Below are 57,671 nucleotides of genomic sequence, written 5' to 3'. Positions count from 1 at the left end.
ACGCTCTAATCTTTTGACTTTTTTTAAGCCGCAATTTTTAGCAATATCAGTGGCTTTAGAAGACCAAGGCGAAATGGTACCAGGACGGGGAGTGACGAAGAGCAATGTGCCTTGCGGCGAGTGTGATTCTATTTGTGGGCCATAAGTCAGTAACTTATGTAGGGTTGTTGATTCATGTAGTTCAAGTTCACTTGTTAAATCTGCTAAATGGATATATTCAGCGTAGATATTATTAACTGGTAAATCTGCACTAACACAAGCAGCCATCAGCTTTTGCACTTTGAATAAAGACAGTGCAGGCGCTCCGCGGATGATTTCCATCACGTATTTTCACCTTTTTATTATATTTGCAGGGTATGATTTGGCCGCTATTATAGGGAAAGATGTTTAACAAATCATCATCATACGCAGTTCAAAAAACAGTTTCCTGTGATATAAAAAGAGTTAAGCTAAAATAACAACGTCATGCTCATACTCTAATAAGAGTAAAAACAAAATATAACAATTGCGAATACAGCAAATAACCTGACGCTTTTAGGTAACATACACCTTATTTATGAAAAGAATTATTATAACGCTTGTGTGTATTTCAGCATTATCTGGCTGTTTTGAAACCTCTGAAACCACATTGCCAAAGCCAACTAAAAACAAAAAAGACCTCAGTGTCCTCACTGTGGGTACACTCTATGGCGCACAAAGCTATATCAGTACCGGCCAAGGTTACAGTGGTTTCGATTATGATTTAGCTGATAAATTTGCCAAGTTTCTTGGGGTCGACTTATATATGCAGCCCTATATTAGTATTGATGATCTCTACACTGCCCTACAAAATGGCGATATTGATATTATTGCGGCAGGTTTAGCGGATACACCAGAGCGACGTAAACATTTTAGAATTGGCCCCACCTTATATGATGCCGATCAGGTGTTAGTCTATCGCCAAGGTGCAAGACCCTCTAAGAATCTATGGGAAATTAAAGGGATTACTGTTGTTGCCAATTCATCATTTGTAGAAACATTAAATGCCCTTAAAAATAAACACCCACAACTCGCTTGGCAAACCATTGATGATAAAGACAGTGAAGAAATTCTAGCGATGATTGATGACGGTGAACTCAATTACAGTATCACTGATTCAACCACACTTGATATCAATCGCCGTTATATGCCGGAGTTACGTCAAGGCATCACCTTAATTGAAGATCAACCTATCGTATGGCTATTACGAGCCACAGACAGCGATATATTGATGAGTAAATTATTGGCATTTTGGCATCAACAGCAACAAGCTGGCACGCTTGAACACTTAGATGAGAAATATTTTGGTCATGTGAAGCGCTTTGATTACGTTGATACTCGCGCTTTTATTCGTGCAGTTAACAGTAAACTACCTAAATATCAGCCTTTATTTGAAAATTATGCAGGTGAACTAGATTGGCGTAAATTAGCGGCAACCAGTTATCAAGAATCGCACTGGAACCCACATGCTCGTTCTCCCACTGGAGTACGGGGAATGATGATGCTGACCTTACCTACCGCCAAGCAGATGGGTATCGTCAATCGCCTTGATGCCGAACAAAGTATTAAAGGCGGTGCTAAATACCTTGAAAAAATTCTGAAACGCTTGCCAGAATCAATACCTGAAAACCAACGAATGTGGTTTGCGCTGGCCTCGTACAACATCGGTTTTGGCCATGTTGAAGATGCGCGAAAACTTGCACAGAGTAAAGGATTAAACCAAGTGCATGGCGAGATGTCAAACAGGTGCTGCCATTATTACAGAAACGTCAGTATTACAAAAATACCCGTTATGGGTATGCCAGAGGCAGTGAAGCGGTACATTATGTTGATAGTATTCGTCGCTATTATGACACTCTCGTGTGGTTAGATAGCCAAAAAAATCAGCATAAACTTGATTTGATGCAACCGTTAAAAGCCCCCTTTACTGATGAACAAAGCGATAAAATAGAAGCCACAGAACCAGTGTCTGTCACAACACTATATAATCGCTTACGTCCAATCTTGACTCTGGTAGATTAAACGCAATATCTATACCCAAGCGACCTGAGGTTGCAGAACTCCGTAGAAATTGAATGTGCTTTAAACAAGACATAGATGCGCCTAGAATTGGACTTGCTTAAGCACTTCTGAAAATAGTAACATCAGGTAGTTTAGATATTAACTGCTAATATAAAAGTCTGACACTGTACTGCCAAGGATTACCATGAAAAAAAGAGTCGTTCGTAGCAATATGCAAGCCCGTCGCCGTATGCGAGATAATCAAGTACGTAAGAGAGCGCTATATCGTCATAAACTATTTTTTAATTTCTTGCAGCCTCAAGATGCACCTTGTGCTTGATTTTGCTTAAGTGCTTTTTTTTCAGCACGACGGCGCTTAAAGAATTGACTTAGTTGCGCACCACAATCATCAGCTAGAACACCTTCAACAACTTCTGGCTGATGATTTGATTGTGGATGCTGTAAAATATTAAAAACTGAACCTGCTGCCCCCGTTTTTAAATCTCTCGCACCAAAAACCACCCGTCCGACTCGGCCATGCACCATTGCTCCGGCGCACATCGCACACGGCTCTAAAGTAATGTACATAGTGGTATCCAGTAGCCGATAGTTCTGTAAAATCGACCCTGCCTGTCTTATACATTGCATCTCTGCGTGTGCAGTAGGATCATGCAAACCAATACAATGATTAAATCCTGCGGCAATAATCTCATCGTCTTTCACTAAGATAGCACCAACAGGTACTTCGCCATGAGCTTCTGCTTTGGCCGCCATATCTATCGCTTTTTGCATCCAAAACTGATCACGTTCAACTTGTTGCACAACATTTTCCTTTCATTAAAAAGGGCGCTAATCGCGCCCTTTAAATTTAGTAACTAATAACTGGAATTATTCCCACTCAATAGTCGCTGGTGGCTTGCCTGATACATCATAAACAACGCGTGAAATACCATCTACTTCATTGATAATTCGATTAGATACACGACCCAAGAAATCATAAGGTAAATGTGCCAATGCGCAGTCATAAAGTCGATTGTTTCAACAGCTCGTAATGATACAACCCAATCATATTTACGACCATCACCCATTACGCCAACTGAACGTACAGGTAAGAACACGGTAAATGCCTGACTGACTTTATGGTAAAGATCTGCACGGTGCAGTTCTTCAATAAAGATAGCATCAGCACGACGTAATAGATCGCAATACTCTTTCTTTACTTCACCCAGTACACGCACACCAAGACCTGGGCCTGGGAATGGATGACGGTAAAGCATTTCGTATGGTAAACCAAGTTCTAAACCAATTTTACGCACTTCATCTTTAAATAGTTCACGTAAAGGTTCAACTAAGCCCATTGCCATATCATCAGGTAAACCGCCCACATTGTGGTGTGACTTAATCACGTGTGCTTTACCTGTTGCACTACCCGCTGACTCAATAACGTCTGGGTAAATAGTCCCTTGTGCTAACCATTTAGCATTAACGCACTTTTGAGATTCTTCATCAAAAATCTCAACGAATACGCGGCCAATGATCTTACGCTTAGTTTCAGGATCATTTTCACCTGCAAGCGCATCTAAGAAACGTTGTTCCGCTTCAACATGCACAATGTTTAAACCAAAACGATCACCAAACATCTCTAGTACTTGATCAGCTTCGTTTAGACGTAATAAACCATTATCAACAAATACACATGTTAACTTAGGACCAATTGCACGATGTAAAAGCATAGCCACAACTGATGAATCAACACCACCAGATAAGCCAAGAATCACTTCATCATCACCCACTTGGGCTTTAATACGTTCAATTGCGTCTTCAATGATTGATGCAGGTTTCCATTTTGCTTCGCACTCACAAATATCAAGTACAAAGTGCTCAAGCATACGCATACCTTGACGAGTATGCGTCACTTCAGGGTGGAACTGCACACCATAAAAACGCTTCTGTTCATTTGCCATTGCAGCAAATGGACAAGTGTCTGTTTTTGCTACTGCAATAAAATCTGTAGGGATTTCAGAAACTTTATCACCATGACTCATCCATACATCAAGTAGCGGCTGACCATTTTCAGTCAGTGCATCTTGAATATCTTTGAATAATGCTGATTGGGTTAAAACTTCAACTTGAGCATAACCAAACTCACGTTCACCAACACCTTGGATAACCTTGCCACCCAGCTGTTCAGACATGGTTTGCATACCGTAGCAAATACCAAATACAGGTACGCCAGCAGTGAATACATACTCAGGAGCCCGAGGAGAATTCTCCTCTGTAACACTTTCAGGTCCGCCAGCAAGAATAATACCGTTAGGGGCAAACTCTCGAATTTGTGCTTCGGATACATCCCAAGCCCATAATTCACAATAAACGCCAATTTCACGAATTCGGCGGGCGATAAGTTGAGTGTACTGAGAACCAAAATCAAGGATCAGGATTTTATGCTCATGAATATTGCTCATGGTAAACCTTTTTTATTAGTTTAATTTAAGTATTGCTAGGCACAGCCTAATAAACAAAAGGCGGCCAAGCAGCCGCCTTATATCACATTAAGTACGCGAACGGTAGTTAGGTGCTTCTTTACTGATAGCTACGTCATGAACATGAGACTCACCCATGCCAGCTGAAGTCACTTTAACAAATTCAGCTTTAACGTTTAGATCCGCAATTGTAGGGCAACCAGTTAACCCCATGCATGAACGTAAACCGCCCATGTGCTGGTGAATAATTTCTTTGATCTTACCTTTGTAAGGTACACGACCTTCAATACCTTCTGGTACTAATTTGTCAGCAGCATTGTCAGATTGGAAGTAACGATCTGATGAACCTTGAGTCTGGCTCATCGCACCTAATGAACCCATACCACGGTAAGATTTATAAGCACGACCTTGGTAAAGCTCGGTTTCACCTGGCGCTTCATCAGTACCCGCAAACATTGAACCCGCCATAATGCATGATGCACCAGCAGCTAAAGCTTTGGCTAAGTCACCAGAGAAACGAATACCACCATCAGCAATAACAGGAATATTCAATGCTAATACCGCTTCAGCAGCATCAGCAATCGCAGTAATTTGTGGTACACCAGTAACGATACGAGTAGTGCAAATTGAACCAGGACCAATACCCACTTTAACAGCGTTCACACCCGCCTCAACCAATGCAAGCGCACCAGAAGCAGTCGCTACGTTACCGCCCACAATTTGTAACTCAGGGTATTTAGCACGAGTTTCACGAATACGCTGTAACACACCTTCAGAGTGACCATGTGAAGAATCGATAAGCAATACGTCAACACCAGCTTTTACCAATGCATCAACACGCTCTTCGTTTCCAGGACCTGCACCTACAGCAGCACCTACACGTAAACGACCTAACTCGTCTTTACATGCATTTGGCTTACGCTCTGCTTTTTGGAAATCTTTTACGGTAATAAGACCTGTTAATTTGAAGTGATCATCAACCACAAGCACTTTTTCAACTCGGTTTGAATGCATTAACTTTTGCACTTCATCACGAGTTTCGCCTTCAGCAACGGTTACTAAACGATCTTTTGGTGTCATCATTTCAGCGACAGTTTTGTCAACATTAGTCACAAAACGTACGTCACGGCCAGTGATAATACCAACAAGTTCATCATTTTCAGGATTGATAACAGGATAGCCAGCAAAACCGTTTTTAACCGTTAGCTCGCGAAGTTGAGCAAGTGTTGTTGTAGGGGTAACAGTCACAGGCTGTTGTACAACACCGGCTTCATAGATTTTAACTTTACGCACTTCCTCAGCTTGTTGTTCAATACTCATATTTTTATGAATAAAGCCAAGGCCACCTTCTTGCGCCATAGCAATTGCTAGACGAGATTCAGTTACAGTATCCATTGCAGCAGAAACGAGGGGAATATTTAATTCGATTTTGTCAGTTAAGCGGGTCTTTAAACTGGCAGTATTTGGGAGAACAGTTGAGTGAGCTGGAACCAGCAAAACATCATCAAAGGTAAGGGCTTCTTTTATAACTCGTAACATGGCGCAACATCTCCCCATTTGGAATGGAATTGTAAGAGGTGAAATATTGCGGCGGGATTATACCTTGCAAGTTGGGGTTCGTAAATGGAAAATAGTGAAAAAATAAGGTCGCAGAGAATCGTTTAGATGAAACAACCTGAAAATAATGTTTACACAGTCTCCCGGTTAAACGGTGAAGTAAGGCAATTGCTTGAAGGCCAAATAGGTAAAGTCTGGCTTAACGGCGAAATATCTAATTTTGCTGCACCAAGCTCAGGTCATTGGTACTTAACCCTAAAAGATACGCTTTCACAAATTCGCTGTGCCATGTTTAAAGGTCGTAACAAGACGGTAACCTTTACCCCCAAGAATGGCCAACAAGTTATTGTAAAAGCAGCAATTAGCGTTTACGAACCTCGCGGCGACTACCAGCTTATTATTGAATCAATGTTACCAGCTGGTGACGGTCTATTAGCTCAGCAATATGAAGCATTAAAACTAAAATTAGCGGCTGAAGGACTTTTTGCGGCCAATACTAAAAGACCTCTGCCATCAAAAATTAATAAAATTGGTGTCATTACATCAGCTTCAGGCGCTGCAATTCGTGACGTATTACAGGTCCTAAAAAGACGCGACCCATCGCTTGAAATAATTATTTATCCGACCCAAGTTCAAGGGGAATTAGCGGCTAAACAAATTTGCCAAGCCATCAATTTAGCCAATAGTCGACTTGAAGTTGATGTATTATTGCTCACTCGTGGTGGCGGTTCATTAGAGGACTTATGGTGTTTTAATGATGAGGGCCTCGCTCATACCATTTATAACTCAGCATTACCTATTGTCTCTGCCGTTGGTCATGAAGTTGATATTACGATTAGTGATTACGTTGCTGATTTACGGGCACCGACACCTTCAGCGGGCGCGGAATTACTGTCAAAAGATAGCCAAGATAAACAACAACGGCTCATCACTGTACAGCAACGATTACAACAAAGTTGGTCGCACTATCAGCTTAACCAACAAAGCAAATTACAACAATTCGCTTATGGCCTACAAAAACAGGATCCTAAACGTCGACTACAGCAATTTGAACAACTCTTTGATGAAATGCAATTACGCTTAGACAGTGCCTTAGCTAATAAATTGTACCAAGCCAAGCTGCGCCAACAACAACTACAAAGTCGATTGGAGCGTCAATCCCCTACACAGGTGATTAATCTCGAAGCCCGTAATGTTCAACACTTATCGAGCCGCTTAAAACAGGTAATGAAAGATATTATGGCGCGCAAACAGCAGCAATTTAATAGCCAAGCGCATCAACTCGATACGGTAAGTCCATTGGCGACACTTAGCCGAGGTTACAGTATTAGCCGCGATCAACAGGGCCATATTCTCACCCAAGCGGGTCAATGCCAATCAGGTGATATTATGACGACTCAACTCGCACAAGGTGAAATCAAGTCAAAGGTACTGTAGCCATCAGAAGTGAGCACGTCATTGTCATTATTTATTCACACGATGACGTGTCCCCTTGATAGCAACTTGGCATTCTTGGACAGTGATTGCCTCGGGCACAAATAAGCCGTGCTTCAGAATCTAATCCACGTTCAATCCAACCAATATTTAAAATTTTAGCCACAGTGGCAATGTCTCTTTTAATTTTAGACGGGATAGCACTACTGCCACCGCCTTTAACGCAGGCTTGTTTCAGCGCAGTAGCGATAGCGGTCGCATCTTTACCTTGTGCTTCAATCGCAGGGTTTAAATCAATCCCTGCACAAAGTACATGTGAAATATCAGTTAAGTCATCCACATTCATCGACTCACAACAATATATACGCGGCTGACCATCTACTTCCAAAATTGATATTTGTGCCGATGACTCAGTCTGCTTTTGATTAATCAAACGAAACACGGCCCAATGCTGACAGGGATCTTGTACTTGACGCATATTGCCCCATGGTAGCGGGATGCCATTACCACGATAAACGGCCTTTAATTTCCCTGGAGCATAGGCATCAAAATAGTGCCAATGAGGATAAGGCGATACCACAGTCATACGCCGCATCACAACAGAAGCTGATACGCCGAGCTGTTGATGCACCTTGATATCATAACCTTGTTTATCTAATAGCTGCCTGAAAGCAAGCTTGGGGCATAATAAGGCTCCTGCAAAAAAACTGGCTTCAAAACTACGCCATGCATGTAAAATATCCTGTGCATTCAACCCAGATGAAGGAGTAGGATTATCTGAAACAGGTTTACGCCCAGACATTAACACCGTCTTCAACCCTGCTTGACTGTGTAATACTTTATGCCCCATATGCACCGCAAGATCATATTTAAGTCGAGTCGGACACCCCTGTAAAATATCATTAAGGTAGATTTTATTATCTTCAGCAAATGAGGTTTGAATAGCGCGGCAAGGATTGCCCATTTCATCAACCCCATACTCGACGGATTTAGACTGCCAGTTCAGACTAAAACCTAACCGTTTTGCTAAAAACATCATTTCTTCAACTGACATAGCCAACTGCTTTAAGCCGACCTCTTCAGCCGCACGTTCTAAATCAGGAAAGTGATTTTGGTGATGCTCTTGATGAGCACGAATTAATAGATGGGCAAACTGCCGACCCGTCGTACCTGTTTGCGACAACATCTCTGGAATGGCAATTTGTAGGATATCTTGCGAGAACAAAAAACTAGGCTCTAAAGCGATGCCTTCAATGCCACCACGATTGCCTTTAGTCGGAATAATGGCTTCAGACTCAGGATTATCATCTAAAAACCAATGCACATCTTTTTGAAATACCACCGCAATCACAGCCAGCATATCGGCACTGGGAACACGTTTACCCCGCTCAATCATAGAGAGATAAGACACTGACGGTGCTAATTGCGGATCAACCCGCATACATCGTGTCGACAGATCTTCCATGGTCAAATGGTTACGTTTGCGCAAATTACGGATCTTGGTACCCAGAAAGTGTGACTTTCTAATCAAGCTCTGTTCACTCTTCATTTTGTAAAATTCACACTGTAAAATTTTTATTGTGAAATTGTAGATAAAAAGTAACTAAAGTACAAATTAAGCCCAAACACATCAATAAACATTCGGGCCAATTTACTAGATGTAATCAACCAACGAAGGAGAAGAGGCTATGAATATGGCACTGACTCAAGCAACAATCAGCAATCCAGACCTCCAACGCTTCATTGGTGAGCAACTGATCACTATTGTCGCCCAAATGGCAAAAACCAAAACGGACAGTAAATTGGAAAATGCCTACCAATTATTGGATCAATATTTTCCGCTAGAAAATGGTTCGCACGCACAAGTTAAGAGCTATGTGATCTATTACCAAAACCTGATGGCATTTATGCAAGATGGCAGTGAGACAGGATTACAAACAGCCAGACAGTTTGTTGCCCTCTCGGGTCATAAGAGTGAGCCCAGTGCCATTTTACTAAAATCACCACTAGGTCATATTGAGATCGACTTTAATCGTTGTAGTGATACGGGTCGCTCTAATCCCGCAGGCATATGCAATATCCAAGTGCAAACCAGTAATAAAACTTGGGTGAGCCTACTGCATGAAGGTCAAGTGACAAATAGCATTGATAAGCATGGCGAATTCACAGCCAAAGATGGCGAAGATTACCAGCTTTAACATTGCGATGCGTCAAGCAACGAAAAAGGTAACCCGAGGGTTACCTTTTTTAGTTAATAACAAAAATTACTTCTTATTATTAATGTGTGACACCATACGCTTACGGCGACGTTCTTGGCTTAATGTTAACTTTTCAACACGACCTTCAAACGGGTTAGCACCTTCTTGGAAGCGTACTTGGATTGGGGTACCAACCACTTTTAATGAACGACGGAAGTAGTTCATCATATAACGCTTGTAAGAATCAGGTAATTTCTTAACCTGGTTACCATGGATTACAATAATTGGTGGGTTATATCCACCCGCATGCGCATACTTAAGCTTCACTCGGCGACCGTTAACCATTGGTGGCTGGTGATCATCTTGTGACATCTGCATGATACGCGTTAGCATTGAAGTCGTAACACGACGTGTTGCACTGTCATAAGCCTCTTCAATTGACTCAAACAGATGACCCACACCAGTACCGTGTAGCGCTGAAATAAAGTGAATGCGCGCAAAGTCGATAAAACCTAAACGACGATCAAGTTCGCTCTTAACACGATCTTTAATGCCTTGGTCAATACCATCCCACTTGTTCACTGCAATCACTAACGCACGACCAGCATTCAATGCAAAACCAAGTAAACCAAGATCTTGCTCAGCAATACCTTCACGGGCATCAATCACTAATAAAACAACGTTAGCGTCTTCGACTGCTTTCAATGTTTTAATCACTGAGAATTTTTCAACAACTTCATGTACTTTAGCGCGGCGGCGTACACCAGCTGTATCAATAATCACATATTCACGCTCTTGACGTTTAAATGGAATATAAATACTGTCACGAGTTGTACCGGGTTCATCGTAAACCACAACTCGATCTTCACCTAAAATACGGTTAGTTAGTGTTGACTTACCAACGTTTGGCTTACCAATAATAGCAAGCTTAATCGGTAACTCTTGCAGACGCTTTTGCTCTGCTTCAGCTTCTTCTTCGGTATATTCACGAACATCTTCAGCTTGTTCTTCATCGTCTTCACGATTCAAGCCCATTGCTTCAGCATAAGGTGCTAACGCATATTCGATCATATTGGTCACACCACGGCCTTGTGCCGCAGCCATTTGGTAAACTTCACCTAAACCAAGTGACCAGAACTCTGCACAAGCAGAATCACCATCAATACCATCAACTTTATTGGCTACCACAAAGGTGGTTTTCTCACGGCTACGTAAGTGTTGAGCAATCGCTAAATCAGCTGCAGTTAAGCCAGCGCGAGCATCTGTTAAAAACAGTACCACATCCGCTTCTTCAATCGCTGCTAACGATTGTTCTGCCATTTTAGTTTCAATACCTTCTTCGGTACCATCAATACCGCCAGTATCGACCACAATAAATTCATAGCCAGATAAAAACGCACGACCGTACTTACGATCGCGAGTTAAGCCTGGATAGTCAGCCACTAACGCATCGCGCGTACGAGTGAGACGATTAAATAAGGTCGATTTACCCACATTAGGTCGACCCACAAGGGCTACTACAGGGATCATGTTTTTACCTCTAAATACAACATTATTTTGTTCAATAAAAAGCCCCCGAAAAACACTTCCGGGGGCTTTAATTCATATAAAACCGTAACTTACGGAAGAGTTACCGAGGCAATCTCACCATCACGAGTTTGTACATAAATATTATCTCCAACCACTAATGGCTGGCTGTACAAACCGCTATCGTCAATTAAGATACGACCTTCAATTTTACCTGTTTCACGGTCAATAAAGTGTAAGTAACCTTGATAGTCACCCACTACAATGTAGTTCTTATAAACCGCTGGCGAAGTTAACTGACGATTGGTTAACTCTGTATTACTCCATTGCTCTAAACCATTACGGCTATCAATAGAGTAAACACGGCTATGGTCATCAACGATATACAAGCTTAAACCTGCATAGGCAATTTCATCAAAACTTGAATATTTACGTGACCATACAATACGACCAGTACGTAATTCCATTGAGACTAAATTACCGTTATAACTGACGGCATACAAATTACTACCGATAATTATAGGCGTTGAATCAACATCAGCCATGCGTGAAAACTCATTACCACCTTTAGGTGTGTAAATAGCTTGTTCCCAAGCAGGTTGACCATTGTTTTGAATAACAACAGCGACCTTACCTTCTGCGGTACCAACAAAGAAACCACCGGCTTCATATGTTGCAGAGCTAGTACCACGTAATGTTAGTTTTGGCAGTTGTGTATCAAAGCTCCACAGCTTTTTACCATCATCAACATTAAATGCATCCAATGCACCTGAACCAGTATTAACAACGACCATGTCTTCAGCAACTGTTGGCATGGCCAACAACTCACCATCGCTCATGGCTGTCCATACTGTCTCACCAGTTTTTTCATCTAACGCAGCAAGTAAACCGGACTCACTGCCAATAAAGATTTTATCACGTGCAGCTGTGATACCAGCTGAAATACGTGCACCTTTATTTTTAGCCAATGGGTTATCACGGAAAATTTGACTGAAGTCTTTCGACCAAACTAATTTACCCGTCTTCTCATCGAATGCTTCTACTTGACCAAAACGGCTAGCAGCAAAAATTTTGCCGTAACGTACTGCCGGACGTAAGGTTGAGTAGTAATCACCGACACCATCACCAACATCTGCACTCCAAGAAATTTCAGGATGAATGCTAGCTTGGATCTGCGGTAGCGGACTAATTGGTTCTTCATCAACATCATTTGACGAACATGCAGACAGCAAACCTAAGCTTAAACCAGCTGCAATGAGGGTCTTATGCCAAGACTTCATAGGCTCGATTCCTTATGCTTGATTAAGATTATCAAGTTTCATTTGCAAAGCAGGATTGTTGGTCGCGCCACCGTGTTCGATAGCCGCTTGATAAGCTTGCTTAGCCTTATCTAACTCACCTTGAGCAACTAAGAAATCACCTTTAAGTTCATCACGTTGTGCATCAAATGCAGTCACAGTTACTTGTTCAAGTGTTGCTAATGCTGTAGCAACTTGACCTTGATGAGCTTGAAGACGTGCTAAACGTAATAATGCGAGCATTTGTAAGCTTTGATCAGGCTTATCAGCAATGACTTTCTTTAATACATTCTCAGCTTGTTCAAAATTACCCGCTTCTACTGCTGACTTAGCAACAATAAGCTCCAATAATGCTTGATAACCAGGCTGGTCATATTTTTTATCGAAATCAGCTAATGCGGCTTCAACTGCAGGGTCATTAGCCGATTTAGCACTCGCATTTTGGAATGCAACTGAAGATAGCTCAGAGTCTTGAATGCGAGAATCTGAATAATGATTCCATGCATACAAACCACCTAATCCAACAACTACACCAACCGCAACCGGTATACCGTAGCTCTTCCAGAACTGCTTAATAGCATCTACTTGTTGTTCTTCTGTGCTATAAATTTCCACGCGCACGTCCCCTAAAAATTAAATGAGTTCTGCGATAACAGTAACTAGATCCATTCTAGCTACCATGATTTGTTCATTGTTATTTCGCAAGTGTTTTACTGCAACCTGATTATTTTCTAATTCAGATTCGCCAATAATTAAAGCAATTGCAGCGCCACTTTTATCAGCACGCTTCATTTGCTTCTTAAAGTTACCGCCACCACAATGGCTCATCACTTTAAGATCTGGCATCGCTTTACGCAACTCTTGCGCAACTTTAATTGCTTCAATACGGCAAGAATCGCCCATCGCTGTGACATATACATCAACTTCTGGCGCAATATCATCAACTAAGCCTAAAGTATCAAGCAGTAATACAATACGTTCAAGTCCCATAGCAAAACCAACAGCTGGGGTATCTTTACCACCTAATTGGCCAACTAGGCTGTCATAACGACCGCCAGCTAATACTGTACCTTGAGAACCTAAGCTTGATGTAACCCACTCAAAAACAGTACGGTTATAGTAATCTAAACCACGTACTAAGCGAGGGTTGATGGTGTATTGGATACCAACAGCATCTAGGAGTTCACATAATTGTTCAAAATGTTGCTTAGACTCTTCGCCTAAATAATCCATTAACTGCGGCGCATCGCCTAAAATAGCTTGAATATCTGGATTTTTAGTATCCAATACTCGTAATGGATTGGTATACATGCGACGTTGGCTTTCTTCATCAAGCACATCTTTATGTTGCTCAAGAAAAGCAATTAATGCATCACGATAAACACTACGTTCAGCCAAGTCACCTAAGGTGTTAAGCTCTAATGATACGTGTTCAGTTAAGCCTAGTTTTTCCCATAGGCGCGCAGATAACATTAGAACTTCAAGATCGATATCTGGTGTACCAATACCATAAACTTCAACACCAAATTGGTGGAATTGACGATAACGGCCTTTTTGTGGGCGTTCGTGACGGAACATCGGACCGATATACCATAAACGTTGTTCTTGGTTATAAAGTAAACCATGCTCGTTACCAGCACGAACCGTTGAAGCCGTACCTTCAGGTCGTAAGCTTAAGCTATCGCCGTTACGATCTGGAAAAGTGTACATCTCTTTTTCAACGATATCGGTAACATCACCAATAGAACGTTTGAAAAGGTCTGTGCTCTCTACTAATGGAGTGCGAATTTCGCTATAACCAAAAGCACTTACTGATGCACGAATAACTGCTTCAACTTTTTGCCATAAAGGACTTTGGCTCGGCAGAATGTCATTCATTCCGCGAATCGCTTGGATCTGTTTTGCCACTATATCGACTCGTTTAGGTTCTGCTTAAATAAAATTGACCGCATTATATACCCAAATGACTTGAAGTTGCTACTTTCAGAAGCCTTAAGCAAGTTCAATTCGAGGCGTATCTATTCAGTAATAGTCATTCTATTTCTAATAGATACAACAATGAAGAGGGCTTGCTTAAGACTTTCTCTGATGGGGTTTAACACTTTTCATACTGCATTATTGATGTTGATAAGGCAATCACCATTAACTTCAACCAATGCTTTGTCTAAAAACGCTAAATTCCCACTGAATTATGCAACGTTGAGTGATTTGGGTATCTCTCCCAAATGACTCGAAGTTGCTACTTTCAGAAGCCTTCAGGCACTTGGGGATATTTCAGTTTAACGAATAAGTTAAGTAAACCAATAACGCGGTTAGCATCATTTTATTAGATAAATGAAAACGCAGTTTATTGTTCAATAAACTGCGTAAAATTGAAATTACTTAGTGATATCTGCTGCTGGAATACGATTTTCAATCTCAGCAGCTTTAGCGCGGATCTTTTGCTCTAGTTGGTCCACGATATTATCATTGTCAAAACGCTCTTTTTGACGAACACCTTCATCATAGTAACCGCTCTTGCGGTTACCACCAGTCAAACCAATATGTGACACTAATGCTTCACCGGGGCCATTAACCACACAACCGATAATAGATACGTCCATTGGGGTAACAATGTCTTCTAACCGTTGCTCTAATGCGTTGACAGTATTGATCACATCAAACTCTTGACGCGAGCATGATGGACAAGCAATAAAGTTGATACCACGAGAACGGATACGCAATGATTTTAAAATATCAAAGCCCACTTTAATCTCTTCAACCGGATCCGCAGCTAATGAAATACGTAAGGTATCGCCAATACCTTCAGCCAATAACATACCTAAGCCAACCGCCGATTTAACAGAGCCAGCACGAGCGCCGCCTGCCTCAGTAATGCCTAGGTGTAAAGGTTGTTTAATTTGCTTAGCTAATTGGCGATATGATTCAACCGCTAAAAAGACATCTGATGCTTTAACACTGACTTTAAATTGATCAAAGTTAAGTCTATCGAGAATATCAACATGGCGCATGGCTGATTCAACCAATGCTTCAGGTGTAGGTTCATGGTAGCGTTCCATGATCTCTTTTTCTAACGAGCCACCGTTAACACCGATACGAATAGGGATATTCTTATCACGTGCACAATCAACAACGGCGCGAATACGCTCTTCATTACCAATATTGCCAGGATTAATACGGAGGCAATCTGCACCGTACTCAGCCACTTTTAGTGCGATACGATAATCGAAATGAATATCTGCAACTAATGGTACTCGAGACTGCATTTTAATCAGCTTAAAAGCTTCAGCAGCTTCCATTGTCGGCACAGAAACACGCACAATATCAGCACCCACTTTTTCCAGTGCATGTATTTGAGCTAATGTGGCGACAACATCAGTTGTACGAGTGTTCGTCATTGACTGAACAGCAATAGGAGCACCGTCACCAATTGGGACATTACCCACATAAATACGTGAAGATGCGCGGCGTTTGATCGGAGATTCGTTGTACATGATTAGTTGCTCTATTGACTCGTTACTAACTCATTACTGAGCTAGTGGTAATGAAAATCGTGCCACACGGTTATTAGGAAACTTAGCCATATCGACACTTTGACCATTAAATTTTAATGATGATACTGCTGCAGGTGCGCCAATCACTAATTTGAACGGTGCGACACCATTTAATGCAATATCACTGCCGGCTTTTCGCACACCATTAACTAAAGCTTTACCGTTAGCATCGGTAATTTTCATCCAACAATCGGCAGATAATGTCATAGCAATCGCATTTTGTGTCGTTGCAGGAGTTGTCTCAGTGTCAACTGATGGTGATACGGTAGTAGCAGGCGTTGTATCACTGCTACCTGAAGTAACAGGCTTATCCTCAGGCTTTGCAGCGATAGCTGAATTGACTTGAATTGGCGTATCTAAACTCGCTTCAGTTTTAGCTTCTGCCTCAAGTGCTGGGCTGGCTCCACTATCAACATTAACGTTAGCTGCAATTGGTTCAACTTGATTCGATTGCAGTGAACCGGCAGTATCTAAATCCAATGCCGCCACTTCTTCTACAGAAGGCTTAGACACATCAATTTCAGTGAGTAATGATGACTTCTGTACCCACCAAACGACCAATAACCCTAATAACACCACGAAAATGATATAGGTTACAACCGTCCAACGACTGTCTCTTGCTTGTTGAGTTGTTTTACGAGAAAAACTCTGCATCGCAGGTGCGGCGGTGGTGACTAATTGTTTATCTAAACATTGACTGATCAGTTTTTTATCAACATCAACCAATTTAGCATAGTTATTGACGTAACCACGCACATAGGTATTCGACGGAATATGGGTAAAATTATCAGCTTCAATTTCTTCAACAAGACTTGGGCGAAGGTGCAACCGCTCAGCGACTTGCTCTAGCGTTAGGCCATGAGATGCTCTTGCAGAAGAGAGTAATGAACCTACAGTGTCAGTAAGTTCTTCAGTGTGTTGTAGTGCTTCGTCAGGAAGCGATTCATATTGATTTGTAGTCATTAGTGCATACTAGCCCGATACTGTTTCGCCTGAGGGGATGTCGGATACTTGGCCAACAATGTAATCCCTAATCTTTTAACAGCAGAGGCATTTTTTAGCCCCCGCTCAATCTCAATTTCAAGTGCCAAACTCTGTGGCGATTGAGGGATTACTCGGTTGTATCTATTCATAATGGTTCGCGCTGTCGCAAAATCTTGCTGCGACAATGTGGTACCAATCAATTCATTCCATGAAGCTCGACGCCGCGGATCGTATTTTAACGCGATGGTAAAATATTCAACCGCTGCATCTAGCTTACCCGCATCACGTGCGCATAAGCCTAAATTCTCATAACTTGAGGCTGACTGGGTATAACCCGGTACCTCAATGGCTTGCAAAAACATCTTTTCAGCTTGGTCAAAACGGCCCTGTTGACATAAAAAAACGCCAAAATTATTTTTTGCATCACCCGTCATATCATCAAACTCAATTGCATTTACATATGACTTTTCAGCCATACGTATATCACCAACCGTTTGATAATAATAAGCCATGGCAATATGAACTTCACCTAGCTCAGGTGCATATTTCATGGCTTTATCTAAATTAAACTTCGCTTGTTCGCTATTACCGCGCTGTAAATAAGTTAACCCTAACTGAGTTCTTTCTCTTGCCGCTGAGACAGGATTGAATTTACGCTCAGCAACCTTGATATCGGTACCAGTATAAGTACTTTCTGTCACACACCCACTTAATACAGGTATTAAAGAAGCGGCAATTAAAGACATAAGCAATCCGTGCTTCATAGTTAACCTATAATCTATACAAACAAAGAGTTACTCCATTGTGACTGAAATTTTATCTTGTTGCATGCGTTTTTTTGCTAAACGCTTAGTTCTATCTCTAATATCACCCGCTAATTGACCACAAGCAGCATCAATATCATCTCCACGAGTTTTACGTACAATTACGGTTAAGCCGTATTCCATTAGTACTTTAGAGAAACGATCGATACGTGAGTTAGATGAACGACCATAAGGAGAACCTGGGTATGGATTAAATGGAATTAAGTTCACTTTACACGGTGTATCTTTCATCAGTTTAGCTAACGCATGCGCTTGATCTGTGCTGTCGTTAATATGATCGAGCATCACATACTCAACCGTAACACGACCGCGGTTCGCATTTGATTTAGCAATATAACGTTGAATACCACCAATAAATTCATTCAGAGGGTACTTTTTGTTAACTGGTACCAACTCATTACGTAATTCATCATCAGGAGCATGAATACTGACGGCTAATGCGACATCAAGTGCATCGCCTAACTTATCAAGTGCAGGCACCACACCCGAAGTTGAGACTGTTACGCGGCGCTTAGACAAACTAAAACCAAAATCATCAAGCATAATATCGATAGCTGGAATAACGTTTGATAAGTTAAGTAGCGGCTCACCCATTCCCATCATTACCACGTTGGTAATTGGGCGGTCTCCCGTATCTTTAGCAAAACCGATGAAATGTGATACGCGCCAAATTTGACCGACAATCTCAGATACCGTTAGATTACGGTTAAAACCTTGCTGTGCAGTCGAGCAAAAGCTACATTCAAGCGCACAACCCACTTGTGATGAAACACATAAAGTCGCACGGTCATCCTCTGGGATATAAACCGTCTCAACTTCTTGCCCTTCCCCCACGTGGATAGCAAACTTGATCGTGCCGTCAGTCGATTTTTGAAAGCTAGAAATTTCAGGCGCAACTATCTCACAACGTGCCGCAAGCTTATTGCGTAACACTTTGTTAATATTAGTCATTTCTTCGAAATCGCTAACACCAAAATGGTAAATCCATTTCATTAGCTGATCTGCGCGAAACGGCTTTTCGCCCATTTCAGCAAAAAGTGCGCGCATTGCCTTACGATCAAGATCCAATAAATTGATCTTTTTTTCCGTCATTTCTCTAACCTCAAAACCAAAACCTGCTGCAGGGCGCAGAAGTATACAGTTCCAGTGCCACTTTAGCTAGTGAAGAGACTATTATCACAACATTCAAAACCGATAAGATATTTTTATCACGGTTTGAAAAGTCTATGCTAGAATCAGCGCGGGCTAATGTTGGCCTTAAATTCGGAGTTGTAATTCCACTTTTATGATTACTCTTATCATTATAGTGTTAGTTGCTATCGCAGTATCGTTTTTCTGTAGTGTTTTTGAAGCAGTTTTACTTTCAGTAACCCCAAGTTATATTGCATCGTTAAAGCAAACTAACCCCGCGGCGGCTGCTCGATTAACTAAGCAAAAAGAAAATGTAGAATCACCTTTAGTGTCTATTTTGACACTTAACACCATTGCACATACCGTTGGTGCTGCTGTCGCAGGTGCGCAGGCTGCTAAGGTTTTTGGCGATGAAATGCTAGGTGTGTTCTCAGCGGTACTAACCTTTCTTATTTTATTCTTCTCTGAAATTATCCCTAAAACACTGGGTGCAAACTACTGGCGCGGAATGGCTCCAACAGTTTCATTGGCGTTATTATGGATGGAACGTTCAACATTACCGCTAATTTGGATGTCACAAAAAGTGACCAGCTTGATGGGTAAAGGCGAAGATGGCCAATATATTCGTCAAGAGATGAGCGCAATGGCGAAGATTGGTCATGAGTCTGGTGAGTTAGACAAGCAAGAATCTAAAATTTTAACCCAAATTTTGTCGGTTAAAGAGATGCCTGTGTCTGCGATTATGACACCACGTACGGTATTATTCTCACTACCAGTATCTATGCCTCAAAGCGAGTTTATGAAAAGTTATATTCGTAAGCCGTTTACGCGAATTCCGGTATTTGCGACTGACCATGACGATATTGTGGGTTATGTTAACCGTACAGATATTCTATTATCTGAACGTGACAACCCAACTGCGACATTAGATAGTTTAAAGCGCAGCTTATTAGCAGTACCTGAAACCGCTAAAATTTTACCGCTATTCGAGTTAATGATTAAGCGTAATACTCAAATTGCGATGGTTGTTGACGAATACGGTAGTAGCCAAGGTATTGTGACCCAAGAAGATATTATTGAATCTATGCTTGGCCTTGAGATTGTCGATTTAAATGACCCAGCAACTGACATGCAGCAATTAGCACGTAAGTTATGGAAACGTCGAATGAAAGACAAAGGCATCCGTTTATCAGATGACGGTGATTTCGAAAACGACGAAGACGAGCAGAAATAAATACCATGGGGGAGCGCAAGCTCCCTTAGTTTTTTGTATAATACCAACTTGATTAAGAAGATGATCATTCAGCGGGAGTTCAAGGTGCTGTAGACAAGGTCAGTATTTGCTCCTGCAATACTGACATTCACCACATCCATGTGGTTTGCGGACATTTGAATGGAATAGTTATTCTATTTTGAAAATGTTCAACGCAGTATACAGTGCCTTGAAACCCGCACGAAGTGAGCTTTTCAGGCCTTTCCATTTCGATGTTGCATTGATTTGAAAGGGAATAGCCATTACTGCATCAATGCGCCTAGAACTGAAAAGGCTGACAAGCTCTGAATAAATCACATCTTTAATCAAATTGGTATACCAATTCTTTAAGAGACTATGCAAACATATAAGTTAACTTTAGCGCACATCAATGATACCCATTCATATTTTGATCCAAGCCGGGTTCAGTTTAAGTTAACGTTAGCCAACAAATCATATCAGTTACAAAGCCATACTGGTGGCTATGCGCGTATCGGCTATCAAGTAGAGCAAGCGCGCCATCAAGCACAACAGCAACAACGTGATTTTCTGTTTTTACATGCTGGCGATAGCTTCCACGGTACGCTTTACTTTAGCCAACATAATGGCTTAGCTAACGCAGACTTACTCAATCGACTCAAACCCGATGCGATGGTATTAGGTAATCATGAAATTGATTGTGGCAACCAACCTATTAGAGCATTTTTAGATAACACTGATTTTGCCGTCATGGCGGGCAATATGGACGTGAGTCGCGAAGCAGATGATAGAGCCGATAAGCTTAAGCAGCATCCTCGCTTTTATGACTATGACCCGCAGACACAATGTGCAAAAGTGTTATTAAAACCACTTGGCGATACTCAAGTGGCTATTTTTGGCATCACGCTCGATCAAATGAAGATCATTTCTCGTCCTGATCCTGATAGCGATTTTCATCATGCAGTTGAAACATGCAAACAAACCATTGCACAGTTACATCAAGCAGGCATTTACCACATCATCGTGCTTAGTCATTTGGGCATTATCCAAGACCGTGAGTTAGCCAAAGCCCTCCCCGCCATCAGTGCGATTGTGGGTGGCCACACACACACTTTACAAGGTGACTTTAGTGATCTTGGTTTAAGTAATATGCCTTATGGCGAAATGGTGGCTGGCGTCCCTATTTTACATGCAGGTAAGCATGCAGAAACATATGGCTTAGCGGAACTGACTTTTGATTCACAAGGTAATGTCATTGAGTGTCAGGGTAATAACTACTTTATGATCGATAAGCAATTTATCTTAAAATCTGAGCAAACTATTGCTGAAACGGACTATCAATTAGTTCGCCATTATTTAGAACAACATAATGGCATAAAGTGGCACCAAGTTGATGAAGATATCGAACAACGACTGAATGATAAATACCGACCATCCGTCCATGCAATGCAGTCCAAAATATTAGGTTTTATTCCAAGGCCTTTTATTCACACCCGCTTACCAAGCAAAAAATGCCCCCATGGCAGTGAAATAGCACCTTGGGTGTGCTGCAGTTTGTATCATGAAAGTCGAGTGATTAACCCTGATATCCAATTTTCACTGCATAACGCTGGCGGTGTCAGACAATCTCTTCCAGAGGGAGAACTCAGCCTCGCTGATGTTATCGGTCAAATACTGCCTTATGATCTGCCGCTAGTAACTTATAACATTCAAGGTAAGTACCTATTTGAGTTGCTAGAATCAGCAATCAACTCAGCCACTGACAACAGTGTGATTGGCTCTGGTACTGGCGGTTTTCCTTATACTTATGGATTAAAGTATTTTTATGATGGCAAGCAGCCATTGGGAAAACGCATTGTACGCTTAGAAATCATGGCATGGTTTAATGGCAACAAACAATGGCTAGCAGTTGATCCAAACAGTTATTATACCGGCGTATCGAGTTGCTATACCGTGTTAGGCAAAGAGGGTTATGAAGCTATCCTTAATGCAAAATGGCAACACACACTTACGGAATTAACCTTGCCCGGTGCTTTCATTCAATTTATCAGTAAAAATAACCGCTTAGATAAACTGCTGAGTCCACAAGTTAATTATCAAAGTCATTTATAATTATACGAGCAAACTCTTACGCATCACTAATGCGGGTAACATTTGTCCGCGCTGTAATTGATAACAGCGCGATTGTCTGATAAATCCATGTAGACGAAACAAGGGCGCCGAGAGTGATGACGCATCAACTATAAGTTGTGCATAATCCAAGCTCTGTGCATATTGCAGCACGGACTCAAATAATTGGGTTGCGATGCCTTGACCTTGAAACTCAGGTGCAATATACAAATGTGCAATGTAGCCTTGTTGTTTAAAGTGGGTTTCCATCGCAATAAAGCCGATACAACGGTCCTCATGCAGCATAACTAAACAATACATATGCTTTAAGCGATTATGCCAGTATTGAGCTGACCGAGGTGCAAATGACCATGCGTCTAGTTGAGCTTTAGAATAGATAGCGTGATCGATATGTTGAACAGCTTGATGGAACAGCTGACTTATCTGATGTGCAAAAGATGAGTGGTATTTAACAAGGTACATAAAAAAATAGGGAGATATATCAATTATAACTCCCTACATAATAATTACTTCTTAACGATTTGGCCAACAAATAGAATGTCGTCAAAAGTGCGGTTTAAGGTTTTAGAGTTGAAGTTTTTCATCACATCTGACCTTGCATCTCAACCTTATCACCTTTAGCGATCGCAACTTGTGGACCTGCTGCCCAAATTGTTTTGTCCGCTTCTTTAAGCTGAACATAGGTATAACCGCCGCCATTCATAGTATCAAGAACGGTACCTTGGTGCATTGCACCTTGCGCCCATGCACTTGACATACCTAGCGCTAGCGTTGCTGCAGCTGCGATTTTAACTAATTTAGTAAACATGATATTTCCCTAACCATTAACAATTGGCCGCATTAAATCATGGTTGATATCACCTGTCGCGAATTTAGCTCACAGTTTTATGATAAATCCCTAATATGATTTTCTGGTATTTATTGTTTATTAGTCTTTTAACAATGGTTGCAACATGGCCTCTAATCCATTGAGCTTTACTTCATAAATCAATGCTAACTGCTGCCCCAACTTTCCCTCTGGAAAGCCTTTACTGTGAAACCAAACTAAATAAGGCTCAGGTAACTGTAATAATTTACGTCCCGAATATTTACCAAATGGCATGGTCTGATTAATTGCTTCAATTAATAATTGCTGTTGTGTCATTACCATTACCCCCTACATCATACCTATCACTGACTGATCATAACTCAAGCATAAGACCAAGTGACTATTTTTATAGAATTATTCAGTTTTCTTTTGACCTAAAACCACTAAGTCCCTAAATTTAAAATTAATTAAACATTTAACTTACAACTTTCAATATGGAACTAATGATCGAACTGTAATGACATAGGTGATAAATGATTATTCTTATTGGTGGCGAAAAAGGCGGCAGCGGCAAAAGCTGTCTAGCTCAAAATATGGCAGTTTTTCTCACTGATGAGTGTAATGCCAATGTCATAATAGTTGATTGTGACCCACAAAGATCAACCTCAGACTGGGCTTATTGTCGTGCAAGAAATAAGCAGTTGTCAGCAATAAAATGCATTCAATTATTTGGTAAAATTCGCAACGATTTACTGAAACTGGAAAAACACTATCATTACGTCATTATCGATTGTGGTAGCCAAGACAATTTAGCCTTACGCGCCAGTATGTCGGTATCTGATTATTCATTAATACCGATTCGGCCAAAGTTACGTGACATTAATTCCATCAAAAATATAGATGACATTGTTGCCACCTGTCTAATGATTAACCCTGAATTAAAAGCTTCATTTGTGATCACGCAATGTCCATCAAACGCAAACTATGATAAACGCGTGCTTGATACTAAAGAAGCCTGCTCCACATATGGATTACACGTCTTAAATAATATTATGTATGAACATGATATATATGATGATAGCGAACAAGCTGGGCATTCAGTGCTCGATATGGCACCAGACTGTCAAGCCGCTAATGAAATAAGAAACCTCACCTGTGAATTACTACGGGTCAATACCTGCGATGATATTAAGCAACGTATTGTCGAATATGACGCTGCAATTATACCGGTGAGTAAAAACAAAATGCCATAACACCATCAAATGTTAGCAACTTGTTTACATAACATGTATAGTTGTAACGCTTATAATGGATGATAAAGTTAATAAAGGCACTGGAATGCAGCAATTTACATTATGGAAGCACCTCTTTTTACTCCCTTGTCTACTCTTCCTGAGTTTTTTTAGTCATGCTCAATTCTCACTAGAGCAAATTCCTCAGCTCAACAATAAAAAATCCATTACTTTGGTCGCTGAAACTGGATTTTGGACCCAATATTTACAACAAAGCATGTTACCAAAGTTTACAAAAAAAACCGGCGTTACCGTGCATGTGACATCAGTAACGCTAGATGAAATGTTCAAATTACAGCAACAAGGCCTAAGCAGTGGTACAGGCCAATACGACCTATTATCGATGGAGCCGGTTGGGCCAAAGATTGGGCCGCCAATGGCTATACCGTTCCCCTAGAAGAACTAGCCTATTTATATGATCCTGATGGTGCTCAAGCAATGGAGCATTATTTAGAACCTTATTATCCATCGCTGCTAAATATTTTATCTTATGAAAACGAGATCCATGCGATTCCATATAATAACTACGTGATGGGCAATCATTACCGTGCCGATCTTTTTGAGCACCCCGTTGAGCAAGCAAACTTTATCAAACGTTATGGCTACCCTCTAGCCCCGCCTCAAACAGTCCAACAATTAGTCGATATTGGTGAGTTTTTTACCCGTGGAATTGGTGAGCAACTGGCTGATACCAAGCTGACGAAACAATTCTATGGCATGGCATTAATGTCAGGTTTAAGACCTCATATTAATGATGAATTTTCAGCTATTTTATGGGGGTTAGATGGTAAATGGATGACCCCTATTTATAAGAAGAACAAACTGCAACACTTCCAAGTCGATAGTCAAAATTCAGCTTTAGTTGAAACGACTATGTTTTATCAAAAATTAAAACAATATGCTTATCCTGCTGATAGTCAGTTTGCTTTTTATGAATCAGCACAGGCCATGGCAAATGGACAAGTAGCGATGTGGCCTTTTGCTATAACAACTTATGGAGCATGTCATTTAAAGTTGAACAAAATATCAAAGGCAGCAAACTCAAAGTCGCGCAAGTCCCAGGCGGAAAACCTTATAACGGTGCTTATGCTTTTGCCGTCAGCTATGACAGCAAAAATCCACAAGCTGCTTATTGGTTACTTAAATATTTAGGCAGTTATGAAGCACAATATGCCTATGCAATGGGCGGTGGTAACCCATGCAGAATGGATGTAGTTAATGCCCCTATTTTTAGCGAAGAAAAATATCGTAATATTGCTGGAGCCTTTAATGCCAGCCACAACGCTAATATTCATTGGGCCGAAAAAGTATTGAACTATGGTCATTTTACCAGCTCTGCCATGGGCAAAATTTACCCTTTGTTAGCAGAAAAAAGCTATACCCTCAGCCATACAAACAAAGATATTAAAGGTGAAGTAGAGCTGCTAATAAAGAAAATTCAGAATCTACAAAACAATCATGGTGAATACCCTGCGGTTACGCCATGACAGATAAACCATTAATTAGTATCAAGCAAAAAATATCTTTTGCATTTTATATTGTATTTGCCATGACCCTAGGGATTGGCATCATTGCATTATTGCTTTCACAAGAATTAAAAAATGATGTCGATTCACTGATTAATGAAGATTTTAATAAAATCAATTTAGCCTTAAAACTGGCAAAAGAGAGTCAACGCCTAAAAATTATTACCACTTCATTAGAAAATGAGAGCATTTCAGAGTTGGTACTCAACCAACAATTAGCCGCATTAACCAATCAATGGTCACAACTGATTAAAACAGCACAGATGTTAGCTAAGCATCAATTAGTCGATGAAAAACAAGAATTAATCAATCATTACCTTGAAACGCTGCAACAAGCTAAACAACAGATGCCAGTATTAGAACAACTAACATTAAAATCAGCCAATTCAAGAAAACAGACTCAACATATTCATGATAATTTTGTGATTTTACAGCATCAGTTTTCCCATGAAATTCAAACCATACTTTCGGATGAAGATGATATAGCATTAGCGACATTAAGTAATAAGCAGTATCAACAGCTAAAAATCACCTTAGAACAACATAATCAGCTCAGTCAGTTAGTGCATATTGGCGAAGCATTATTTGCTAATATCTCACAATTAGCACATCAAGATAGCATCCCTAATATTAATAAGATCCAACGTACCAGCATGCGTTTATTCATAAAAATGCAAGAGATCGAATTAGATGAAAAATACCAATCTTTTAAGTTAAATTGGCTACATCAAATAAAAACAGGAATATTAGGTCAAAATAATATTTTTGAAGTATCAAGAGAGGTGATTAATAGCCATAGAATTGCCAAAAAACATCTTAATCAACAAGCAGAAACTGTCAGTAAAATTGATAAATATACGCAGCACTTTGTTAGCGATTTAAAACGTAATATTTATTACTCTAGCGAAGAGTTAAAAGCAGACAGTACCGCCTTTATGATCCTAGTTTTCATTGCTAGCTTTCTGTACACCATTTTTATTTGGCTAACCAATTGGCACTTTATCTCCAAGGGAATTATCAAGCCGGTGATTGCGACCAGCAATGCAATGAAAGATATTGCCAATGAGAAATTAGATACCACCTTACCGCAAACAGATAATCTTGAATTGCAACAAATGGTGAATTCACTCGAAACCTTAAAAACGTATGCGGCTCAAGTTAAAGCAATTTCAGAAATCGACGGTTTAACAGGTGCTTATAACCGCCGCTTCTTTGATATCAGGCTCGAACAGCAAATTGAATTCTCCTATAAGAATAAGCAAGCTCTCAGCATTGTTTTATTCGACTTAGACCAATTTAAACAATATAACGACCACTATGGACATATTGCAGGTGACCGATGCTTACAACAGGTTGTAGAGGCCTGTAAACGAGTCATCTCGGGTGAATTCGAACTGATAGCACGTTATGGTGGTGAAGAGTTTGTCATGTTACTTCCAGCTTGTTGTGAACAAGAAGCCTTTAAAAAGGCAGAAAATTTGCGACTCAGTATTTTCCAAGAAGCTATTGCCCATGAACACAACGAACCGCATAAACTGGTTACCGTCAGTTTAGGGGTAACCACCTATCGAGGAATCACCAAGACCAAAATTCATAACTTACTCAAGCAAGCAGATACCGCCTTGTATACGGCAAAACAAACGGGCAGAAACTGCACTAAAATGTACAATAATATTCATGAATATCTATAAGTGGTATGACGCATATGAGTCAGTTAATTTAGATTATCCTCAACAAAACTGCTTCGGACGTCTTGAATCTAAGTAAAATCATCCCAATGTTTAAAATATGAGCATTTTGAGTTTAGGGATCTTATGATTGGTATTATCGTCGTTAGTTTAATCGCCATATTTGCAATTATATGGATAGCTTCTATCCCGTGGCGTAAACGTCAGCAGCGGGCAAAAATATGCGCCGAGCCATTTCCTACCGCATGGCGACATATCATTAAACGCCGTTTTCCCTACTTTCATTCCATGCCAGCCGATCTACAACTACAACTTAAAAAGAAAATTCAAATCTTTGTCGCTGAAAAAGAATTTATCGGCTGCAATGGCCTTGTTATTGATGATGACATTCGAATCACCGTCGCAGCCCAAGCATGCCTACTGCTACTTAACCGACGCACAGACTTTTACCCAAAGCTTAAGCAGATTTTAATTTATCCTGATATTTTTTGGGTAGAAAATCAAAGAACCGATCCCGCAGGCGTTGTCTCGGCACAAAAAAATGTACTTTCTGGTGAGTCATGGGAATATGGCAAAGTCGTCCTTTCATGGCATACCACAGTAAATGATGCAGCCGATCCCCATGATGGCAGTAACGTCGTCATCCACGAGTTCGCCCATCAACTTGATCAAGAAAATGGCCCTGCTAACGGTGCGCCTCCACTACGAAATATTACCGATTATCCGAGTTGGTCAGCCATTCTAGATAAAGAGTATCGCACCCTATGCGTGCAAGCTCGAACCCAGCAACAAAGCTTATTCAGTTACTACGGTGCCACTAATCCAGCAGAGTTTTTTGCTGTAGTGAGTGAGGTATTCTTTGAACAACCCCTTAAAGTGAATGAACTGCATCCAGAGCTTTATCAAGAGTTAAGCCAGTTTTATCAACTCGATCCCGTTAATTGGCACTAGTTTTTGCCACAAAAAAGCGGCTCCAAAGAGCCGCAACACCAGCAAGGTAAGCTGTTTAAAATTGATCTTCTTCAGTTGAGCCAGTCAGTGCAGTAACTGACGACTGACCACCTTGAATCACATTAGTTACTAGATCAAAGTAGCCAGTGCCCACTTCTTGTTGATGCGCCACAAAGGTATAGCCTTCTTCGCCGCAGCAAACTCAACCTCTTGCACTTTCTCAACATAGTGCTTCATGCCTTCGCCACGCGCATAGTCGTAGGCTAAATCAAACATGTTGTACCACATGTTATGAATACCCGCTAAAGTGATGAACTGGTACTTATAACCCATATCACTCAGCTCCTGTTGGAACTTCGCAATCGTTGCATCATCAAGATTTTTCTTCCAGTTAAACGAAGGAGAACAGTTATAAGCCAGTAGTTGATCTGGATATTGCGCATGAATAGCTTCAGCAAAGCGGCGCGCTTCGTCTAAATCAGGTTTAGCGGTTTCACACCAAATAAGATCAGCATAAGGAGCATAAGCCAGACCACGAGAAATTGCTTGGTCTAGCCCAGCATTCACTCGGTAAAAGCCTTCAGCAGTACGCTCACCGGTTAAGAAGTCGCGGTCATAAGCGTCACAATCAGAAGTTAATAGATCCGCAGCATTAGCGTCAGTACGGGCAATCACTAACGTTTCAACACCACTTACATCAGCGGCTAAACGTGCAGAAACAAGCTTTTGTACTGCTTCTTGAGTCGGTACCAGAACTTTGCCGCCCATATGACCACATTTTTTAACCGACGCAAGCTGATCTTCAAAGTGAACCCCCGCGGCACCAGCGTCAATCATCGACTTCATCAACTCAAACGCATTTAATACGCCACCAAAACCCGCTTCTGCATCTGCGATGATAGGTAAAAAATAATCAGTATATTTATCATCATTAACATCAACGCCATTGCCCCATTGGATCTGATCAGCACGGCGGAACGAGTTATTAATGCGCCCGACAACGGCAGGAACTGAATTAGCAGGATAAAGCGATTGATCAGGGTACATAGTGCCCGCAAGGTTAGCATCTGCAGCCACCTGCCAGCCCGATAAATAGATAGCTTCAATGCCAGCTTTAGCTTGTTGAACCGCTTGTCCGCCCGTTAATGCACCTAACGAATTAACATAACCTTTTTTGGCACCGCCATTAACGAGTTCCCACAATTTAGCCGCGCCGCGTTTAGCAAGCGTATTCTCCGGCACAATAGATCCTCTTAATGCAACAACTTCTTCGGCAGTATATGTACGAGTGACCCCTTTCCAACGTGGATTTTCAGCCCAATCTTGCTTTAACTCATCGATCTGTTGCTGACGTGTTTTAACTTGGCTCATAGGGTAACTCCTTGTTGTATTTATGCTGGTTTGGTTTATTGGCGACAACGTGTCGCCTAAATAGTTAAGTGAATGATTAAGCGAGTTCGTTTAACAGCTGATAACCCGGCAATGTAAGAAAATCGATAAGTTCATCAGCCGTGGTGATCTGTTCAAGTAATTGTGCTGCGCGTTCAAATTGACCTTGCTTAAAGCGCAATTCACCCAGTTCGAGTTCAACATTGCGGTATTCTTCGCTAAGCATCTGACTAAATAGCGCTTTAGTGACAAGCTGGCCGTTAGATAAACATTTTTCATGCTTAATCCATTGCCATATAGAAGTACGAGAAATTTCAGCGGTGGCAGCATCTTCCATCAAGCCGTAGATAGGGACACAGCCATTACCGCTGATCCATGCCTCGATATATTGCAGTGCGATACGGATGTTCAATCGCATGCCAGCTTCGGTACGCTCACCATCACATGCCGTTAATAATTCTTCTGCCGTAATAGGTGCATCGACATCGCGACTAATATGTAATTGGTTAGTACAACCATCACCAATATATTGGTTAAAAATAGTCATCGCAGTATCCGCAAGGCCAGGATGCGCAACCCAAGTACCATCATGACCATTGCGCGCCTCAAGCTCTTTATCTTGACGCACCTTAGCTAATACCTGTTTATTTTGCTCCGCATCTTTAGCAGGAATAAATGCCGCCATGCCGCCCATAGCAAGTGCTCCGCGCTTATGACAGGTTTTAATTAATAAGCGAGAATATGCACTTAAAAACGGCGTATCCATCGTCACTGCCTGACGGTCAGGCAATACGCACTCAGGATAATTATTAAGGGTTTTAATATAGCTAAAAATGTAATCCCAACGGCCACAGTTTAACGCCACAATATTTGAACGTAATTCATATAGAATTTCGTCCATTTCAAATACCGCAGGTAAAGTTTCAATCAGACAAGTACACTTAATCGTCCCCGCGGCTAAACAAAAACGCTGTTCAACAAAAGCAAACACTTTAGCCCACCAACGAGCTTCAAGATGACTTTCTAATTTTGGAATATAGAAGTAAGGGCCAGAACCTTTAGCAATTAACTGACGATAGTTATGGTAAAAATACAGTGCAAAATCAACTAATGCCCCAGGTACTGCTTGACCATTAAAGGTGACATGTTGCTCAGGTAAATGCAGCCCTCGCACACGCGCAATTAATACCGCAGGATCTGCATTTAATTTATAGGCTTTGCCTGTCTCAGCAACAAAGTCGATATTATTGGCTACCGCATCACGTAAATTAATCTGCCCTTGCACCACCTTAGGCCAGCTGGGTGCTAATGAATCTTCAAAGTCAGCCATAAACACTTTCACATTGGCATTTAAGGCATTAATAATCATTTTGCGTTCTACAGGACCTGTGATTTCAACGCGGCGATCTTGTAAATCATGAGGAATACCACGAATACTCCAATCTTGATCACGGATAGATTGAGTTTCTGCTAGAAAGTGAGGTTTAGTCCCAGCATCAACTTGTTGTTGACGTTGCTTACGCAAAATTAATAACGGCTCGACTTCCGTACCAAATTCAGCAGCAAGTGCGGTTAATAAACTACATGCCCCCTCATTAAATATCTCGTCATGACCATCAATATTCGATGCACTTATCTGCAATGTTTGTTGCTTAATATCAGAAATATTCGCAGTCATCATTATTAGCCCCTTGCTGAGTATCTACTTACTTTTACTTTTGCTAAGTCGATTACTGATGTAAATGCAACTTAAAGGTTGAAGTATTTTTATATGGCTAACATCTATGTGTTCGCCTTGTGTTTGATTAAAAACTACTCACACAATGAAATAATTGCAAATAATGTAAAACGCCATTGACCAATAAATTATTAAAATAAACGCAATAAAAATTGGTCATACCAACATGATTAAATAAAAATAAGTATATGTTTTAAAGAAGTAAATCATGTATAAAATTTAAATACAAAAATCTAATTTTAAATTTGTAAGACAAGTAAACCAGCAGTAGTAAAATAAATATAAGAACGTAATTAAATTACTTAATGTAAATATTTTAATACTATATATTTTGAAGTGTATTTAAATGATTACAAACTCATCCGTTTAAATACAAAGTAGTAAAATAAAGTAAATCATCTTTAATAACATAATGTTAAATAATTATTTAACAACACAGAACTTCAAACAAGCGTTTTAATCTTACCTTAACGTAAAGGTAATCTAGGCACTTAAAAATTGACCTAAACAAGGACACAATGTTGCCCGATCAAAGCTTAAAATTAATTTGGTATAATCCAAAAATAATTAATAAATATAAGATTTGCTGGTGGTTAAACCCGACATCTCGCCACAGTAAGGCACGAAGCCGCTGATATAAAAACGACTCAAATTGCGCGAACGAAACCAAAGCCCCTATTTTCAACATCTCGTTTTACCGTTAAAAACCTTAAAATTCATGCAGCAAACACTAAACAACCCTTGTCAGCACCTAACGCGCTAGTTATCATGGCTCCAGATCCCACAACTGTTAGTAGTCCATGATTAATAAAAAACAAACATTAACCCTATTAACGGCAGCGGCGCTGTCATTAAGCTTAAGTGCATGTAGTGTGTTTGATTGGTTGGTATATAAGCCTGACATTCCTCAAGGCAACTACATGGAACCACAGCAAGTGGAACAGCTACGTGTAGATATGACCAAAGACCAAGTAGAATATATTCTTGGACGTCCAGTATTAAGAGACAGCTTCGCAGACAATACTTGGTACTATGTTTATCACTTCAAAAGTGGACGTGATGCTAGCATTATCCATAAAGAGTTAATTATTCATTTTAAAAATGACCAATTAACCAATGTTGAGGGTGATTACAAACTAGGCGCTAACTTTAGTACACCACTAAACGAAGCGGCATTACCTAGCGTAAACACACCAGCAGCAGAGCCATTACTGCCTAAGTCACGTAATGACGAAAAGCCTTTAGTTGAAGAGAAACTAAAAGCAAAACAAATCGAAAAATCATTCGAATAAAAGAACCCCAAGAACAACAAAAAAGAGCGCAATTGCGCTCTTTTTTATTAAGATTGACCACTATGATTTATTCTTAGCGGCTTGCTCAGCTCGGCGGCGACGCACATCTTTAGGATCGGCAATCAAAGGCCTATAAATCTCAACCCGATCACCACGTTGTAATACCTCTGAGGGTTTCACCACACGGCTATAAATACCCAATTTTGCGGTATCAATGTCAATATCAGGAAAGAAATCAAGAATATTACTTAATTTGACCGCATCTAAACATGTTGTACCTTCAGCACTTGTACTGTGACCACTTTTTGCAAGTCAGTACGGGCACAAATTACATCAACATTAAACAATTCTGATGTTGTAGTCATCGGTAAACCACCTTTGCTCGTTCAGAAAACGCCGACACCATCGACGACATTAACTCATTAAATATCTTACCAAACGCAAAATCAGCCACAGAACTTTTAAATTCAAAATCAAGTTCAAACTCAACTTTACACGCAGACTCATCCAATTCAATTAGCCGCCATTCACCGATTAAATGATTAAATGGGCCATTTTCTAACTGCATTTTTATCGAATTATGTGGCGTTAACTGATTACGCGTCGTAAATGTTTTGCGCATTCCAGCTTTACTCACATCAACTGAAGCTAACATCATCATTTCATTCGCTTCAATTACCTTGCCACCCGCACATCCAGGAACAAACTCATGATATGACTCAACATCATTAATTAAGTCATACATCTGCTTAGCACTAAAACGTACTAATGCACTACGAGCTATTTTTGGCATGCTATATTCCATCATTATTCTATATTAATGAAACCAATTTTATCATGCTAACAGGGTCAACGTCACGACTATGGCAAGCTTTAAAAACAGCTAAAATTGGTGAAAGAATCACCATTAACACACTGATTTTAATAATTTGTGTAATATTAGCCCTTAGGCAATTCCAAATTGAAAATCTAAGCGTATAATAGCTAGCCTATGGCTAAGAAGAACTCAAAAAAATCCGCAAACGCTTCAGCGACAATTGCTCGCAATAAGCGTGCGACGTTCGAATACAGATTCGAAGAAAAATTCGAAGCGGGCCTATCCTTAATGGGATGGGAAGTAAAGTCTATCCGTATGGGCAAGATTAACTTGTCTGAAAGCTATGTGATGCTTAAAAACGGTGAGGCCTATCTGCACGGTTGTAATATTGTGCCACTAAACACGGCATCAACACATGTAATATGTGATCCAATTCGTGTCCGTAAACTTTTACTTAACCGTCGTGAACTAGACCGCCTAGCAGGCTCTGTTGAACGTCAAGGTTATGCCATCGTACCCATCTCAATGTATTGGGGCAAAGGCACTTGGGTTAAAATAGAGATCGGTTTAGGTAAAGGTAAGAAAGAGCACGACAAACGCGAAGATACCAAACAGCGTGAATGGGGTATCGAAAAAGCACGGATTATGAAAGCAAAATAGAGGTGCAACTGGTTGGATAACAATCAGTTGAACCTATCAAGGGTAAATGTTGCTTGTGTTATTCAAACAACAGGTTACAATTGAAAAATACTTGGGGGCGATTATGGATTCGACAGGATTCACGAAACCCTGGGAGCATGTCGAGGGGCGGTTGGCCTCGTAAAAAGCCGCACTGTTATAGTTGCAAACGACGATAACTACGCTCTAGCCGCTTAATGCCGCTAGCCATCTGGTTCAGGTTTCTCAAATGGGCAGAACAACAGATGGTCATCTAACATTTGATAGCGAGGGAACCTTGTTCAGGGGTGAACCGCGAAATAGTACTGGACTCGCCTAACGAAATCCTGTCTTTCGGAGTTTATTTAGGTTAACCAAAAGAGAGACTAAACATGTAGCGCCTTGGATGTAGGCTTTCTGGACGCGGGTTCAAGTCCCGCCGCCTCCACCAATTAAAACAAAGGGTTAGCAGCAATGCTAACCCTTTGTCACATCTGAAGTGGCGACAAAGTGGCGACAGAGAATTTTCACAAGCCCTAAAAACAGCCAAAATCCTTATCAAAACCCACCTCATTCAAAAAAATATTCATTTCAGTTAAAATAATTTTAAATCTTTGATTATTAAGACTTTTAATCATAGCTAATTATATCAACCTACCCCCACACCTCACGAAATTCAGTTTTTATCTTTATTTATCAATAAGTAATGGATTATTAACCCTTTCATTTAGTAGTCTATAACTGAAATTTTTCGCGATCATTTCAGATCTTCGATCTTATGAGATCATCAAGGGCTGTGCAGGCTGCCCATTAGAAATGAAACAAATAAAACTGAAAAAAATGACATACAAATAGCTCGCAGGAGGGGAGGAGGAGTGCGGATTTCGTGGCAGATGTTTTCTTTTTAGTGAAACGAACTAAAGCATCACTCCCCTTTCGTCGATATGATTTATAACTTTACACCTTATCGTTCTATAACAATGCAAAGGATTGCCAATGCTTAAACAAGTTAGTTTCTCAACTCTTATGCTCGGTTTATTGTTTATCCCGCTCACCTCTTTTGCTGGCAACACATCCATTGATTCATTTTCTAAAGCAAAGAAGCACCTTGAACGAAAAGTCTACCCGACTCATCGATACACAATTTATTGCAATGCTGAGTTCACGTCCAAAAAGAAAGTTATCCCACCTAACGGTTTTACCACAGACAAATATCTTAAACGTTCTAAGAAAATAGAATGGGAGCACATTGTGCCTGCAGAAAACTTTGGCCGAACATTTGTTGAATGGCGCGAGGGACATGCCGAATGTGTTGATCGCAAAGGTAAGTCTTTCAAAGGTAGAAAGTGCGCAGAAAAAGTGAATATGGAATATCGCTATATGCAGGCAGATATGTACAACTTGTATCCTGCAATTGGCGCAGTTAATGCTCTACGTAGCAATTACAACTTTACTATGTTGCCAGGTGAACAATCTGATTTTGGCTCATGTGATATGAGGATCGATAGCCGTAAAGCTCAACCACCTGAGCTGGCTAGAGGTGTCATTGCTAGAACTTATCTGTATATGGAAACAACTTACCCAAAATACAAAATGAGTAAACAGCAGCGTCAATTGATGAATGCTTGGGATAAGCAATATCCTGTTACTGAATGGGAATGTAAACGCAGTGTCTTAATCCGTCAGTTACAGGGCAATGCTAATGAGGTTGTTGATTCAAGGTGCCATAATTAACGCAGCATTTAATTCTTGTATCTAACCAAGTCTCTTTAAATTATGTAAAGGCTACATTAGTAGCCTTAAAAAACGCAAACTTATGTCGTTTTAATTTCTTCTTCTACATCACATATCATAATCATAGAACATATTTTTGTGACGATTGGTGGCTTAGTCCGTGTTCCCCCAGCTAATTGGTAATTTGAAGTATGTTGCATAATAGACTGTGATTTATCCCATGTATTACTCGAAAACAGATAACTAGGGTTTATCATGGTTAATGCCGTAATAGTTAATATTAGAGCCATTAAAGAGAATTTTATATATTTCATAGTGTGTGCCTTAGACTGAGTAATTCATTACTCAGTCTATACTATGAGAGAATATTATCTATATGACTTACTGATAGCCTTCTGTTCTTTTAAATAATATTTTGCGCCACTGATAATGACTATAAACTCAGTACCAGCAAGTAATAATTCTAAGAACCCAAAATTTTTGTAAATAATTAATGAGTTAACTGAGAAAACATTCCTTAAAGTATGTTCCATCAGCATTAAAGCTCCAACAATTACATGAGCAAACTGAACTAAAGCAAGTAATAAATCTGTACTTGTTATAAACCATTGACCCTCATCAAATTTAAATCTATACCTTTCACTTATTCCCCTTAGCAATGGCACTCTAAAATAGAGTAAAAGCATTACTATTAGATCGGTTACTATATAAGTGAAATATAACCAGTAAGCATTAAATAAATCAAAGAAATTTTCGAAAACAATGTATTCCAACACTTTTACTGTCATCAATATCACAGCAAGAGAAATCAAGTTAATATATCGAAAATAAAATAAAATCACCGTAGCACAAGCCGTAATATAAGCGAGTTCTACATACCCGTGTTCCGCTTGAGAAACGAAAAAAAATGCACTTATTGTAAGAATAAGATAAACAGTGTATTTAATCATCATCATTATCTCTAACGTGATTTAAATCAATTGGTTGCATTTCACTTTTTCTTTCTTCTATTGCCGATAAATACTTGCCTATGCTTATTTTGCAGTAAAAACAAATCTGTGCGAATTGTACAATAGACGGACATCCAACCTCATTTTCCCAATTAATCACTGTTTTACGGCTAACTCCTAAAGCATCTGCAAGCTTTTGTGTTGAAACTTTAGGTGGGCTTGTTCTAAGACGTCGAATATCTATACCTTTAATTTTGACCAATTTCATTGAATTCCTTTCCCTCAAAAACATAAGGATAATTCAGCATAGTATTTAAAATTAAAAAGTTAAATTTATTTCACATCATTCATTTGTTTAGTGTAGTTTTTTTCCCATTAATTATGTGAGGCTGAATAAAGTAACAAAGTATTTAGGAGTTACAACATGTCTAACAAAATAGAACAAGTACAAAAAATTATAGATGAGATAGGTGCTATTCTAATTGTGTTAAGCGCTAACGATCAATTTGTGTCACTCAGTAGAGAAACACAAATGGATATCATTCATTTAGCTTCTGAGAAATTATTTGAAGCAAAAAATGAATTAAAAAAAACTCCAATTTGAAAATAGAAACAAATAAAATTCCTTTTAAAAGAAATAATAAATAGACCAATCTTAGTTCCCTTATAAGTAAATTCAAATTTCAAAATCAACGAGTTAAATTAAAACTAACACCTTGTAAATACAAAAATATCTACACCTTAGTAATCGGGTCTAATCTTCCCTTCTGTTGATTAGCTTGATTCGCTTGGTCATTAAAATCACCGGCTTGTGCCGGTGCTTTTGTATTTGCCGGACCAGGTTTGATACCAGGGTGGGTATGCGACGCGCAAGTTTGAGCTAATTGTGCAACTGTGGCCATGAGTTCAGATAACAAAGCTAATATGTTTTCTTGTTCACTGCCGAACCATGATTTAGGGCTGCGATGGTCTTGTTCTGCGCTTGCCCTGACCTTGCGAGTTTCGGTTTGTAGCTCTGTCATTTTGGCAATAATTTCAGTTAAAGACTCATCAGTTTTAGTCTCAATATTACCTTGTTCATCAACTAACTGATAAACGCCCTCACGCTGCTGATAACGGCTTTCGCCAGCTTTAATCGCCGGTAGTTCCCAATCAAATGGCAGTACCATGCGGATGAATGGCATATCAGGTCGGCCATAAGCAAAAGCCACTTCAACAATTGCGCCAATGGCTGGCGGCTCTAATCGCCCCGCTCTGTCACCTACAGCGGATAGTGGTAATGGTACTGCTTCTAATACACTATCTTGTGTTACTCTCCCATTTTCATCAAGTAATTGAATGTCTGCGGCATAACGTGGGTAGAAAGGATCACTTAGCCTTTCACCTGCTTCAGTTGGCAATTCAGGTAGTGCTATTACTTTACCAAATTTAGGTAAATGATAGCCGCCTGCTAACTCAGGAAAAACATTGGTAATCTTGCGCTTATCGGTCAATTCATCAGCTTTGTTTGTTGTCCAGGTTAACGTCATGGCATCATCTTCAAACTCGACTTGCTTGATCCGATGACCATTAACGATTGCTCCAGGTCGCATGGATGGCATCGCCATTAGCTGCCAGCTATTGGCCATTTGCTTTTGACTTAATGCTTGGGGGATTTCAATAGGACGTTCTGGCCAGCGACTATCTTGATAACTGCCTACAAAAATTTGACCATCAGGCTGTTGGTACCAAATGCAATCAGGTACCGAAAATACGCTACCTAAACTAGCAAGTAACTGATAACCGGTTCCTTGACTGGTAAAGTGTGGCACTCGCTCATCTAAATAAGTTGCGCTTTGAGGTATGACAAGACTCAAGCCACTATCAGTTGCCAACTGAGTGACTACTTGCCTAAATGTGGCATGACGAATATTTACGGGGAAGTGCTCTGCTAAGATACTGGCAAACTCTCGGGCAACAAATCGTGTCACGCCATTGCTAGCCGGTGTCACTTTTACGATATAACCACTGAAATAACGTTGTAGCTTATTGTTGTAACCAATATCTAATGCTATTGCCTGCCTAACGTTACCTCACCAGTTGTTTCAAATACACCTCTACCGCCTGAAGATAATTCAAGCACTAAGCGATAATCGCACAATGGCAGTGTCTGTTTTCCTACTGTCAACTGCTTCACTAGGCGCACATTAGTCTCCTAATTGGTCATCAATATAATGTAAGGCTTTTTCTACTGATGACATTTCTACTTTAGGCGGTGCATCCTCTAATGCTTGTGTCGGGATAACCTCGGCTGATTGCGTAGTGGTTTGATTGGTCGTTGCTTCTGGCGGTTCTTCTCTTGCTTCTGCCACTTCAGGTACGCTTAAATGCTCTCTTAATTGAAATGATACACTCCATGCCATTAGGGTGGGATGTTCTGGCGCAGTGATATTGCCAAAAAATTTAACTTGTCGAATCTTTGCCGCCCTGGCTAAGTCGGCCCCAATGCGGCTCACTTTTCTATTACCTTTGTCATCACGTAGCAATGACAACTCAAATAAGCGCGATAGCATAGGTTGATCAACAAATGGGATTAAGCCGGTTACTTTGAGTTCCTTGGCTTTATCCCCTTGTTCACTACTTGCGGTACTGGACGATTGCCCAGACATATCTTGGTCTGCAAGGCGCATACTCAAGGTTAACTTGCATGACTTTAACCGGATGAGTTCACCATCTAGCGCTAACTGACTCATAGTTTATTAACCGTTGTCCGCTAACACTTGGGCCACTGCCGTCGCGCGCGTTTCAATATCATCTATCACGCTATCAAGCCCTTTTACGTGAAATGGCATAACCACTTCACCTGAATCAAGCTTAGCTAAAAATGACGTTGATATATCGTTGAATGGCGCAGCTGCTTCACGTACTTGTGCTAATGTTTGGGCTTGATTGAGCTTACAATTAAGTTTGAAAATGCAAATAACAACAATTGCACGCCATCTGCGGTAGTGCCTAATAATGATGAATTATCGCCAGCTTTAATTTCTATACGATGCCTAAGAGACTTTATAAACTCCCTATTTGCAATTATCACTTCTTCGTCCTGAGTTGGTGCCGCTGCAATATTTAAATTTGAAGACATAGTATTCACCTTATAAAGTTGAACTTGAAGATTTAATTATTTCAATATCACCACGCTTAAACAGTCTACCGTTCCCAACTCTTGTAGTATCAATAGTGACAGTTAAAAAGTAATTGTTTGGGAAGAATAGACGTGCGTAAATCATTTGATCACTACCTTTGTATAGGGCCGGTTGGTGAGAGCCTTGAGTTTCGACGTTAATAACATTGTCAGACGGTTTGTAACAGTAACCAACCAATGTCGCGTCTACTATTTTTGCCTCTCCATAAGCGTAGCCTCTCACACGCAAATGAATCATCTCATGGTCTTCATCTGCTTTTAGTGGAAGTTTGAAATGTAAATAACAACTGCCATGTTCAGTAGTGAAAAAATTGGCAGCATTAATCACTGTAGAACCTCGACCTCCATCACCAAGAACCATTAAATCCGATATTGCTTGTTCAACATCTTGTTCTTTGACTGCAATGCGTTGGTCAATACTTTGAATCTTCCTGCCACTTCCTCCGCTAATGCTTGTGCTACACGGGTTTGGTCAATCGACGCCTGAGTGGATTGCTCAAGCGCAGCTAATATTGGATCGGTATTCATAATTGATTCTCCAGTAAGCGCACTCGCTCACTTAACTGTAAATGGCGATGCGTATTGGTGATCACACGGGTATTGGTTTGAATCATTGCAGCATTGTGTTCAGCACTGAGGGTTTGCATTTCAACTAAGGTATCGGTGAACTCATACATCCAGCTTTCTGCGCTAACGGTAATAGGCGTGGCATCTGCAATCCCTAAATGCTCAATCACAAAGTTACGGGTTAACGTATTACCCGACATATTGCCGCGCGTTTTAATCTTTTGGGTTAAAGGTAAATAGGCAAACATCACCAATTGCCCCTGTGCGCAAAGGCCAATCCAATTAAAACTGAAGTCACCTACATCGGTTAATAGCATTTGGCTATAGGTCACACGATTGGCATCAACTCGCCCCTTTCTTGACGGTTCTGCACGATGCACAATATCGTTTGCTGCTGGCATGGTCTCATTCGCCGATTCAACATCATCAGGTTGTAAGCCTGCTATATTGGCAAATACAAACTCATCAATATCAAATTCAGTCACACCGCCAACGGCTTGTGCAATGTAATCTTGGCCATACGAGGTTAATCTCGCCATCTATGCACTCCTTACGGTTAAAGTTGAAATGTCGTTATCACACTGGTTAACCGGCAACGTTAATGGCCCTCGTAACTGCATGACAGAATCATGTGCACTGCGCACATGTAAGGTTTGAAAATCATGGTGGCAATCATCCACTCTAATGGCATTACTAAAGAGTCGAGTTGAGACATATTCATAGCGGCGACACGTGCGGCCATAGTCTTGGATCAACACATGAACAAGGCGGGCGTTAGACAGTTGTTTGTCATCTAGCTCAACTGAAATTACATCCCAATCAATATTTGGCTGACGTTCTTTCAAGCTAATCACTGACAGTCCTAGGCGCTGCATGATCTTAATAAAGCCAATGTTACTGCCTGCATCTGCGGCATTAACAAAGGCATAAGCGACCCGCTTTCGATATAACCATTCAGGTTCATCATTAAAGCGGGTGATATTGCGTTCCCAGCTAAAAGCGCCAGCATTTCTAATGAGCAAGTTAATGGATCTTTTTGCGCTAGCGGCCAAATAAACCAACGGCGAACACGCTGCCAAAAAGCCTGCATTCCTGTTTTAATAATGCGGGTTCTTGTGCTTCAGGACTGCTTGGTAATGTTTCGCCATCCATCCACCATGGTAGTGATAACGGCGGTAATTTAGGGCTTTTATCTGTCATTAGCGCACCCCTCGATTATGAATCATCAATTGATTAATTCGCGGAAGCTCAAGCCCATTTTGTAGGTCATTAAGGTGCCAACGCACACTTTGTAAATCAGGTAACAAAGAATGTAACTCACTACTGAGCAGTGAAAACACAAAGGTAGTTTGAGGTGCAGTTCGTGTGATAGATGCGTGACGGTCTGACTCTCGAAAGGCTGCACGAATACGCGACTCAATATCATTAATTAGTGTGCTGATGTCCTCAGCACTTAAATTACTGCTATGCCAAATATCTACTGATAAATCGACTGGCACAGATTGAATTGGCATTGCCAATAAATCATCACCATGACCGTGATGCCCTTGGGCATGTAGATAATCATTAATACGGTCAATCATGGTTTGGGGCGTTTCCCCTACGGCCATCATGACATGGCAATTCGCCGTGCCTGGCCCACGCGGGGCATTGTGTTCAAAGTAAAGTAAATCACTACGAATACCCGCAAAAGAGGCTATTGCCCCACGGTATACGGCATCAATATGGTAATGTCCTACACTGCCAAATTGGTCACGTATACGCAGAGCCAATTCTTCATCAGTTTCTTGATTAGCCCCTGTTGTGGTAATCCAATCGCCTTCATTGCTTACGCTCGCAATGCCGTCAATGGCAGTGCCCAATGTATGGTAATAACCCGACGCTAAATTATGCCCTTCTCCTGCCTCGGTTGCCTCACATGCCACCAATCCTTTAAGTGTGCCTGGCGCGATGATGGTATCTTGCAACACCCTTAACACATACCGTCCACCTAAGCGGCTATCACTGTGAATTTCCGTCCCTGCTTTTATGGTGATATCAGTATCAATAGCTTTTTTAGTAAAGGTGATATTGCCCTGTGTTTTCACTGCTGATTTACGCTTTAGGCCAACGTCCCAAGCTTTTAATTCTAGGTAAATATCGGTTGCTGTTGCCGCGAACATGGCGGGCAACACATGCTTGGCTAATAATGTTTTAACTAACCAAAGTATTGGCGTCACCACGCAAGCCGAAAACAGTTTCCAAAATGGACTCATGGCACTGTCATTACTAATAATTGAGTTGGCCGCCTGCACATCCTGCTCAAGTAATGTCGCCACCTCTTTTGATGTTGTTGGCACACCTTGTTTGGCTAATACCTTTTCAAAGTTAACGTGTGGGCGCGACATAACTCACCTCAGTTTTTAATTGGCCAAACTCATATGTGGTGGCGGTAATGGTGATGAGTTCTGCATGATTTGTGTCTAACTCAATTGAACCTGGTACCAACCGAGTATCAGTTTCAATTAGCAATTCCATTTCTGTATAAACATCACTACGCAAGGTTAAACTGCGCTGCGCTAATAGCTTTGACACTAGCCCTGATTCCATCAGTAAATGCTTTACGTCTTGCGCAATACTGGCACGTGAATCTGTTAATGACGCTGCGCCCCAACGTCGAGCGATAAACTGCCCTCTACAATCAATAAGTCGCGATACTTTTTATCAGTCATCCGGTCATCAACTCCTGCTGCTCTGCTAGCTCTGCAAGGCTGAAATGTTTGGGTGGATGATGAATATTTACATCGCCAAACCTCACTGTTTTTTGATGGCCTTGGTTTGCGACACGACTAGCTTGCGCACGGCTTGCCGCTTGTTTATCAAAACGAGGATGGATCACTTGGTTAACCGACTCATCCATACTCGGCTTTATATTCAATTCTTGATTAAGCACTTCAGGCGAATAAGGTGCTGGAATGTCACGCTTAACTTGTAACTGTTGAGTGATTGGCTCGACTGAATAGGCTGCGGGTTTAACTAACTCAAGTTGTTGCGCCATCGGACTTGGCTGATATTCAGGGACTGGCGAACGGTTCACGTTTAACGATTGTGTAAGAGGTTCAAGCGCATAAGGGGTAGGTTTAACTAGCTCAAGTTGCTGCGCCATCGGACTTGGTTGATATTCAGGGATTGGCGAACGGCTCACGTTTAAGGATTGCGTGAGGGGTTCAGGCGCATAAGGATTAGGCTTAACTAGCTCAAGCCGTTGCTGGGCAATATGGTTTTGTGAATGATTAAATGTATAGGGTGAAACGGGATCATTTGCCGCTTCAGGTAACCACGGCCCATTAATCACTTCCGCTTTTGTTTGCTGTGGCATCCACTGCGGTAGCGCCATTGGCTGCGCAATCCCATCAACTTTAGAAATGACATCAATCTCGAAACCTGGCAATAAATTCAGCTTATTGATGATCCAATTTATCGTATCTATGGCGCCATTTTTCAAATTAATCCATACCTGATTGAACCAGCCCATTAACTGTTGAAGCCACTGCCATTTAGACATCACAGCAACAAGGTCATCCCAGTAATAAATCAATGCACTCACAGCAGTAATGGCTAACGCAATGCCCGCCACTAATAAGCCTATAGGATTGGCATACATCGCAATATTTAGTGCCAACATCACGGCTCGTAAACTGGCTAATCCTGATGTAAGTAATGCATTAATGCCAGCCCAGGCCATAGCCGCAACACCATAGGTTGTCATAGCCATTTTGCCGAGGCCCATCATCACAGTAAATGCCCCACCGGCGGCAACTACCCCTAATAATGCAATGGCAGAATATCCTAAATATTTGGTTAAATTAGGAAAGGTATTAGCAAACCACAATACATCTTTCCCCATATCCGCAATTTTACTCACAAAGTCATTAAATGCCGGTAATACTGCCGTGCCTAATGCCGCACGAATGACATACCAAGATTGCGTTAATCGCTCGCTTTGGTCGGTCATTGAAGCGGCCATAATCTCCGCTTGTTGCATGCCTTTTACTTTGCCTAAGTCATCTATTGACCCCGCTAAACCATCAATATCACTCATTAATAGCTTAACTGTGGCTACGGCTTCACTTGAGCCAAATGCGGTGGCTAATGCATCACTTTCAGCCACATCAAACGTTTCACCAAATTTACCTTTAATGCGATTGAGAATATCCACCATCGGTAATAGGCTGCCGTTTGCATCAACAAAACTCAGATTTAACGCTTTCTGTGCTTTACCGACTCCGGCTAAGAACGCTTTATATTTGGTACCTGATTCACTGCCTGACATCGTAGCTTGCAAGGTACCAAGCACGGCCATTTGCTCACTCATGCTAATACCAGCACTATTTGCTTCAGCCCCTATTGCCGTAAATGCACCAGACATTTCAGCGCCTGTGGTTTTAAATGCTTGTACGGCACTGGCAGTCATCCCCGTCACTTGCTTTACCCAATTACCTTTGCCCATCGCCAACGCATCATTTTTAAAGATGCCATACATGGTGCCCATGTAATTGGTGATAGTAGCTGCATCTGCTTTAGTCGCTGTGGCTAATACATTTGATGCAAGGGTGAATTGTGAGAGGTCTGCATCATTAAGTCCGGCAATAGCTGATTGAATGTCATAACTTGAACGTACAAACTCAGTGGAAGATTTGCCGTATTTTAATGCATAGTCATATGAGGTATTGGCTAGCGTTTCTAACCCTGATTGACGTACACCTAGCGATTCAATTTCGCCTAGTGCTTTATCCATTTCAATGGCTGGCATTAATGCATTTTGAAGCGCATACCCTGACGCAGCAATACCACCAATGCCCGTTGCCATTTGCATGGTACCGGCTTGATAGTTCTCTGTTAATCCCGTTAAGTTTTTACTGATTTTGGCAATAGGCCGAGTAATTTGGTCAATTAGCCCCACAGTAAACATTAACGGTTTGGGTAAACTCATAATGTATTAAGCCTCGCTAAGTTGTATTGCCTGTAAACGCACGATTCACGCCATTGGCCGTTACAATTTCAAGGTGTTCTAAATGGCTTTTATGTAACCACAAAGCTCTTGCGATTGAGCGTTCGCTATCATCTTCATGGGGTAATAAATGCCGTCTTATCGCTAACATCTGTTCAAACTGGTTGTGTTCCATCGCATCAACCAGTGCAGTTATTTTTTTACTGTGATGTCCAATACTGGTGAAAACTCACCTTTTAACGCCCCTGCAATTTGTACTTCTGCACCTGGTGATTGTTCTAATAATGTCATCAAGGCTTCTTTTTGTTTGGTGTCTACCGTACGCGCTGCAAAATTATGAGAAGCGCCACATAACGAACCGCCACGGGCAATCGCATCAACGTAATCGGCATGATCATTCACGGTTAAATTGAATGAAAAATCTGTGTTAGCAATGCTCAATACAATGGTCTGTTTCATACGTCATCCTTATGGGTCATCAATATTTCTTTAATGTTGTTAAAGCCATCTTTCATTTGCCGTTCCATCCTGTCACCGAGGTACTTCACGTCATCTTTGGTGGCATATTTTTCAGCAACATGGGTACGATGCTCACTGAGTTCTTTGGCCGTTTTTTTATGGCTGTTAAACAATCCCACTAAAATGGGAATACAAACACTCAGCACTAGACTTGTTACCGCGACAGCTACCATTAACCAGTTGGCTACTACATTCATTTAGCCACCCCTTTTATTTTTTCAATGGTGCGTAAACTCGCTAATCCCAGCATGGCTAAGGTCAATTCCATCATCACGGTTAATGGCAATTCTGGCGTCCCTACATCAGGCCATATCCATTGCAGAATGGGGTTAATCACAAAGGCAAATAAAAAACCAATGCCACACACCCACATCAAGAATGGTCGAGCGCCTGCCACAAATACCGAACGATGTTGTGCTGCCATCGTATTGGCTAATGCCTGCATCAATAGCGGCTTTTGTTTTAACTCAACTAACTCGTTATCAAGTTGCTGACGTTCTTCATCTGAAGTGAACAACGCGTCCCCCGCTTTGCCAATAGCTTCAATGGGGTTACTACCAAACACTGTTGAAAACCAACCCATCATTCACTCCTTACACTCAAGTAATTTGCTTCACGTATGCGTCGCGTCGAATATCGGTCACCAAATTCACGTAACTCAGACTCCATCGCTGCCCAGTTTTGTGTCACAGCAAAGCCCCAAAAACGTGGGCATCGTTTGGCTAAGTCACCATATTGAAATGCTACTGATGCAATCACGGTTTGCGCTTGTTCGGGGAGCATACAAAAGAAGATTGCCGATGCTCGGTCATACCTTTTCTTTAATATCGCTAACATCTGATGCTTAACATTCAAATCAATCACTTCAGCTTCATCATGGGTGAGTTCAAGTGGAAAGCGACATAACGCATCAATGGCAGACTGTTTTTTTAAATGACAATAAGGCGCAAGCTTTTGCACTAACGGTTGCGGTAATAACTGGGTGAGTTCATCCACACTGCGCTGACCTAAATCAAATCCTGTGGCAATAGTCACACCTGACTGAGAATGCACCGCATCAGGAACATATCCATGTAATGCGGTGCCACCTTCAAGTACGGTGATAAATGCAAAATTAACCCGAGTCATCCGCATTGTGAGTCCTATTGCACAATGTGCTCTATTTCATCAGGGCGCAGATAAGGCACACCATCAATATGCACAAAGTCTGGACTGGTGACGTCAAAAGGAATTTTAAATAAGCTCGCATTGCCCCCTTTGCTATCAATATCGAGTAAATCACTGAGTTTGATCCGACATCCAAAGCACTCAACTTTGGTTTCGTCTTGTGATGTTTTGGCGTAAAACTGGATATCAAAGTTCTCCATCCCACGCCATGCACCCGCGGCTTTTGCCTGTTCACTCACAAGCTTAAAATTTGCGGCATTAACGGTTAGTTCACCACTGGCCGATACATCGCCATCAACGGCACCATCCGGCACACCCGCAGTCAGTGAAACAGCACTGTTATCGGTAATCGTGACCGATGCGCTGTCGACATGCACCATGGTGTCTCCCATGTGCACTCTAAAATTCATACCAGATAAACGCATCGATTCATCTCCTAATGTCATTAGTGTCGGTTACAGCGTACTGAGATCTAACATGATATTGACCGTGATAGATTTAGGGCTGTTATATGGACGAATAACCATTGCAATGGTGACGTGTGTTTTACTCATCCAAACAATGGCAATATCCCCTTCTTGTGGTGGCTTAATATCACCAGGGAACGGCACACCATTCACAGTCACGGTTTTACTCATGGCGCGTAATGGCTTCATAAAATAGGCTTTGTTAAGTTCGATACTGGCAGGGGTCGAATTAAGAATGCGGTTACCAATACGCAAAATCGCACGGACTCTGACTTCTCGACTGGCTTTGTGCACCACTCGCACATTTTCAATGACTTGATAATCACCGCCTTGTGCATCGAGTGTTGAGCCATCTCCCCAATAAATACCGGCTAAATCGGGATACCATTGCGGCACACTTAACCTCGCTTTTGCCAGCGTATGCAATGTGGCCAGTGATAACGGCATTTGCTGTTTATCTTTAGGCTGTATTCCTAACCCTGCCACTGCACCTGTAGCCACTCGCATAGGTGAATCAGCAATACTCACACTGCGATTACACAAACGTCCTGCAAGTACACCCACATTATTGCCATGTAATTGAGGGACTGGAACCACTAACGGCAACGCCAGTTCATCAACCAGTTCAATTATCTGACTTTCGTATTCGGTCCAGGTCTGATTATCAATACCGGGCAATGCCACTAATGCAGAACACCAACGCCCATGTGAACCTTGCAAACCTAAAACGTTGTCCGAAATCGCTTGAATAGCCTCTGCAGATTGCTGTACATCACACACCACCACAGACTCAAAACTCTGTACTTCATTTGCATAGGCGATTGCGGTATCAATGCTTTCACCCTCGGCCAATGGGTAAATGGCCGCTGTCCAGTTTTGCCCCGCGTTCAATTGCGCGGCAATCACTTGTTGACGCAATTCACTCTCGGCAAATAACGCTTCAATATCTGACTGTGCATTCACCGAAAACAACTGGCTTTGCTCATCATCATTACCGGCACGTCCCACAAACAAAAAGTGACGTTCAATGGCTTGCACTTCACCTTGCCCTTGGTTTTGATTGTTAATGGTCACTTCACCTAATGCCATGGGATTATCCTCTTATCTGACTTAACAGTGTGGCAATCTCAGCCTGCACATTCGCAGGTGCATCACCTAAATATGGTCGCGCCGGTACCGCAACAGACCAGCTTGATTGACTGCGTTTATTGCGCAATTTGCGTAAAATGAATCCGGCCTGGCCTTGTGAAAATCGCGTCATCAGCTCTTTAATACTGGCTTTACGATAACCATGCCCTTTTGCACGTTTGACGCGATACCCTTCAGTCGCAAGCGCCTTGGCTTGAGATCGGCTGCATGGTGCTTCGTAGTCGGGTTTGCCATGAATACGCGCCATATCTCTAGCTGACATTTGCTCACGTCCACCTGATTGCTGAAACGCAGCAATACGCCCTGTAAACGCTTTCTTGTGTTTGAGCTCTAACCGTTGCCCACTCATTACATAAGGCTCTAAGCCTTGCCCAAGTCGCTTTAGCATCTTTTGTTTTTTGCCATTGCTTCGCGGCGTGAATGATTGACCATCAACGGTCTTTTGCTGCCGAATACGTTTAAGCGCTTTAGCTCGCTGAGTACGGCCTAATTTTTTAAGTAACAACACTCGCTTGTTTGTCGGTAATGCCAATAGCTGTAATTGCTGCTTCATTGACAATGCTTGTTGTTTATTTGGGGCAATGACTAAGCTCATTCATCCCCCTTAATACTCACCTTGGTATCGAGTGTTTCTGCGACATAAATCGGAGATTGTTCCACTTGATAATGCTGGCCCTGGAACAACACACAACCGTGCTCGTTAGGCGTCACCTCGATGTCATCAACGAGTTCAACTTCAATTAATATTTGAGCGTGGTCTTTGCTGATCACTTCAATATCAAACTGAGGCGCGGTATCGGTTTGTGGTTGGGTATCTATCATGTAAGCCGCCACTAATGCGAACACGTTATAAGGGTTACACTTTCGATGTGGAAAACGCTCAATCGCAATCACTGCAGTATGCTGCCACTTCGCCAGTAAATAACCATTGGCGCCTTTATCTTCACCCGTAATATGCAACTCGCCATGCTCTTGCCAGGCATCTATATCATTAGCTTTAATCACAGTTGAAAGCTGGCTTAATAGGAAATCTGTTAGGCACTGTAATTGCGTCGTTGCTTGGCTCATAAGCTGTGCACCCCACAACGACCATGCCCCAATAACAAGCGCACGCCACGGTTACTTTGGGCTAATAAAATATCTTGTTGCTCATCATCTTGAGCCTTGTTATTGCCCGCTTCTTTCATATCAACTGCGGCAAAATATCCCAGTAAATCCGCATGGCTTCGCGCATACACAGCACCGCGATAGATACGCAGCTGCGGCTCATCAAATTGCACAGTGTCACCCACTAAAAAGGGCACGCTTTGGCGTAAACTAAATGCCATGATTTGTTGGCGAACTTCTTCACTTGAGCGCGCCAGCGAGTCAGCTAATGCCTGTTCACTGTATTGTTCAGGTATACGGCGCACGGCTCGAAACTCTGCCGTTGTAAGTGTCGGCCAGCCTGTTGCCACCGTAATGGCGATGTCGTTTTGTAATGGTGCTTCATATCCAAACGTCATGCTGTGCCTCTTAAAAAGATTCAGTGCAGTTACCATCACAGTGGTTATTAGCGGTCACCCGTTAATCACTCCGGTAATGCACTGGAGGGGTGGGAGCCTCTCTAGTGCTGCGCTTGATAATCGGCTAATGCCCGCAAGCGCATCGCTATTTTGTTCCTCATGGTTTTAACCTGTACCTTGTCGTGAATTAATGCGGCTTTTGCCAATAACTCATCAGCTTGTTCAAGTACGGTGGCATCACCACATTCGCTCGGTTTCACTTCGCCATGTAAATTGCGTAATAGTGATAACCCTGCCTGCTTGTAATACTTTGCTGTTATCTGTTCAGGTAAACGCCAATCGCGTCTGACCTTTTTAAATAACTGGCTAAAATAAGGTTCAATACTGTTGCCTGCTTCAGCCTGTTTTTCTGCCCAGTCATAAATGGTATCTGCCATAAAACTGGGCCAGTTGCGTTTAATTTTGCCTGCCATGGGTTGACCTAATTTAATGGCCGTCAGCCCCATCGCTATCCCTTCTTGGTAATTGCTCACATCAAACAACCACACCACGCTATAAGCAAAAATTTGATGGTCATATGCCGTCACTTCTTTCGTGTTAACCGCTTGCAAATACTCACGCACAATCGGCATCCATTTAGGCAATAACTCATCACGTTTATAACTCACCTTATCTTGCCGTCTTGGCATCGCCTTGAGCTTGGCTAAATCGGCTTCTAACTCAAGCAACTGCAAATGCAAACTTGGCGCGGTGTCTACGTTGCCCGTTAATCTGATTTTTTCGAGCTGCGTTTTGACTTTTTGCTGTTCTTTCCACGCGAGGATGAGCGCGCCGCCGGCTTTTTTGCTTCCGCTGCCGCCTCTTGAATTTCATCTGCAGCATCATTAATTTGTGCCGCAGCAAGGCTAATCGACTCAACATCTTGTGTTGATGGCTTAGCTTTGCCTTTGGCTTTCGCTATTGCTCGATGTCTAAAATCTGCAATCACACCCATATGGCCCCCTATTCCGCAATCGTCATTGCTGACTCATCAATCGCGGCATAGCTTTCAAATTCTTCAATGGCATAACCTTCCATACGCCAATACTTTTCTTCCCACTGTTTACGGTCATCAATATTTTCAGCTGAACGCTGACGGGTACCGCGCTGGGTATAGCAATGCAGGTTAGAAAGCGTGGTCACTACCATGCGTTTACTTGGGAAAAACGGCGGAGTATAGGCATGCATGCCACCAATGTTTTTATCCATCTTCATGGCGGCCACTTGTTCAGTAGGTTTATCTGCAGCATTCAACATATGTGTTTGTGAACTTGCGACTAAGTCACTCCCCACCAGAACAACAAGACGAGGGTCGGTTCTTAATGACTCATGGATAAGCGAGTTCTTTAACTCAACCGCCATGGCATCTAACGTTTTATAATCACCGCCACCATTAGGATCAAACACGATTGGACTTGTCACAATCTGCTCGGGTGCTATCTCTTTCACCAACTGATGCCAGCCTTTGTTGACATCTTCACCCATCGGAAATGCTTCAGGGTCGGTATCAACCGCCGCGCTGGTACCATTGAACCCAATACGTAAAATATCTAATGCAAAGCGTAATGTGGTGTTTTGGCTTAAACGGCGCATAAACTCATTGGTTGAACCAGAGTTAATCCACACTGATAACAGTTCCCAAGAGGTTTCAGAAACGGAATCAGTTTCAATAAGCTCATAGGTATTACCGTCAACACTTTGCTTTGAACTAAAACGGCCTTTTTTCTTACGACCAGTAGCAATCGCATTGCCACCAACACTCACCACTTGGCCTTTAATTTGGTCAACATCTTCAAGGGTGATGAGTTGTAAAAAGTGAACGGCATTTAATAACGCATTTTTTAAACGTGTTTCTTGCGGGCCTTGAATGGCAAACATCTTACTAACGTTGTCTACATCATAAGATTTAGCCAACGCTGTACTATATTGTTGAAGCCCAGTTCGTGTTGCTTGAGTGAGTTGCATAATCAGGCCCTTACACTAATGTCACGAAATCGCCATTACCTTCAGGTGTTGGCAATTGGTTGGGTTGTTCTTGTTGAAGCGTTGAAAACTTCTGGTTCAGTTCGCCCAACTGAGTGGCTAATGCCGATACTTGCTCAGTTAATTGAGCAAATTGTGCTGAATCGCTCGCATCATCAGAATCGGTTGCATCACCTTGTGGTGGCGTTGGCTGCACAGAGAATTGCTCAACTTTGCTATCTAACTCAGTTAAGTGCGTTGCAATGGCATCCACTTTTTCAATCAACGTGGTTAATTGTTCCATGGGAGGTTTGTCCTCTACTGGCTGTTGGGATTGACTAAAGAATTTTTCGAATAGCTGCATTAAGGCAGAAGAAGGCTCATTCACATCACTGTGATAACGCAAACTTAAAGGTTGCGGTGCACTATAAATTTGTTGGCTGTCAGCACTAAATTTCAAACGGTCTGTGCCTAAACTGGCGGGTTCATCGGTCACACCAAGCCCCGTTAAATAGGCTTTGCCTGTGCCGGCAAAATTAGGTTCAATCTCTATGGATGAATAGACCTTTTGATCCATTTCATTAGCGGCAATCAATTGTTGATTGGGGCAAAGCTTGGCAAATAACACTAATTTTTTATCATGTTCTTCACGTTTAACCGCAACAACATCACCCCAAGCGCCATACCAGCGACGGTGATCTGGCCAAATACGAGCGCCATACTTTAGCGGCTCGTAACTGTCAGCAATATCAATTAACCATTGTCGTTGAATGGGTACATTTCTGAATGTTTCCCCTTCTGTTGCAACGCGTATCCAATCTGTTGTCAGTTGACTCATGCCGTGTCTCAATTAACTCGATATGACATCAGCCTAGTGACTTTTTTCACCTTTCGCAGTAAGCACAACTCGCCCCTATTCGGAAACAACAACGAATCAGAATTAATCATAATTTCAGTAGGTTAAACCCTATATGCAAATGACTACACTGGCACAAATGAAGATGATTAATCGACGATATGGCGTATAGCATTGAGCTACGTGAAGCCGCTAAACGGCTTTATATCAAACGCTTTACGCCTGAAGAAATTAGGCTTGAATTAGCGCTACCATCAACACGGCCTATTTATTACTGGGCTGATAAATATGGCTGGCGCGATATGCTGCGCGAAGAAGAAGTTGATGAAGCGATTGCCCGCCGCATTGTCATGCTGACCGACATTGCTGATAAAACCGGTAATCAAATTAAAGAGCTCGACATGCTGATTGAAAAGCATGTCAAACTCAAAAAGCAGCGACAACAATCAAGCTGTGCCACCCCAAATACGCCTACCAATACAGAACATCTGTCCACTAAGAAAAAGGGGCGTAAACGTAAAAATGATGTGTCCCATCTTAGTGCTGAAGATTTTAGTGCCTGGCATGAGTCCTTGTTTGAATACCAACAAACCATGCACGCTAATTTGCATCAGCGTATTAGAAACATCCTCAAAAGCCGGCAGATTGGTGCCACTTATTACTTTGCAGGCGAAGCCTTTGAACAAGCGGTATTAACAGGCGAACCGCAAATATTCTTGTCAGCGTCACGCGCTCAGGCAGAAGTATTCCGCAGTTATATTATTGCGATTAGTCAGCAATTTTTTGAGGTCGAATTAAGCGGTAACCCTATTGTATTGAATACAGCTCATGGCGCTGCTGAGTTACGTTTTCTCAGCACTAACAGTAAAACAGCACAGTCATATCATGGTCATGTTTATATTGATGAGTACTTTTGGATCGCTAAATTTGATGTACTCAATAAAATTGCTTCGGCCATGGCAACCCATAAACATTGGCGTAAAACCTACTTTTCTACCCCATCGAGTAAAGAGCATTCTGCTTATGGATTTTGGACAGGGGATCACTGGCGCAAAGGTAAAGCAAACCGCGAACATGTGCCGTTTCCGAGTCAAGACGAATTACGTGATGGCGGCCGTTTATGCCTGATAAACAGTGGCGTTATGTGGTGACGATTGAAGATGCCATCGCCGGTGGCTGTAAGCTATTCGACATTAACGAACTGCGCGATGAATACAATGGTGATGATTTTAATAACCTGTTTATGTGCATCTTTGTTGATGGCAATGATTGCGTCTTTAAGTTCTCAGACTTAGAAAAATGCGGTATTGACCAACACAGCTGGCGAGACTTCAAACCTAAACAAAGTCGACCTTTTGCGAATGCTGAAGTCTGGCTCGGTTATGATCCAAGCCGTACCCGCGACAATGCCACGTTAGTGGTTATCGCCCCGCCAATTCAAGCAGGGCACCCATTTAGAGTATTAGAAAAACACCACTGGCGCGGCCTCAACTTTCAACATCATGTAGCCGAGATCCAAAAAATATTCAGTAAGTATCGCGTCACTTATATTGGCGTTGATACCACCGGCATTGGTGCAGGCGTATTTGATTTAATCAACACCCTTTACCCACGTGAAGCCCGCGCCATTCATTACAGTGTCAGCAGTAAAACGCGCTTAGTCCTCAAAATGATTGATGTGGTTGAGTCACGCCGCATTTTATGGGACGTCAGCCACAAAGATATCGCATCCAGCTTTTTAGCGATTCGCCGTTCAAGTACCGCCAATGGCGACAACATTACGTTTAAAGCAGGACGTGACCAAACAACAGGCCATGCCGATGTATTTTTTGCCATCGCCCATGCCGTCATTAACGAACCCATTAACCATGCACAACGGGGAACATCAACATGGGCGCTCGCAAGTTAAAGCAGCAACAAAAATCACCGGTCGTATTTTCGTTACCTGAACCCGTTATGCCGCAATCTTGGTTAACAGATTATGACGGCCTCTACTTTAATGAGTTTCAGCAGTATTGGGAGCCACCTATTGATCGCCATTTATTGGCTAATTTACCTCGCCGAAACGCACAACATGGCGGCATCGTCAAAAGCCGCGCCAATATGGCCGTTGCCCGTTTTATAAAAGGTGGCATGAGTGCGCAAGAGGTCAAAGCCACTTTTTATAACTATATTTTGTTTGGTGATGTCGCCCTACTCAAAGTGCGCAATGGTTTTGGTCAAGTCATCCGTTTATATCCGTTACCCAGTTATCGCACCCGCGCAACTCGTCATCAAGGGGCTGTGGTATTAGAACGAGATAACCAATTCAAACACTACCAAGCTCACGATGTCATATGGATAAAACAGTATGATCCACTACAACAGGTTTATGGTTGCCCTGATTATTTAGGTGGACTGCAAGCCGCATTGCTCAATGAAGATGCGACCTTATTTCGCCGCAAGTACTATATTAATGGCGCTCACATGGGGTTTATTATGTATACCTCGGATCCAAATTTAGACATTGAAACCGAACAAGAACTCAAACAAAAAATTCAAGACTCTAAGGGCGTGGGTAACTTTCGCTCGTTATTCGTCAACATTCCTGACGGCAAAGACAAAGGCATTCAAATCATCCCCGTCGGAAATTTTGAATCAAAAGATGAGTTCTTAAATGTCAAAAATGTGTCTGCCCAGGATGTATTAACCGCCCATTGTTTCCCGCCTGGGCTCGCAGGCATTATCCCCGTCAATACCAGTGGTTTAGGCAATCCGACCGCTTACGATGAAGTGTATTATAAGAATGAAACCAAGCCACTCATCTTAGACATACAAGATGCAGTGGCAAGGGATAATGAGGTACGAGATAAGCTATTGCTGAGGTTTGATGTTTAGCGTAGATATTAAAAAACCGCCTTAATCCGGCGGTTTTATTTGAGCTCGTTTATTTAACCTAAAATTGGTGGTTCCATATCTCGAACACTTAACAATTTATAGCACTTCATATGCAGCCTCATTTACAACGATTAAACCCAAATTAAAATTACTAATTAAATAGTCTCTACGAGTCAACTTATACTAGTTATCACATCTTACCGCAACATTGGTAAACAAAATATTTACATTTACTCAACCTTGCTTGGGTAAATCTACATTATGCTTCTTCAAAAAGCTAATGAATTCCGGTTTATCTAGCAATGCTTTGAGATCACAGTCACAATCCTTGATTATTGCTTGTTTAACATCACTTCCTCCATGAAGTATAGCTAATTCAAGGTTTTCTATAATCTCTTTTATATTTTTATCTAATAAAGTCATATAACAAGCTTTATTAAAAAAGTATATTCCATTTGGCTTATCTAAGCTCCCGATTGCTGCATTGATAGCCTCTAAAGCCTTTTCAATACGTCCGACTCTTTTTAAGCAAAAAGCTTTTCTACATAAAGAATTAGAATCTTTTGGGTTATATTCTAGATATTGATTCATTAATATTAACGCCTCTTCAAACTCATGCTTAATCATATGCATGGAACCTTGAAGCTTTAATTGCTCAATATGAATCTCATAGGTTTTTGTCGTAGCTTCTTCTGCCTTTTGCTCAGCTTGTGTAGCTTTTCTATTAGCATCTTTAATTAATTGGTCGGAAATTGATGTCGCAAAACGTTGAGCAACAAATGCTGCAGCACTACATATCCCTAAGAAAACATAAAATTGTTTATGGGTATTTGAAATTTCATCTAACAACCCACTACCAATCATTTGTAAAAAAAGCGGCACCATAAATGTCGCTAGAATACCTGTAATAATATGCTTGCAACATATTCTCGAAAAAAGCTTACTAGTATTATCAAAGGTTAACCAAGAAAGTACTCCCCCCAACAAGCCTAAAATAAGCATCATAAAAAAAGGAGCATGAACCCACATAGCTATTGATGAGCCATCAACAGCTTTAGCTTCAGGAGTTGTTATTGAAAATAAAGCTACTTCAGCATTTGGGTTTGTAAACAAAATAGTCAAAATTGCAATAGAGACTACTGCAAAAATAACTGCAGCAATAGTCGTAATTATTTGAGAT

General features: G+C 41.4%; 61 protein-coding genes, 1 other RNA gene and 5 pseudogenes (1 of these 67 running past the window's edge). 18 read left to right on the top strand and 49 right to left on the bottom strand.

Annotated features, from left to right (window positions below):
• Positions 1–321: the 5' end (the start) of a phosphoribosylformylglycinamidine synthase gene (purL, locus tag JCM15074_RS14810; RefSeq protein ID WP_025822005.1), read on the bottom strand. The gene continues 3,561 nt to the left of window position 1, outside the view; 321 of the gene's 3,882 nt are visible here — the first part of the coding sequence; the start codon lies at positions 319–321; the stop codon falls past the left edge of the window.
• Between the two features lie 235 nt (positions 322–556).
• On the opposite strand from purL, the pseudogene mltF reads away from it, so the two are divergent.
• Both mltF and JCM15074_RS25275 read left to right on the top strand, forming a co-directional pair.
• A pseudogene (mltF, locus tag JCM15074_RS22390) lies at positions 557–2,040 on the top strand (membrane-bound lytic murein transglycosylase MltF).
• Positions 2,041–2,224: 184 nt separating this feature from the next.
• Positions 2,225–2,359 (top strand): hypothetical protein, encoded by a 135-nt coding sequence (locus JCM15074_RS25275; RefSeq protein WP_267880186.1) that lies wholly within the window; start codon positions 2,225–2,227, stop codon positions 2,357–2,359.
• Here JCM15074_RS25275 and tadA read toward each other — a convergent pair.
• The 3 genes and pseudogenes from tadA to guaB form a co-directional block, all read right to left on the bottom strand.
• On the bottom strand, positions 2,338–2,841 hold the full coding sequence (tadA, locus tag JCM15074_RS14795) for a tRNA adenosine(34) deaminase TadA (protein ID WP_084267027.1): 504 nt from the start codon (positions 2,839–2,841) through the stop codon (positions 2,338–2,340). The two genes, JCM15074_RS25275 and tadA, sit on opposite strands and share 22 nt — an antisense overlap.
• A 66-nt stretch (positions 2,842–2,907) precedes the next feature.
• A pseudogene (gene guaA, locus JCM15074_RS22385) lies at positions 2,908–4,484 on the bottom strand (glutamine-hydrolyzing GMP synthase).
• Positions 4,485–4,571: 87 nt separating this feature from the next.
• Positions 4,572–6,041: an IMP dehydrogenase gene (gene guaB / locus JCM15074_RS14785; protein ID WP_025822001.1), complete on the bottom strand. Its 1,470-nt coding sequence runs from the start codon at positions 6,039–6,041 to the stop codon at positions 4,572–4,574.
• Between the two features lie 126 nt (positions 6,042–6,167).
• Here guaB and xseA point away from each other — a divergent pair, with 126 nt between their 5' ends.
• Positions 6,168–7,496 carry an exodeoxyribonuclease VII large subunit gene (xseA, locus tag JCM15074_RS14780; protein ID WP_025821999.1) on the top strand — a complete coding sequence of 443 codons (1,329 nt, stop codon included), beginning with the start codon at positions 6,168–6,170 and terminating at the stop codon, positions 7,494–7,496.
• Between the two features lie 31 nt (positions 7,497–7,527).
• Here xseA and JCM15074_RS14775 read toward each other — a convergent pair whose 3' ends face one another.
• Complete coding sequence (locus JCM15074_RS14775) at positions 7,528–9,042, bottom strand: DUF3612 domain-containing protein (RefSeq protein WP_025821997.1); 1,515 nt, start codon at positions 9,040–9,042, stop codon at positions 7,528–7,530.
• A gap of 139 nt (positions 9,043–9,181) precedes the next feature.
• Between JCM15074_RS14775 and JCM15074_RS14770 the strand changes: the two genes are divergently transcribed.
• Positions 9,182–9,691, top strand: coding sequence for an aldolase/citrate lyase/malate synthase family protein (locus JCM15074_RS14770; RefSeq protein WP_025821995.1), 510 nt, complete (start codon positions 9,182–9,184; stop codon positions 9,689–9,691).
• A gap of 66 nt (positions 9,692–9,757) precedes the next feature.
• Here JCM15074_RS14770 and der read toward each other — a convergent pair whose 3' ends face one another.
• The 8 genes from der to rlmN all read right to left on the bottom strand — a co-directional run bounded on the left by der (position 9,758) and on the right by rlmN (position 18,970).
• Positions 9,758–11,221: a ribosome biogenesis GTPase Der gene (der, locus tag JCM15074_RS14765; protein ID WP_025821993.1), complete on the bottom strand. Its 1,464-nt coding sequence runs from the start codon at positions 11,219–11,221 to the stop codon at positions 9,758–9,760.
• Positions 11,222–11,310: 89 nt separating this feature from the next.
• Positions 11,311–12,498, bottom strand: a complete 1,188-nt coding sequence (bamB, locus tag JCM15074_RS14760) for an outer membrane protein assembly factor BamB (protein ID WP_025821991.1) — start codon at positions 12,496–12,498, stop codon at positions 11,311–11,313.
• 12 nt (positions 12,499–12,510) lie between these two features.
• Entirely contained in the window at positions 12,511–13,131 is a 621-nt protein-coding gene (locus JCM15074_RS14755) for a tetratricopeptide repeat protein (RefSeq protein WP_025821989.1), read from the bottom strand.
• 18 nt (positions 13,132–13,149) lie between these two features.
• The gene (gene hisS, locus JCM15074_RS14750) at positions 13,150–14,424 is read right to left on the bottom strand and encodes a histidine--tRNA ligase (protein ID WP_025821987.1); all 1,275 of its coding nucleotides are present in this window, start codon (positions 14,422–14,424) and stop codon (positions 13,150–13,152) included.
• Between the two features lie 470 nt (positions 14,425–14,894).
• A complete protein-coding gene (gene ispG / locus JCM15074_RS14745; RefSeq protein WP_025821985.1) occupies positions 14,895–16,010 on the bottom strand; it encodes a flavodoxin-dependent (E)-4-hydroxy-3-methylbut-2-enyl-diphosphate synthase in 1,116 nt (371 codons plus the stop codon).
• 33 nt (positions 16,011–16,043) lie between these two features.
• Positions 16,044–17,033 carry a RodZ domain-containing protein gene (locus JCM15074_RS14740; protein ID WP_025821983.1) on the bottom strand — a complete coding sequence of 330 codons (990 nt, stop codon included), beginning with the start codon at positions 17,031–17,033 and terminating at the stop codon, positions 16,044–16,046.
• Positions 17,033–17,818 (bottom strand): type IV pilus biogenesis/stability protein PilW, encoded by a 786-nt coding sequence (pilW, locus tag JCM15074_RS14735; RefSeq protein ID WP_025821981.1) that lies wholly within the window; start codon positions 17,816–17,818, stop codon positions 17,033–17,035. Before pilW ends, JCM15074_RS14740 begins: the two co-directional genes overlap by 1 nt.
• Positions 17,819–17,848: 30 nt before the next feature.
• Complete coding sequence (gene rlmN, locus JCM15074_RS14730) at positions 17,849–18,970, bottom strand: dual-specificity RNA methyltransferase RlmN (protein ID WP_025821979.1); 1,122 nt, start codon at positions 18,968–18,970, stop codon at positions 17,849–17,851.
• A gap of 193 nt (positions 18,971–19,163) precedes the next feature.
• On the opposite strand from rlmN, the gene JCM15074_RS14725 reads away from it, so the two are divergent.
• Together JCM15074_RS14725 and JCM15074_RS14720 are read left to right on the top strand one after the other, a co-directional pair.
• The gene (locus JCM15074_RS14725) at positions 19,164–20,243 is read left to right on the top strand and encodes a CNNM domain-containing protein (RefSeq protein WP_025821977.1); all 1,080 of its coding nucleotides are present in this window, start codon (positions 19,164–19,166) and stop codon (positions 20,241–20,243) included.
• A gap of 375 nt (positions 20,244–20,618) precedes the next feature.
• On the top strand, positions 20,619–22,352 hold the full coding sequence (locus JCM15074_RS14720) for a bifunctional metallophosphatase/5'-nucleotidase (protein WP_025821975.1): 1,734 nt from the start codon (positions 20,619–20,621) through the stop codon (positions 22,350–22,352).
• Here the strand turns inward: JCM15074_RS14720 and JCM15074_RS14715 are convergent, their stop codons facing one another.
• From JCM15074_RS14715 to JCM15074_RS14705, 3 genes and pseudogenes are all read right to left on the bottom strand, one after another.
• Positions 22,353–22,832, bottom strand: coding sequence for a GNAT family N-acetyltransferase (locus JCM15074_RS14715; RefSeq protein ID WP_025821973.1), 480 nt, complete (start codon positions 22,830–22,832; stop codon positions 22,353–22,355).
• Positions 22,833–22,876: 44 nt separating this feature from the next.
• A pseudogene (locus JCM15074_RS22380) lies at positions 22,877–23,178 on the bottom strand (NrfJ).
• Positions 23,179–23,298: 120 nt separating this feature from the next.
• Positions 23,299–23,514 carry a DUF3820 family protein gene (locus JCM15074_RS14705; protein ID WP_025821971.1) on the bottom strand — a complete coding sequence of 72 codons (216 nt, stop codon included), beginning with the start codon at positions 23,512–23,514 and terminating at the stop codon, positions 23,299–23,301.
• 197 nt (positions 23,515–23,711) lie between these two features.
• On the opposite strand from JCM15074_RS14705, the gene JCM15074_RS14700 reads away from it, so the two are divergent.
• The 4 genes and pseudogenes from JCM15074_RS14700 to JCM15074_RS14685 all read left to right on the top strand — a co-directional run bounded on the left by JCM15074_RS14700 (position 23,712) and on the right by JCM15074_RS14685 (position 28,635).
• On the top strand, positions 23,712–24,431 hold the full coding sequence (locus tag JCM15074_RS14700) for an AAA family ATPase (protein ID WP_025821969.1): 720 nt from the start codon (positions 23,712–23,714) through the stop codon (positions 24,429–24,431).
• Between the two features lie 85 nt (positions 24,432–24,516).
• A pseudogene (locus JCM15074_RS22375) lies at positions 24,517–25,957 on the top strand (extracellular solute-binding protein).
• Positions 25,954–27,687, top strand: a complete 1,734-nt coding sequence (locus JCM15074_RS14690) for a GGDEF domain-containing protein (RefSeq protein WP_025821967.1) — start codon at positions 25,954–25,956, stop codon at positions 27,685–27,687. The pseudogene JCM15074_RS22375 and the gene JCM15074_RS14690 overlap by 4 nt, the downstream one beginning before the upstream one ends.
• Before the next feature lie 123 nt (positions 27,688–27,810).
• Complete coding sequence (locus JCM15074_RS14685; RefSeq protein WP_025821965.1) at positions 27,811–28,635, top strand: M90 family metallopeptidase; 825 nt, start codon at positions 27,811–27,813, stop codon at positions 28,633–28,635.
• A 55-nt stretch (positions 28,636–28,690) separates the two neighbouring features.
• Here JCM15074_RS14685 and aceA read toward each other — a convergent pair.
• A pseudogene (gene aceA, locus JCM15074_RS22370) lies at positions 28,691–30,006 on the bottom strand (isocitrate lyase).
• A 76-nt stretch (positions 30,007–30,082) separates the two neighbouring features.
• Positions 30,083–31,705: a malate synthase A gene (aceB, locus tag JCM15074_RS14675; RefSeq protein WP_148300806.1), complete on the bottom strand. Its 1,623-nt coding sequence runs from the start codon at positions 31,703–31,705 to the stop codon at positions 30,083–30,085.
• Positions 31,706–32,562: 857 nt separating this feature from the next.
• Between aceB and JCM15074_RS14670 the strand changes: the two genes are divergently transcribed.
• Entirely contained in the window at positions 32,563–33,054 is a 492-nt protein-coding gene (locus tag JCM15074_RS14670; protein ID WP_025821960.1) for an outer membrane protein assembly factor BamE, read from the top strand.
• 60 nt (positions 33,055–33,114) lie between these two features.
• Here JCM15074_RS14670 and JCM15074_RS25510 read toward each other — a convergent pair whose 3' ends face one another.
• On the bottom strand, positions 33,115–33,297 hold the full coding sequence (locus tag JCM15074_RS25510; protein WP_306302234.1) for an RnfH family protein: 183 nt from the start codon (positions 33,295–33,297) through the stop codon (positions 33,115–33,117).
• 118 nt (positions 33,298–33,415) lie between these two features.
• Positions 33,416–33,847 carry an SRPBCC family protein gene (locus JCM15074_RS14655; protein WP_025821958.1) on the bottom strand — a complete coding sequence of 144 codons (432 nt, stop codon included), beginning with the start codon at positions 33,845–33,847 and terminating at the stop codon, positions 33,416–33,418.
• A 198-nt stretch (positions 33,848–34,045) separates the two neighbouring features.
• On the opposite strand from JCM15074_RS14655, the gene smpB reads away from it, so the two are divergent.
• The 3 genes from smpB (at position 34,046) to JCM15074_RS14640 (ending at position 36,262) form a co-directional block, all read left to right on the top strand.
• The gene (gene smpB, locus JCM15074_RS14650; RefSeq protein WP_025821956.1) at positions 34,046–34,531 is read left to right on the top strand and encodes an SsrA-binding protein SmpB; all 486 of its coding nucleotides are present in this window, start codon (positions 34,046–34,048) and stop codon (positions 34,529–34,531) included.
• 93 nt (positions 34,532–34,624) lie between these two features.
• Positions 34,625–34,979: a transfer-messenger RNA gene (gene ssrA / locus JCM15074_RS24040) on the top strand.
• Positions 34,980–35,524: 545 nt separating this feature from the next.
• Positions 35,525–36,262, top strand: a complete 738-nt coding sequence (locus JCM15074_RS14640; protein WP_025821954.1) for an endonuclease — start codon at positions 35,525–35,527, stop codon at positions 36,260–36,262.
• A gap of 368 nt (positions 36,263–36,630) precedes the next feature.
• On the opposite strand, the gene JCM15074_RS14630 is transcribed toward JCM15074_RS14640, so the two are convergent.
• Both JCM15074_RS14630 and JCM15074_RS14625 read right to left on the bottom strand, forming a co-directional pair.
• A complete protein-coding gene (locus JCM15074_RS14630; RefSeq protein ID WP_148300805.1) occupies positions 36,631–37,218 on the bottom strand; it encodes a hypothetical protein in 588 nt (195 codons plus the stop codon).
• Positions 37,205–37,480 (bottom strand): helix-turn-helix transcriptional regulator, encoded by a 276-nt coding sequence (locus JCM15074_RS14625; protein ID WP_025821949.1) that lies wholly within the window; start codon positions 37,478–37,480, stop codon positions 37,205–37,207. Before JCM15074_RS14625 ends, JCM15074_RS14630 begins: the two co-directional genes overlap by 14 nt.
• 156 nt (positions 37,481–37,636) lie before the next feature.
• On the opposite strand from JCM15074_RS14625, the gene JCM15074_RS14620 reads away from it, so the two are divergent.
• Positions 37,637–37,816 carry a hypothetical protein gene (locus JCM15074_RS14620; protein ID WP_025821947.1) on the top strand — a complete coding sequence of 60 codons (180 nt, stop codon included), beginning with the start codon at positions 37,637–37,639 and terminating at the stop codon, positions 37,814–37,816.
• Between the two features lie 130 nt (positions 37,817–37,946).
• Here JCM15074_RS14620 and JCM15074_RS24990 read toward each other — a convergent pair whose 3' ends face one another.
• The 26 genes from JCM15074_RS24990 to JCM15074_RS14490 form a co-directional block, all read right to left on the bottom strand.
• The gene (locus JCM15074_RS24990) at positions 37,947–39,203 is read right to left on the bottom strand and encodes a hypothetical protein (protein WP_025821945.1); all 1,257 of its coding nucleotides are present in this window, start codon (positions 39,201–39,203) and stop codon (positions 37,947–37,949) included.
• A gap of 59 nt (positions 39,204–39,262) precedes the next feature.
• Positions 39,263–39,397: a hypothetical protein gene (locus JCM15074_RS25270; RefSeq protein WP_267880185.1), complete on the bottom strand. Its 135-nt coding sequence runs from the start codon at positions 39,395–39,397 to the stop codon at positions 39,263–39,265.
• A 1-nt stretch (position 39,398) separates the two neighbouring features.
• The gene (locus JCM15074_RS14605) at positions 39,399–39,944 is read right to left on the bottom strand and encodes a baseplate complex protein (protein ID WP_025821943.1); all 546 of its coding nucleotides are present in this window, start codon (positions 39,942–39,944) and stop codon (positions 39,399–39,401) included.
• Positions 39,945–40,123: 179 nt separating this feature from the next.
• The gene (locus JCM15074_RS14595) at positions 40,124–40,333 is read right to left on the bottom strand and encodes a hypothetical protein (protein WP_025821941.1); all 210 of its coding nucleotides are present in this window, start codon (positions 40,331–40,333) and stop codon (positions 40,124–40,126) included.
• A 10-nt stretch (positions 40,334–40,343) separates the two neighbouring features.
• On the bottom strand, positions 40,344–40,754 hold the full coding sequence (locus tag JCM15074_RS14590) for a hypothetical protein (RefSeq protein ID WP_025821939.1): 411 nt from the start codon (positions 40,752–40,754) through the stop codon (positions 40,344–40,346).
• Positions 40,754–40,921, bottom strand: a complete 168-nt coding sequence (locus JCM15074_RS24400; RefSeq protein ID WP_159105302.1) for a hypothetical protein — start codon at positions 40,919–40,921, stop codon at positions 40,754–40,756. The genes JCM15074_RS14590 and JCM15074_RS24400 overlap by 1 nt, the downstream gene beginning before the upstream one ends.
• Positions 40,918–41,499 carry a phage tail-collar fiber domain-containing protein gene (locus JCM15074_RS14580; RefSeq protein WP_025821937.1) on the bottom strand — a complete coding sequence of 194 codons (582 nt, stop codon included), beginning with the start codon at positions 41,497–41,499 and terminating at the stop codon, positions 40,918–40,920. The genes JCM15074_RS24400 and JCM15074_RS14580 overlap by 4 nt, the downstream gene beginning before the upstream one ends.
• Positions 41,500–41,982 (bottom strand): hypothetical protein, encoded by a 483-nt coding sequence (locus tag JCM15074_RS22360; RefSeq protein WP_051536915.1) that lies wholly within the window; start codon positions 41,980–41,982, stop codon positions 41,500–41,502.
• A 19-nt stretch (positions 41,983–42,001) separates the two neighbouring features.
• Positions 42,002–42,160 (bottom strand): hypothetical protein, encoded by a 159-nt coding sequence (locus JCM15074_RS24395; RefSeq protein WP_159105301.1) that lies wholly within the window; start codon positions 42,158–42,160, stop codon positions 42,002–42,004.
• The gene (locus tag JCM15074_RS14570) at positions 42,160–43,347 is read right to left on the bottom strand and encodes a baseplate J/gp47 family protein (RefSeq protein ID WP_025821935.1); all 1,188 of its coding nucleotides are present in this window, start codon (positions 43,345–43,347) and stop codon (positions 42,160–42,162) included. The genes JCM15074_RS24395 and JCM15074_RS14570 overlap by 1 nt, the downstream gene beginning before the upstream one ends.
• The gene (locus tag JCM15074_RS22355) at positions 43,328–43,624 is read right to left on the bottom strand and encodes a DUF2590 family protein (RefSeq protein WP_267880187.1); all 297 of its coding nucleotides are present in this window, start codon (positions 43,622–43,624) and stop codon (positions 43,328–43,330) included. Before JCM15074_RS22355 ends, JCM15074_RS14570 begins: the two co-directional genes overlap by 20 nt.
• 43 nt (positions 43,625–43,667) lie before the next feature.
• A complete protein-coding gene (locus JCM15074_RS22350) occupies positions 43,668–45,932 on the bottom strand; it encodes a phage tail tape measure protein (protein WP_025821933.1) in 2,265 nt (754 codons plus the stop codon).
• Between the two features lie 16 nt (positions 45,933–45,948).
• Positions 45,949–46,125 carry a DUF6890 family protein gene (locus JCM15074_RS24390; RefSeq protein ID WP_159105300.1) on the bottom strand — a complete coding sequence of 59 codons (177 nt, stop codon included), beginning with the start codon at positions 46,123–46,125 and terminating at the stop codon, positions 45,949–45,951.
• Between the two features lie 17 nt (positions 46,126–46,142).
• Positions 46,143–46,409, bottom strand: a complete 267-nt coding sequence (locus JCM15074_RS14550) for a putative phage tail assembly chaperone (RefSeq protein WP_025821931.1) — start codon at positions 46,407–46,409, stop codon at positions 46,143–46,145.
• Complete coding sequence (locus tag JCM15074_RS14545; RefSeq protein WP_025821929.1) at positions 46,406–46,666, bottom strand: hypothetical protein; 261 nt, start codon at positions 46,664–46,666, stop codon at positions 46,406–46,408. Before JCM15074_RS14545 ends, JCM15074_RS14550 begins: the two co-directional genes overlap by 4 nt.
• Positions 46,663–47,055, bottom strand: coding sequence for a 3TM-type holin (locus tag JCM15074_RS14540; protein WP_051536914.1), 393 nt, complete (start codon positions 47,053–47,055; stop codon positions 46,663–46,665). Before JCM15074_RS14540 ends, JCM15074_RS14545 begins: the two co-directional genes overlap by 4 nt.
• Positions 47,052–47,603: a pesticin C-terminus-like muramidase gene (locus tag JCM15074_RS14535; protein WP_025821925.1), complete on the bottom strand. Its 552-nt coding sequence runs from the start codon at positions 47,601–47,603 to the stop codon at positions 47,052–47,054. The genes JCM15074_RS14540 and JCM15074_RS14535 overlap by 4 nt, the downstream gene beginning before the upstream one ends.
• Positions 47,604–47,611: 8 nt before the next feature.
• Complete coding sequence (locus JCM15074_RS14530; protein WP_025821923.1) at positions 47,612–48,061, bottom strand: phage protein; 450 nt, start codon at positions 48,059–48,061, stop codon at positions 47,612–47,614.
• Between the two features lie 30 nt (positions 48,062–48,091).
• The gene (locus tag JCM15074_RS14525) at positions 48,092–49,192 is read right to left on the bottom strand and encodes a DUF2586 domain-containing protein (protein WP_025821921.1); all 1,101 of its coding nucleotides are present in this window, start codon (positions 49,190–49,192) and stop codon (positions 48,092–48,094) included.
• 4 nt (positions 49,193–49,196) lie between these two features.
• A complete protein-coding gene (locus JCM15074_RS14520) occupies positions 49,197–49,847 on the bottom strand; it encodes a hypothetical protein (protein WP_025821919.1) in 651 nt (216 codons plus the stop codon).
• On the bottom strand, positions 49,844–50,320 hold the full coding sequence (locus tag JCM15074_RS14515) for a phage tail protein (RefSeq protein WP_025821917.1): 477 nt from the start codon (positions 50,318–50,320) through the stop codon (positions 49,844–49,846). Before JCM15074_RS14515 ends, JCM15074_RS14520 begins: the two co-directional genes overlap by 4 nt.
• Positions 50,317–50,757, bottom strand: coding sequence for a head completion/stabilization protein (locus tag JCM15074_RS14510; protein WP_025821915.1), 441 nt, complete (start codon positions 50,755–50,757; stop codon positions 50,317–50,319). Before JCM15074_RS14510 ends, JCM15074_RS14515 begins: the two co-directional genes overlap by 4 nt.
• A 101-nt stretch (positions 50,758–50,858) precedes the next feature.
• Positions 50,859–51,485 (bottom strand): phage terminase small subunit, encoded by a 627-nt coding sequence (gene gpM, locus JCM15074_RS22345; RefSeq protein WP_234400242.1) that lies wholly within the window; start codon positions 51,483–51,485, stop codon positions 50,859–50,861.
• Between the two features lie 38 nt (positions 51,486–51,523).
• Positions 51,524–51,751, bottom strand: coding sequence for a hypothetical protein (locus tag JCM15074_RS14500; protein WP_025821911.1), 228 nt, complete (start codon positions 51,749–51,751; stop codon positions 51,524–51,526).
• An 8-nt stretch (positions 51,752–51,759) separates the two neighbouring features.
• Entirely contained in the window at positions 51,760–52,761 is a 1,002-nt protein-coding gene (locus JCM15074_RS14495) for a phage major capsid protein, P2 family (RefSeq protein ID WP_025821909.1), read from the bottom strand.
• Positions 52,762–52,771: 10 nt separating this feature from the next.
• Entirely contained in the window at positions 52,772–53,596 is an 825-nt protein-coding gene (locus JCM15074_RS14490) for a GPO family capsid scaffolding protein (RefSeq protein ID WP_025821907.1), read from the bottom strand.
• 179 nt (positions 53,597–53,775) lie between these two features.
• Here JCM15074_RS14490 and JCM15074_RS24985 point away from each other — a divergent pair, with 179 nt between their 5' ends.
• Genes JCM15074_RS24985 through JCM15074_RS14480 form a run of 3 tightly spaced genes read left to right on the top strand, consistent with a single transcriptional unit; the run spans position 53,776 to position 56,491 of the window.
• Positions 53,776–54,765 (top strand): terminase large subunit domain-containing protein, encoded by a 990-nt coding sequence (locus tag JCM15074_RS24985; RefSeq protein WP_267880184.1) that lies wholly within the window; start codon positions 53,776–53,778, stop codon positions 54,763–54,765.
• The gene (locus JCM15074_RS24980; protein WP_267880183.1) at positions 54,735–55,523 is read left to right on the top strand and encodes a phage terminase large subunit family protein; all 789 of its coding nucleotides are present in this window, start codon (positions 54,735–54,737) and stop codon (positions 55,521–55,523) included. The genes JCM15074_RS24985 and JCM15074_RS24980 overlap by 31 nt, the downstream gene beginning before the upstream one ends.
• Positions 55,505–56,491: a phage portal protein gene (locus tag JCM15074_RS14480; RefSeq protein WP_025821905.1), complete on the top strand. Its 987-nt coding sequence runs from the start codon at positions 55,505–55,507 to the stop codon at positions 56,489–56,491. Before JCM15074_RS24980 ends, JCM15074_RS14480 begins: the two co-directional genes overlap by 19 nt.
• Positions 56,492–56,725: 234 nt before the next feature.
• Here JCM15074_RS14480 and JCM15074_RS24385 read toward each other — a convergent pair.
• A partial coding sequence (locus JCM15074_RS24385; protein WP_037469776.1) for a YEATS-associated helix-containing protein occupies positions 56,726–57,671 on the bottom strand: 946 nt, incomplete at its 5' end.

The organism is Shewanella marina JCM 15074, from assembly GCF_000614975.1.
Taxonomy (GTDB): Bacteria; Pseudomonadota; Gammaproteobacteria; order Enterobacterales; family Shewanellaceae; genus Shewanella; species Shewanella marina.
This window is presented reverse-complemented; position numbering and strand designations above follow the sequence as displayed.

Coding starts and splice junctions, on each gene's coding strand:
- JCM15074_RS25275 (WP_267880186.1), top strand. CDS start 2,225: ATGAAAAAAAGAGTCGTTCGTAGCAATATGCAAGCCCGTCGCCGTATG.
- guaB (WP_025822001.1), bottom strand. CDS start 6,041: ATGTTACGAGTTATAAAAGAAGCCCTTACCTTTGATGATGTTTTGCTG.
- xseA (WP_025821999.1), top strand. CDS start 6,168: ATGAAACAACCTGAAAATAATGTTTACACAGTCTCCCGGTTAAACGGT.
- JCM15074_RS14775 (WP_025821997.1), bottom strand. CDS start 9,042: ATGAAGAGTGAACAGAGCTTGATTAGAAAGTCACACTTTCTGGGTACC.
- JCM15074_RS14770 (WP_025821995.1), top strand. CDS start 9,182: ATGAATATGGCACTGACTCAAGCAACAATCAGCAATCCAGACCTCCAA.
- der (WP_025821993.1), bottom strand. CDS start 11,221: ATGATCCCTGTAGTAGCCCTTGTGGGTCGACCTAATGTGGGTAAATCG.
- bamB (WP_025821991.1), bottom strand. CDS start 12,498: ATGAAGTCTTGGCATAAGACCCTCATTGCAGCTGGTTTAAGCTTAGGT.
- ispG (WP_025821985.1), bottom strand. CDS start 16,010: ATGTACAACGAATCTCCGATCAAACGCCGCGCATCTTCACGTATTTAT.
- JCM15074_RS14740 (WP_025821983.1), bottom strand. CDS start 17,033: ATGACTACAAATCAATATGAATCGCTTCCTGACGAAGCACTACAACAC.
- pilW (WP_025821981.1), bottom strand. CDS start 17,818: ATGAAGCACGGATTGCTTATGTCTTTAATTGCCGCTTCTTTAATACCT.
- rlmN (WP_025821979.1), bottom strand. CDS start 18,970: ATGACGGAAAAAAAGATCAATTTATTGGATCTTGATCGTAAGGCAATG.
- JCM15074_RS14725 (WP_025821977.1), top strand. CDS start 19,164: ATGATTACTCTTATCATTATAGTGTTAGTTGCTATCGCAGTATCGTTT.
- JCM15074_RS14720 (WP_025821975.1), top strand. CDS start 20,619: ATGCAAACATATAAGTTAACTTTAGCGCACATCAATGATACCCATTCA.
- JCM15074_RS14715 (WP_025821973.1), bottom strand. CDS start 22,832: ATGTACCTTGTTAAATACCACTCATCTTTTGCACATCAGATAAGTCAG.
- JCM15074_RS14705 (WP_025821971.1), bottom strand. CDS start 23,514: ATGACACAACAGCAATTATTAATTGAAGCAATTAATCAGACCATGCCA.
- JCM15074_RS14700 (WP_025821969.1), top strand. CDS start 23,712: ATGATTATTCTTATTGGTGGCGAAAAAGGCGGCAGCGGCAAAAGCTGT.
- JCM15074_RS14690 (WP_025821967.1), top strand. CDS start 25,954: ATGACAGATAAACCATTAATTAGTATCAAGCAAAAAATATCTTTTGCA.
- JCM15074_RS14685 (WP_025821965.1), top strand. CDS start 27,811: ATGATTGGTATTATCGTCGTTAGTTTAATCGCCATATTTGCAATTATA.
- aceB (WP_148300806.1), bottom strand. CDS start 31,705: ATGATGACTGCGAATATTTCTGATATTAAGCAACAAACATTGCAGATA.
- JCM15074_RS14670 (WP_025821960.1), top strand. CDS start 32,563: ATGATTAATAAAAAACAAACATTAACCCTATTAACGGCAGCGGCGCTG.
- JCM15074_RS14655 (WP_025821958.1), bottom strand. CDS start 33,847: ATGCCAAAAATAGCTCGTAGTGCATTAGTACGTTTTAGTGCTAAGCAG.
- smpB (WP_025821956.1), top strand. CDS start 34,046: ATGGCTAAGAAGAACTCAAAAAAATCCGCAAACGCTTCAGCGACAATT.
- JCM15074_RS14640 (WP_025821954.1), top strand. CDS start 35,525: ATGCTTAAACAAGTTAGTTTCTCAACTCTTATGCTCGGTTTATTGTTT.
- JCM15074_RS14630 (WP_148300805.1), bottom strand. CDS start 37,218: ATGATGATGATTAAATACACTGTTTATCTTATTCTTACAATAAGTGCA.
- JCM15074_RS14625 (WP_025821949.1), bottom strand. CDS start 37,480: ATGAAATTGGTCAAAATTAAAGGTATAGATATTCGACGTCTTAGAACA.
- JCM15074_RS14620 (WP_025821947.1), top strand. CDS start 37,637: ATGTCTAACAAAATAGAACAAGTACAAAAAATTATAGATGAGATAGGT.
- JCM15074_RS14605 (WP_025821943.1), bottom strand. CDS start 39,944: ATGAGTCAGTTAGCGCTAGATGGTGAACTCATCCGGTTAAAGTCATGC.
- JCM15074_RS14595 (WP_025821941.1), bottom strand. CDS start 40,333: ATGTCTTCAAATTTAAATATTGCAGCGGCACCAACTCAGGACGAAGAA.
- JCM15074_RS14590 (WP_025821939.1), bottom strand. CDS start 40,754: ATGGTTCTTGGTGATGGAGGTCGAGGTTCTACAGTGATTAATGCTGCC.
- JCM15074_RS24400 (WP_159105302.1), bottom strand. CDS start 40,921: ATGAATACCGATCCAATATTAGCTGCGCTTGAGCAATCCACTCAGGCG.
- JCM15074_RS14580 (WP_025821937.1), bottom strand. CDS start 41,499: ATGGCGAGATTAACCTCGTATGGCCAAGATTACATTGCACAAGCCGTT.
- JCM15074_RS24395 (WP_159105301.1), bottom strand. CDS start 42,160: ATGACAGATAAAAGCCCTAAATTACCGCCGTTATCACTACCATGGTGG.
- JCM15074_RS14570 (WP_025821935.1), bottom strand. CDS start 43,347: ATGTCGCGCCCACACGTTAACTTTGAAAAGGTATTAGCCAAACAAGGT.
- JCM15074_RS22350 (WP_025821933.1), bottom strand. CDS start 45,932: ATGAGTTTACCCAAACCGTTAATGTTTACTGTGGGGCTAATTGACCAA.
- JCM15074_RS24390 (WP_159105300.1), bottom strand. CDS start 46,125: ATGGAACACAACCAGTTTGAACAGATGTTAGCGATAAGACGGCATTTA.
- JCM15074_RS14550 (WP_025821931.1), bottom strand. CDS start 46,409: ATGAAACAGACCATTGTATTGAGCATTGCTAACACAGATTTTTCATTC.
- JCM15074_RS14545 (WP_025821929.1), bottom strand. CDS start 46,666: ATGAATGTAGTAGCCAACTGGTTAATGGTAGCTGTCGCGGTAACAAGT.
- JCM15074_RS14540 (WP_051536914.1), bottom strand. CDS start 47,055: ATGATGGGTTGGTTTTCAACAGTGTTTGGTAGTAACCCCATTGAAGCT.
- JCM15074_RS14535 (WP_025821925.1), bottom strand. CDS start 47,603: ATGCGGATGACTCGGGTTAATTTTGCATTTATCACCGTACTTGAAGGT.
- JCM15074_RS14530 (WP_025821923.1), bottom strand. CDS start 48,061: ATGCGTTTATCTGGTATGAATTTTAGAGTGCACATGGGAGACACCATG.
- JCM15074_RS14525 (WP_025821921.1), bottom strand. CDS start 49,192: ATGGCATTAGGTGAAGTGACCATTAACAATCAAAACCAAGGGCAAGGT.
- JCM15074_RS14520 (WP_025821919.1), bottom strand. CDS start 49,847: ATGAGCTTAGTCATTGCCCCAAATAAACAACAAGCATTGTCAATGAAG.
- JCM15074_RS14515 (WP_025821917.1), bottom strand. CDS start 50,320: ATGAGCCAAGCAACGACGCAATTACAGTGCCTAACAGATTTCCTATTA.
- JCM15074_RS14510 (WP_025821915.1), bottom strand. CDS start 50,757: ATGACGTTTGGATATGAAGCACCATTACAAAACGACATCGCCATTACG.
- JCM15074_RS14500 (WP_025821911.1), bottom strand. CDS start 51,751: ATGGGTGTGATTGCAGATTTTAGACATCGAGCAATAGCGAAAGCCAAA.
- JCM15074_RS14495 (WP_025821909.1), bottom strand. CDS start 52,761: ATGCAACTCACTCAAGCAACACGAACTGGGCTTCAACAATATAGTACA.
- JCM15074_RS14490 (WP_025821907.1), bottom strand. CDS start 53,596: ATGAGTCAACTGACAACAGATTGGATACGCGTTGCAACAGAAGGGGAA.
- JCM15074_RS24985 (WP_267880184.1), top strand. CDS start 53,776: ATGGCGTATAGCATTGAGCTACGTGAAGCCGCTAAACGGCTTTATATC.
- JCM15074_RS24980 (WP_267880183.1), top strand. CDS start 54,735: ATGCCTGATAAACAGTGGCGTTATGTGGTGACGATTGAAGATGCCATC.
- JCM15074_RS14480 (WP_025821905.1), top strand. CDS start 55,505: ATGGGCGCTCGCAAGTTAAAGCAGCAACAAAAATCACCGGTCGTATTT.